Origin of the sequence: Rouxiella sp. Mn2063 (assembly GCF_049319665.1) — a bacterium.
In the GTDB taxonomy this organism is placed as follows: domain Bacteria; phylum Pseudomonadota; class Gammaproteobacteria; order Enterobacterales; family Enterobacteriaceae; genus JBMOUD01.
Map to the genome: position 1 here is coordinate 173015 of NZ_JBMOUD010000009.1, position 43647 is coordinate 216661.

Genomic DNA, 43647 nt, shown 5'->3' on the forward strand with positions numbered 1-43647 from the left:
CCTGGGTTCATATTGGTTTCGGTAAACTTCTGATTCAGTAGTGCGAGGCTATGGTGATCACTTTCCACAAATTCCACTTCGCCAGAAAACGCGACCATAGCGTTAATCTTCTGGTAATTGTTCTCAGCAATGTATTTATCAAACGCCAGTTTGTAGCGTACCGCCGCTTTACGTGAACTGGTCACTACCATTGCCTTCGCCTGCCCGCCTAGTAAATGCATCACGTGTTTGCGGTAGTGCTCGACAATCACTTTTACTTTTTGCGACACGTTATGGTCATGCAGTGTGACCCACTGGCTCAGTTTGATTTTGGCTTTCTTACTGTCCACTTCCCGATCAGGATCGTCGAGCTTTTGCAGCAGCTTATAGGCGACTTTGTAATTGGTGTAGTTCTTCAGCACATCAAGAATAAAGCCTTCTTCAATCGCCTGACGCATGGAGTAAACATGGAAGGCTTCGGGCTTATTCGTTTTGGATGCCGGTTCAAGAGGATTCGGCCGACGGCCAAACAGTTCCAGCGTTTTGGCTTTTGGCGTAGCGGTAAACGCATAGTAGTTAAGGTTGCTGCTGTTTTTACGTGCGGCAATGGTCGCATCCATAATATCTTCCGATGACAGCACCACATCGTCGTCCGCCTCTTCTTTCATCAACACTTCTTTAAGTTGACGCGCCGTAGAACCGCTTTGCGAAGAGTGTGCTTCATCGGCGATAACCGCATATTTACGCTGTTTGAGGCTGACGCTGTTTTCAATGGCTTTCAGCACGAACAGGAAAGTCTGGATGGTAACGATAATAATCGGCTGCGCGTTTTCCAGCGCGCTGGCGAGCTTGTCCGATTTTGAGCCATCGCCTTCTTTATTGGTAATGCGCCCGACCACGCCGTCCGCATGCTCGAACTGATAAATAGTATCCTGAAGCTGATCGTCCAGCACGGTGCGGTCAGTGACCACAATCACCGAGTGGAACTGCTTCTCGCCTTTTTCATCATATAAGCGGGAAAGCTGATGAGCAGTCCAGGCAATCGAGTTAGATTTCCCGGAACCCGCGCTGTGCTGAATGAGATACTTATGACCCGTGCCTTCTACCGCCGCGGCGCTTATCAGCTTATTCACCACATCCCATTGATGGTAACGCGGGAAGATCAGGCTCTCTTTTTTAACCTTCAGCCCGTTCCAGTCTTCTTTCTCTTCAATTTGCAGATGCACAAAGCTGGCGAGGATTTTCAGCAGGTTATCCGGCAGTAGGACTTCGTTCCACAAGTAGTTAGTGGCGTACTCGTTTTCATTCTCAGGCGTTTCGTTACCCGCACCGCCATCTTTGGTGCCTTTGTTAAACGGCAGGAAGAAGGTGTCATCACCCGCCAGTTTGGTTGCCATAAACACTTCATACTGGCTGACGGCAAAGTGCACCAGCGCGCCGCGTTTGAAGGTAAGCAACGGCTCAGGCTTATTGGTAACCGGGTCTTTCGGCAACCGCGTTTTCTTATATTGTTTAATCGCGTTGTGTACCGCTTGCTTGAACTCGGACTTCAGCTCAAGTGTGGCTATCGGCAGGCCATTAATAAATAGCACCAGATCGATACGCCATTTTTTGGCGATTGAACCGGTTTCTTCAAATGCCGCTTTAGTGGCATAGGGGCTATAGACCAGCTCCGGCACCACACGGCAGATATTTTGTTTATAACGCGCCAGGGTTTCCGGATTAAGACTATGCTCGGGCTTAAACTGGCATAGCGAAAAACGCGCATTGTGGCTTTTGATACCATGACGCAATACGCCCAGCGTGCCGTAAGTACGCGATAGCTGATCGGTGGCGTTGTTGTCGGCTTTTTTAAGTTGCGCCACCAGCAAATCGAGGAAATGGCGCTCGGTATCGGTGGGGTAAATTTTAGAAAACTTTTCCCATTCCAACGGCTGGGTGTTTTGCAAAAAAGCGATAGCATCTTGCGAATATAAGGCACGTTCGCGGTCATAGCCCGCAGGTTTGCCTCTAATCCAGCCTTGCTCGATCATCTGAGCAATCATTTCATTCTGGAAAATCAGCTCCTTGGTGGTATCCATACTCATGCGGTAGCTTCCTCTGATTCCTCAAACTCGCTGGTGTCTGGTGCTACCCAATCGCGCACGTCGATTTTGCCGGTGACGGAGGCGGAGATAAGGGCGGTGCGGCGTTCTTGGAGTAACGCTATCTGCAGATGAGATAAATCGGTCAATGTATTAAATGCATTTATTTCTTTTTGCATGAATTCAATTAATAACTGAACTTCATTTTCAGGTGGGAGGGCAACGACTAGTTCTTTTATTGTATCCTGTCCAATATTTTGCATAGAGTGGCTTGCACCACTTGCTGATAACTCTATCTGTTTTCGAACGAAAGGAGTCCTGAGGTATTCAGAAATGAAATATGGGCTCACTGAAGGCCTAAATTTTATTCGATATAGTTTGTCGCAAAGAATCAGGTTGTCATAGTTTTTGTCTACAACTGCGCTACTCCCTACCAATTCTTTAGTATTTGCCCTTGATATTAATAGATCATTTTGTTTAAGCAGATACTGCCTCTGTGGTTCAAGATTCGAAGGAAGTGCTTTATGCTCAAGCGGATTAAATTTACCTGAATTAACACAGCCTACTTTGAGAACACCATATTCATTTTCTTCAGCCAACCGAGCATCGCATTGTGGACTCCAACCTTGTTCGAAAGTACTAATCAAATATTTTAATCTTATAACATCCCAATGTTCCGGCACTTCCCCCAACCACTCAACACTAGAATCTTTCATCGGCACATCAGGATTTAGCCCTTTAGTCACGGCATGGCTAATCACTGCCTGACTTTTTTCTTTCAACAGTTCAATGAGTTGCTGTTGCTTCTCGATTAAGATATCGATTTTTGCGGTTTCGTGATCGAGGAAGGCCGCAATGCTATTTTGTTCTTTTTCAGATGGAAGCCATATTGAAAGATTACGTAAAATAGCTTGAGTCACGCTAAAGACTTTGACTCCCTTCACGGCAGTTCTGACTTGGGTTCTTAATTCTTGGCAATCCAAAAGATAAGCATAGAAACGAGCACTATCTCTTCTTAATGGACGAGAAATAATGGTGTGATAGCCAGCAAAGACTCTTGCATCGCTGATTAACTGGGTAAAGTTTCCTGAGCCATCAAGATCTTCTGATGTATCTGCAAAAACAATATCACCATTCAACAAAAGAGAATTACCATTGTCTTTTAGATATTTTTCATCTACGCATTTTAATGAATGAACCCGAGGGTCAACTTCAAATCCGTATTTTGAATGTACCTCACCATAGTTTATACATGGAATTCCTTCATCCCGTAGATTTTCCTTAGTAATAGTTAAACCCTTACCAAAGGCGAAATTATAGCGAAGTTTACTTAATTCCCAATGTCGCGGAATCGCCCCCAACCACTCAACACCAGAATCCTTATACTCCGGATACGCCTTATATTTAGCCATCAGGAATGTACCTCCTGCAGCAGCTTCATAATCTCGGCGCTGACCGCGTCCAGATCGGCATCAATCTCTTCTAGCTGGCGTGGTGGCTGATAGACGTAGAAATGGCGGTTAAACGGAATCTCGTAACCGACAATCCCCACTTCATTATCTTTAGCATCGCGTTTATCGGCATTAATCCAGGCATCGGCAACGTGCGGCAGCACTTCGGCTTTAACGTATTTCTCGATCAAATCACTGGTGGCAATGGCCGGATTTAACGGCACGTTCTCGTTATCACGCAGATCGCCATCCTGCTCGAACTCCACCACTTTGCCTTTGTATTCAAACGCACCATACAGCGGTTGCGCGGCTTCTTTCAGCACCTTCTTCACTACCGGTTCAGCGGCAGGTTTTTTAGTGGTGATGGCGTCGATAAACTGTTTGTTCTCTTTGGTATCCAGCTTCACACTTGCGGTTTTAATCGCGCCTTTCAGGGTCAGCTGGAACTCATTAAAATCGTTGCTCGCCCGCTCTTTGCCACCTGCTTTCGCCCCCAGCGCCTGCTGGATTTGCTGCGCTTTATCCATCAAGGCTCGTTGGGCCAGCCACAATTTGCTGTCCAGCAGGTCTTTAATCTGCTTCTCTTTTAGCTCGGCAAATTCCGCTTTAATAATGGCGCGTGCCTCCACTTCAATACCTGCAAAGTCACCGTAGTTATCATCTTGCCACTGTACGGAGAACTCTTCATACAGGCGTTCCATCGGCATGCTAAGCGGTTTGGTTGCAAAGCGCAGAGTGGCAATGGCTTCATCAGTTACCTGTGCCGACAAACGCAGCGGACGTTCGATGGTCAGGCGGCGATAGCCGAAATCGGTGCTGTTGAAGATTTTGCTGGCAAAGGTTTTCGGCGCTTCGGTTTTAGCGGTAGCAGACTGGCGGCCACGGTTAGATTTTTGCTCCGGTGCTTTCTCAAGACCTAACTCTTCAAGAGAAGTCGCCTCCACCACTTCAAAGTCACCAAAGGTCTGGGTGATAAGCTTAATGTCGTCTTCGCCCATCAGATTGCGCTTGGAGCCTAAAGACTTACGCATCTTGCCGCACAGGTTGGTGCCGTCAATGAGCTGGACTTTTCCCTTACGCTCGGCTGCTTTCTTATTCGACAGAATCCACACGTAGGTCGCGATGCCGGTGTTGTAGAACATATCTGTTGGCAGCGCGACGATGCCTTCCAGCAAATCAGCTTCCAGAATATAACGGCGGATCTCACTCTCACCACTTCCTGCCCCGCCGGTAAACAGCGGTGAACCGTTAAGGATAATGCCGATACGCCCGCCGTTGTTCACCGAGCCATCGACGTTGCCGCTATCGCGCATTTTGCTGATCAGATGCATCAGGAACAGCAGCGAGCCGTCAGACACACGCGGCAAGCCGGGGCCAAAGCGCCCGTTAAAGCCCTTCTGCTGGTGCTCGTCGTTAATCTCGCCTTCAATCTTTTTCCAGTCCACGCCAAACGGTGGGTTAGACAGCATGTAGTCGAACTGGTCCTGCGGCAGCTGATCGTTGGAAAGCGTATTGCCAAGTTTAATGCGGCTAACATCCTGGCCTTTGATCAGCATATCGGCTTTACAGATGGCGTAAGATTCCGGGTTCAGTTCCTGGCCAAAGGCACGCATCACCGCGTTCGGGTTCAGCTCGTACACGTATTCCATACCGGAAGAGAGGAAGCCGCCCGTACCGGCAGTTGGGTCATAAATGGTGCGGATGATGCCGTCTTTAGATAGCGCCGCATCATCTTCCATAAACACCAGCGAGGTGGTTAAGCGCACGATATCGCGTGGAGTAAAGTGCTCCCCGGCAGTCTCGTTTGAACTCTCCGCAAAACGACGGATCAGCTCTTCAAATACCAAGCCCATATCATGGTTAGAAATGGCTTTCGGGCTGAGGTCGGTGGTGGCGAATTTCTTAACGATTTTAAACAGCAGGTTGGCGTCTTCCAGCAGGCCAACAAACTCGCTGAATTTAAAATGCTCAAAGATTTCACGCGCATCCTTTGAGAAACACTGAACGTAGTTCTCCAGGTTTTCTTTGATGTCGTTCTGCCCCATCTTGCCGAGATCCATCGGCGAGGTATTGAAGAACGACAGTCCTTTGGTGGCACGTAAGAGAAACTTTTCTCGCCCTTCTTCCGGCAACGGGCTGGCCTTCAGCTTTTCCGCTTCCGCCACCACAGCTTCTTTGGTGGGGGCTAACACGCATTCAAGACGGCGTAACAGCGTAAAAGGCAGGATCACGCGCCCATACTGGGACTGTTTAAAGTCACCACGAAGCAAATCAGCTACCGACCAGATAAAGGCAGCCGTTTGAGAGAAGTTAGTGTTAGACATAATGTTTCCGCGAAAGCTTTAATAAATGATCCGTCGTGTGCGATCGACAACCTTATCGATACGGCAAACGCCAGATAGAATAATGAGATGAACAAAATCATACAGCGCACGTGCATGAGTACAAGCACCAAATGCCTTAGGTTAATGACTAACAAAATGTCATTAACATCGAGAATGCTAATGCGTTATATCGAACTAATATTCTTAGATAATACCAAAAAAACCGCAACCGAATGATTTTTATAACTTAAATTTATAAGATAAATCCAGCCATATCGCTAATGCTGAAGGATAGATAAGTTCTATGAAATCAATTAGAGTAATCTCATAAAAAATATTCTCCTCTTTTTGTTACTTATGGTGTGAAAAATGGACGTTTTTCTGGCCCCCGGCGTGCTGGTGCGTAATGGCATTTTATATATTGCTTCAATATTGAAAAACGATGCAGCTCCCGGCTATGTGACTATCTTATTAGTCGTCGCACTTTGTATTACCGTTGTACGCTGGCGAAAACTGGTTAAACGCCGCATTACTGCGCTTGGCAGCATCCATTCTATTATTGCCAAAACTCCGGAAGATGAATTTAGCCCACATGTTACCAACGTCGATGCCAGCATCGCTGCTTTAAACATGACCGAAGAACAGCAAAATGTAGCCGAGGCATGGAAGGAATATCGGGAAACCCATATTATCGACGATCGGGACGATAAATTTGTCGTTCGCAATGCTGTTCGCCCTAGTCAGTTTTTTAATTTAGATGATTTGCATTTCACGCAGGGCTTCTGGCGCATTGTTCCGGGATTATTTGTGACTGTTGGTCTGTCTCTGACCTTCCTTGGCTTGATTTCTGCGCTTAACTCGATGAGTACCTCACTGGACGATGGTGGCAGCGCAGCATTAGAAGGTTTGCTTACCATCGCTTCAGCGAAGTTCATCATGTCGCTGACTGGCCTATGCTGCTCAATAGTTTTTACCATAGGGTTGCGTAGTGGCACATCACAGCTGGAAAAAGCAGTTCATAGTCTCAATAGTTTGATTGAAAAACGCCTGACATTTATCAGTCTGGAAGATTTATCCATTAGCCAGCTAAAAGCGACGATTGAAAGCCGTGAACATTTCCGCAAGTTAGGCCTTGAGATGGTGGCAGAAATTGGTCGTCCACTTCGCGAAGATCTGCCAAAAGCAATAGCTGAATCCATCAGTTCCGCCATTACCCCTGTCATCGAACAAGTCAGCCGCTTAGGTAATGATGGTGTCGGTGAAATGGTTCAAAGCCTCTCCTCACGTTTTTCTGATGATGTTGGCCGAGCCTTGACGCAAGCCAGTGAACGTATTTCTCTGGCTGGCGATCAAATCAAATTGCTCGCGGAAAGAATGGATCAAAGCTCAGGAAAAATGGGCAACGAAATGGAAAGCGCGATTGGTCGCTTAGGCCAGGCGGTTGAAATCTTGCGGGAAGGCATGTCACAAACAGCGGAAACGGCAACGTCTGCATTCAATCAAGGTGCCGAAAATCTGCTGGCGACCATGAACTCAACACTACAAGGTATTAAAGACAATACGGGTGATGGCGCAAGAGCAATGGGCGAAGCAGCTGCAGATATGAAAGCCGCCGCCCTTGGGATCCGTACCGAACTAGAAGCCGCAGCAAAACAGGGTTCAGAAGCCGCACAAGCTCGTATGTCAGAATCAGCCTCACAAGCGAGCGATGCCATAGGCCACGCTGCGACACACATACTGAGCGCATTTGGTAATACTGCCGGAGAAATCACCAAAGCGACAGAAACGATGACACAGAAAGCGAGCAGCCAACTTCTTTCTCCTCTTTCCACTATTGCGGAAAAACTGGAAGGCGTCACGGGCATGCTTGAAGAAACAAGTACCGCTTTACGTCGTGCATCAGATGGCATTAAAGAGGGAGCCATTGCCTCTGAAAATGCATCAGGTAGCTTCCGCTCGTCGGCTCAATCGCTTACCGATGCAGCAGACCCGATCCGCGCGATGATGGAACGTATTGAAATCAGCACACGTCAACTGCGTGAGAGCAGTGAAAATAGTCTTTCCGCTATTGCCAACGCAGCGAAAACGAATGCTGAGCAATCCGCGATGACACTATCGGCGGCACAAGAGACATTGGGTGGACAGCAGCGTGCGGTTGAATCCACGCTGACGAACCTTCAGTCTCTGATTACTGCATTACGTGGCCAAGGCGAACGACTGGATGGTATTGATGAGAAGCTGGGCAAGGCGTTCGACGCTTATCAGGAACAAGTTGCCACATCTGTAGAAACGCTATTCGACCACGTGAAAACCATGCAGTCCGCATTGATGCCAGCACTAGATACAATGCAAAGTATTGTCGACCAGGCTGAAAACTTTGCGCCCAAACAGGGACGCATGTCATGAGAGGGAGCGCCAATCGTAAGCGTTCAAATGAAGAGGAAGAAGAATCCGTATTTGTTTCAATGACAGACATGACGGTGAGTTTCCTGTTTATTGTTATGGTGCTGCTCGCATTCTTTGCCAGCAGGTATAACGATAAAAATACGGTTCCCCGTGACGAATATGAGCAAGCGGTTCAGTCGCGCGATAAAACTATTGAAGATCTCCGTTCTGAAATAGCAATGTTGAAGCAAGTCGATCCTTTAGAACAGTATATGTCTCGCGCAGCAACGGCTCGCCTTAACCTGCTTTATCAGCTACGCGATAATCTCAAACAGTCTTTTCCATTGTTGCCAGTTGATGTTATTCCAGAGGAAGGAACTCTGCGCTTCCAGGGCGAAGGACTATTTATCAGCAATAGTTTTGCATTAAGCGATGATAAACGAAAGATTGTCGAAGCGCTGGCAAAAACTCTCGACTCACTCCTGCCCTGCTATACCTTTAGCCAGAATGGAGGTTGGAACAAAAGCTGTAATCCGTCATTCGCCATCATTGAGGCAGTCCAGATTGAAGGACATACTGACTCGAAAGGTGATGAGGTTTATAACCTGAATCTTTCGACTAACCGTGCAATAACGACTTTTACCAGCATGCTTTCGGCTGCACCGGATTTGGTCGCACATTTCAATATGCGGCATCAGCCGGTTCTTTCGGTTGCTGGCTACGGAAAAATGCGCCCTGTTCGTCCTAATGATACACAACAAAATATGGCAATGAATCGCCGCATCGATCTCCGAATTATTATGCATACACCGGCTAATGCTGCAGAAATTGAAGACATTCGCCAGCGTCTGATTGAACCTTTGAAGAAGAGTACGCCATGAAATTGAGCGATATTTTTCTCAAGCCAGTCGCACTTCTCAAGCCAGCAATAGCGGAATCAAAAGGTTTATCGTTCAAGATTAAGGCCATTCATGAGCGTTGGCCTGACGTAGTCAGAGAAATTGCCGAACGCGATCGTGAAAAGGTTTTACGCAAACTGCTCGGATATGTAGAGCGCTGGCAGTGGGATGAGGTAAAAATGTCATTCATCTGCTCCGGCGCGCCGATTGTTTTTGATAAAGAATTCAGAACTCAGGGCGCTTTTGCCGTGCTGCAAGAGTTTTATCTACGGGAAACCATTGTTACTGATTCATCTCCCTTTATTTCCGCAATGATTTCGGCATATATCCGCAGCTACGAGCCCGGTTCAGCGCACACAAATAAAATTAAAAACTGTCTTGATATCGCCAGCGAGCATATGAGCGATAAATGGAAAGAGGTTATCGATCAATTGCCTGAATTCTTTGACGCTAATCAGGCGCATCAGGCGTTGGCCGAAAAAATGGTGCTGATGGACTCACCGTGGAAAGAGCTCAAGCAGTTTGGCATCACACGCCCGCACGAGCCGGGTTTAATGTCGCATGCTCATCTGGCGTATATCGCATTGCTGGCGCCTGAATTACATGAAAAAGCAGCTATTGAGAAGCTATTTGCCTGGTTGAAACCCGATGGCAAAAGTAACGCGTTAATGGATGGAGCTTCTGAGGCTATCAATGTATTGTTATCGCATTGGCTGTATAAGCAACCCGGCGAAGAACTCTCACGTTTTCTGACTGAAACATTGGTAGCTTTTTACGAAGACCCGCGCCTGAGTCGCGGTGGCGTGTGGGGTAGCGTGGATGAACAATGCCGTAACCTCATCATCAATTGGCTGACGCGTGAGAACATTCTGTTCTTCCTGGATGTGGTCTCAAAAGTGGAAGACAGCCATATGTGGGAACCACGGCGTAAATTTTGGTTAGGACTTTATAACCAAGGAAAAATCACTGCAGCGTGGGTGGCGTTTAGCCCAATAGCCTCCCAAAAAGCAAAAGAAATAAAAAGTTCTATGAGGGACTCTTCAACGCTGAACTTCGGAATTCAAACTGCTCCTGGCCATCGTGATAAAACCTCATTGCTTATTTTACAAATTGGTAAATGCATAGTCATTGAAGGTTCACACAATTATAAAGTTCATATTTTCAGAAGTGATAATAAACACAGCCCAAAACTATACCAATTAGCATACAACTGCGAACAAATCCGTATGCTGCCGAACCCTGTTGCTATTCCACATTTAAGCAGTTGGCAGGATAAAGTGCGTGAACAAATTGAGTATCTGTCATGACATTTAACTTCAATCATAATGCAGAAATGATCACTCTGAATATCGCTGAAGAAAAACAGAGTTTAATCAATCGTCTGTTTAGGCGGCAGCAACCCGTAACATTATCAGGCCTCACGCATAGCGATCGTGCCTTAGCTTTCGCTATAGCCGATCTGAAAGCCTTGGCGGAAGAATTTGAAGAAAATTTGCATATAAGTCATGACTCTATACAAATGAGTCACCGGCTAGCTGGCCTGATTGACTCAGAAACAGCACAGAATCTATGCTTACCTCCTCTTGTCGATCTGACACTAAAAACCGACATTGAAGGTTCATTAGGTAGCGATAGTTTTCGTTTACAGCATCAATGGCTACGCAACGGTGTTCGCCAAATACCACAACGAACGGGGGCAATTTTAGCCACATCGCAGGGGTTACGCCGGCTGCCATTGTGGATGATGGAGGCCATTGAAGTCGCAGAAAAATTTACACCGGGCGGCGGCGAAGCATCCGACTGGGAATCACTGGCTCGTTTCAGGCAGTCTCTCGACCCCGGCATCGAGATGGGCAATGAGATCAATGCCGTTCGGGTATCGATGACCGATTTTATGCAAGGTTTAGAAGTCTGCATTGCCGATCGTTTCTCTATTTCCACCAGCTCAAATGGCGCTGACGATTTCGAAATAGTCCCATTCTCAGGTAGGAACATAGAAGAACTAGAAAATAACGGAGAAGCAGTCAGCGAAGCTGCAGGTGAGTTACGCGAACAAACTTTACGTCGTTTCCAGCAGCGTGTCAGAACCCAAGGGGCGCTTTCCGCCTATCGTGTTGGTGAAGGCAATTATCTGGTTATTGACCGAAGCGCACGTCCAATTCTTGACATCATGGTGCAGAAACAAAAGTCTGTTCCTGAAGAGCGACGCGCTTTTATCGAAAACCCACGACCAGCAATTACCGATGCTGTTGAAAAATACCTGAGGCAATCAGGTAAGCTGGAAGGGCTCGACGAGGTCAGCGAGGAGGAAGCCATTGAAGCCGCCTCTGGTCCCGCTTTTATAGAAACCGTTGAATATTCCGAACGCGTTAAAGGTATTTTACATTACCGAAAAGGGGCTGTTTCACCCCCAATGACTGGCGAAACGGTCTGGTTACCAGAGGTAATTCCCGACGCCCTGGTTAAAATTATTGATGCGATGGATAGTCACGCACTGGCAAGTGTCTGTGAGCAGATACGTCATGCCTTAGATACATCGCAACAAGAAGTTGAGGTTGCTTCTTATCCAATTAACGCTACCGAAGACACGTTAGGCGCACTTGAAAAACGACTGGCTGATCTTAAAGAAATGGAAGCCGCGACAGAAATAACAGAAAAAAAAGACAAGCCTACAGTTGATAACCCACCTGCTGCTACGGTTATCCTGGATACCAAAGATAATTTTGAAGAAATATCTTGGAGGCCGGATCTTACAGAACGCCCCGTATTTATCGACGAGCAACTGCCTGCAGGCGTTAAAACTGCATTGCGATCTCATCAACTAGAGAGCTTTAACCTGCAACTTTCTTCGTGGAAGTCAGGAATGCCAGGTATCTTGAACGCAGATGAACAAGGATTAGGTAAAACGCTGCAAACCATTGCATTTCTTCGCTGGTTAAAAGAGAACAACCGCGTCAATACTGCCAGTAATAAAGAACGCGGACCAATATTAATTGTGGCTCCCACATCCCTGCTGGAAAATTGGAATGCAGAGGTAGCACAGCATACTGATAGCGAAGGACTCGGCCATTTGCTCCGCCTATATGGTTCATCATTAAGTCAGTATAAAAATTTCGATGCTAAAGGTGTCGAGACAAAAGATGGTACTCACTTACTGAATTTTCGGCAGCTACATGAAGCGATCGATGAGGGTAAAGGCCATCGCTTCTGGATATTAACAACTTACACAACGCTCACCAATTATCAGCATTCCCTTGCAAAAATTCATTTCTCAGCCGTTGTCTTTGATGAAATACAAACAATAAAAAATCCTGATTCGCTTCGTGCTCGTGCCGCTCGAGCCATCAATGCTGACTATCGAATTGGTCTTACAGGTACACCTATAGAGAATACAACAAGTGACTTATGGGCGATCATGGATCAACTGGTTCCCGGATCTCTGGATACGTTACGTAATTTCAATAGCCTGTACAACGAACCTGATGAACAGAATATGCTTCAACTGTACCAGCAGGTCTTTGAACCTCACAATCAGCTACCGCCCTTAGCATTTCGTCGTTTAAAAGAAGACGTTGCGAAAGAGCTACCCTCTAAAACACGTTTTTTACATCCTCGTTTAATGCCTGAAGGCCAGGCAATTGCCTACGAAACTGCCCGGCTCAAACTTTCTCAAGGTGGCCCTGGTGCCGCACTGAAAATGCTACAGCATATACGTGGTGTTTCAGTTCACCCGGCGATGGAGATGAGTGGGAACAGTCAGAGTTTTATCGATGCTTCTGCTCGCCTGAATGCATGCTTCAAAATTCTGCATCGTATTAAAGCAAAAGGTGAACGTGTCCTGGTTTTCATTGAGCATCGAAAGATGCAATTTCGTTTTATGGAGTTAGCGCGACAAGAATTTGGCCTTGAGATAATTGATCACATTAATGGCGATACATCTATCCAAAAACGTCAAGCTATTGTACGGCGATTCCAGGGCCATCTTGAACAGGATGGTGGTTTTGACTTATTAGTTCTCGGTCCCAAAGCGGCAGGAACAGGCCTGACATTAACTGCCGCCACTCACGTTATTCACTTGTCTCGCTGGTGGAATCCGGCTGTTGAAGAGCAATGTAATGATCGTGTTCACCGCATCGGACAAAAGTATCCCGTTCAAATCCATATTCCTATGGCCATCCATGCAGGTTATCAGGAGCATTCTTTCGACTGTTTGCTTCAAGGACTCATGTCACGAAAGAGAAACTTAGCGCAGGCTGCACTCTGGCCAATGGGTGACAGCGCAGGTGACATATCACAACTGCAAGCGGCCTTGAAAAAGGAACAAAGTGAAACAAATGGGGATATTCTGGAAATTAGTATTCAAATGATGTTTGAAAGAGATGCTGAAACTGATGGTGCCCAGATGAATGACGGCTCCTATCGGATAAGCTAATTTCCATAATGTTTTTAAATCATAATAGAAGGTAACAAGGAAGGGTCACTATACCGATACTTAACAAGTAGCACACATATTAAACTTCGCTTATTAATTGGGTGGACGTCACTAACTAAAGCAGCGTCATTCTAAGACTAAATCTCTCTATTTTGGATCCCTATATACCTTTAAAGGCTTATATCGGTGATATTATTATTTAATATTTCATTGGTTAACCAGATAGATATGCAGTATTGATTATCAACATTTAGCATGGGCGAATAATTAATGACTTATGTCACATCCAGCAGGAGTAAAAAATGCCTCTAGATCTGAGCAATACACTTGTAATTGGCATTAGTGCCACGGCTCTTTTTGACATGAGCGAATCAGATCGGATGTTCCGAGATACCTATGCGACCGATCCTGACAGTGCCATTGAAAAGTATCGTGCATATATGCTTGAACACGAAAACCAGCCTTTACAGCCCGGAACAGGCTACCCCTTAGTCAAAGCGCTTCTGGGTCTGAACCAATATCGCCAACCGGATGATAAATCACCGTTGGTTGAGGTAGTCGTGATGTCACGAAACAGTCCTGATACGGGTATCCGCGTACTGAATACTATTCGCTACGATAAGCTATATATCACACGCTCTGCCTTCACAGCTGGCGAAACGGTCGCTGATTATCTTGACGCCTTTGATGTTGATCTATTTTTAACAACTAGCGTAGATGATGCGCAAAAAGTCATCGATTCTCGATTTTGTGCCGCTGCAATATTAAAAGATCCGCCTTCAGGTTATTCCGAAATCCCTGATGGGCAAGTTCGCATTGCTTTTGATGGTGATGCAGTTCTTTTCTCAGATGAAAGCGAGTTGGTTTATAAAACTCAGGGTATGGAAGCCTTTCATGCCCAAGAAGATGCGCAGCAAGATATCCCAATGGCAGAAGGCCCCTACGCGACTCTGCTAAAAAAACTAGCGAAACTTCAAGACCGTCTACCTACTCGAATGGAATATTCACCTGTTCGTATTGCTCTAGTTACCGCCAGAAACAGCCCTTCGGAAATGCGGGTAATTAAAACCTTAAGGAGTTGGGGTGTATATGTTGATGAGGCTTTTTTCCTTGGAGGAGTGGAAAAAACTAAAGTACTTCAGGCATTTAAACCTCATATTTTCTTTGACGATCAAGATGTACATTTAAATGCTGCAGCGAAACTTGTTCCTTCTGGCAAAGTGCCTTACGCCAATAACTCAGAACTATTTAACGCTTCATAGTCGATACAACATTCCGGGAATATATCATGGTTCCCGGTTAGTATTATTTACAACCAACGTTTCAAATTATCTTAGCTTCTTCTTATTTATGCCCATCAAATTTGATTGGTCAATCATCGTATTCTAGCTTTTTATTCCAGTCACTATGAGATCTACACAATAAAATATCAGTGAGTTATTAGGTTTCTTCAGCGGTGAGATAGTGAATCAGGTAACACTCATAAAAAGTTGGAGTTGCTTCCACACAAAGTGCCTAGATATTGGATCGTTGATAGCACCTCATATAACAGGATATTATGACCTTCAAAGCTGACATTACCCCCGACATAAAAATCAGATAATTTAAAAAACGTCAATTTTATATTAATAAAAATTCAATAAAAAATGCATAAAGCTTAAAAAATTAAATACTCAGATAAAATGAAAAACATCATAATCAATCAACCACAATTAAAATATCTAAAACTAACATTGAAAATTTTTACTCAAGTTAACTCCCTTAATAAAAAAAGTAAATCAAACAGCAAAAAGAGAAAGACTCATGAACTTTCTCTTTTAAATTTAAAATCACATATATCTCATACACTATAAAACCATCATCAGAAATACACTATCAGCCTGGCATTGTTAATTATGAAACCACCTTGTTACTTTATTAGTGGAGATATTTATCTTTTTAAAATCGTACTCATTCTTGTCATTTTCATAGCATGTTAACTCATCAAAATACCAGAATTTATCATCTGAGTGATAAGCTATATATTTTTCAGTGTTAAATCCAAAGTAGTAATAATTCCCTTCATTTTTCATTACATTTCCATGACAAAAAGCAGTAGTCCTCCATTCGAATTTAACACCATTATCTATACTATAGTAGGCTAGGTTACCTACCCATAAAATTAACGCATTCATAATTAATGCAACTGCACACAAAAAAACCAAATACTTAATTCCATTGCATTTATTTAAGTTATTGTCCATATAAAAAAACAAAACACAAACAACAAGCTGAAAAAACATACTAAACACAACAATAAAAAAAACCATTTTTAATAAAAATGAAAGCCATGGTGACAATGAAATATCTATCGAAGCAATTTGTAAAAAAACACTACTAGAAAGAGTGCTAACCAATGAATATATTAACGGGATGGAAGCGGCGAAAATCCATCGTGTGTCTTTTATTTTCTTAGTCACTGAGTCATCAAATTCGAAAAATGAAAAGAAAACCATGAATAATGAAAATAGAAAAAAGCTTAATAATGACCATCGTGCAGATAAAATAAACCCGGCACCTAAAAAATAAATAGAAGCAATAAAACTCAAGATTGCAAAATAAGTAATCAATCCAGATATTGAATTACCCTTCTGATTATCCGGCTTAAAAAAGAACATAAACTGAGTCTTAACTCTACTTCTGCATCTAAATGCTTGATATATTAAAAAAGAAACCAACACCAAAGATAATATTTTTTTACAAGGTAAGTTAAACTTTGCTAGCATTACGCTTAATATAACAAACACTAAAATTGTCATATCAAAATTATATTTTTTAAAAAACATATAAAGCCCCATATAGTTAATAACCTTAAAGTTATTTATTTGTATTTTATAATGAATGAAGTTTGAAAAAATCAAAACATACCAGAGAAAACCTAATTATCAAAAAGCACCATCAAAACGATACTGTAAACGCCAATATTTAGATCCGTTAGGATGCACCATTAAATGCATCCCTTCTCCATCAGTCAGCTTGTAAGCTTTATCTGCGGGTTTTGCAGTTCTTACCGTCACATCAGTAAGCAGCATTTGCTGCTCTCCGTTGCTGGCTGTTGGTACAAGATTCCATTGAACAGGGATATACCATCACATATACCAACAGATAATAGTTGATGTAGGTTGATGTCGGTAGGATTGTGTAGCGTGAAGATGCGCCAAAACACGCTAATTATCTGAATTTCAGGCATAAAAAAAGACGTCAGTTGACGTCTGTTTACTTCGAAATGGTACGCCCTACAGGATTCGAACCTGTGACCTACGGCTTAGAAGGCCGTTGCTCTATCCAACTGAGCTAAGGGCGCATTGAACTGTCGATTGGCAGTGCAGCGGACTCGGATTATACGGGCAGAGCGAATTGAGTCAATGGCTTTTGTCTTTACTGCTTAATGACTGAACAATTTAGCTTTATTTCTTTGATTGAGGCCACCAAAAGTCTTAAGAAATACTAAAACTTGGGTAGCCTCCTCTGCTTTCTGGCTATTTATTTAATGCGGCGGCGATCACCCTTGCCGATGCCTGGAAGGCGATGTTTTCATAGGCGGTGAGTTCGGGCAGTAAACTTTGTACCACGCCCTTGCGGCCAATAATCGCCGGGTGGCCGATGTAGACTTTTTGGCTTTCGCTCCAGGCCGATACTGGGTAAACGGTGTTGGCGTCGGATAATATGGCGTCCACCAGCCGCGCGGTGGCGGTGGCGATGCCAAAGCTGGTCCAGCCTTTGCCTTGCAGGATTTGCCAGCCGCCTTGGCGTACCGAGGCATCCATCTGCGCCCAGTCTACCGGGCGGTCGCCCGCCAGCTGCGCAACCGGTATTCCCCCGATAGCAACCGTGCTCCAGGCGACGAACTGGGATTCGCCATGTTCGCCTAATACATAACCCTGCACGCTTTTTGGGTCGACGCTGAAGAATTCACCGACTACACGTTTCATACGGGCGGTATCAAGCGAGGTGCCGGTACCAAAGACCTGCGAAGGCAGCAGCCCGCTGGTCTGTTGGATAATCTGGGTGATCACATCACACGGGTTGGTGATGTTGACGATAACGCCCTGAAAACCGCTGCTGATAATACGAGGCACAATCTCTAACACTGCCGCCCGGGTTTCAGCCAGCTCTTCCAGGCGATCTTCTTTGAGTAGCGTGGTTGGGCCAACGGCTATCACAATCACGTCGGTATCGGCCAATTCGGCGTAATCACCGGCAATGATGGAAACTCGCGATGGCGTGAAGGAGGCCATATCGCGCAGCTCTAACGATTGCACGTGGGCTTTTTTTTCATCCTGGTCGATAAGTACCAAGGTATCGCACAATCCCTGTGTCACTAATGAAAATGCTGTGTCAGCGCCTACGTGGCCGGCACCGATAATGGCAACTTTGCGAGTCATTGATCTTTTCCTTATATGAATTAGCGATCAATTGAAGGGGAATCGAAATTTATAAGCACAAAAACCATACTGATATTGGTTCGTTCCCGAACAGAAAGCAATGTGGTTAACAATATAAAAATATAGGAAAAAATCGATTTTTATCAAACAGGTGCTTATAACAAACTCGACTTTAGTAACGAGTAAACCGTCTTAAGTCGATTCAACGCCTGACAGCGCAGCTCGCTTCTGACAAAATAGCGTGATTCCCGACTTTTTATTAATTTGATGGACTTTCTCCCAGATGGCAGCAACGATTATTGATGGTAAAACGATTGCGCAGCAGGTTCGTAGCGAAGTAGCTGTGCAGGTTCAACAACGTTTGGCAGCAGGCAAGCGCGCGCCCGGCCTGGCGGTAGTGTTGGTGGGTGAAAACCCAGCCTCAGAGATTTATGTCGCGAACAAACGTAAAGCCTGCGAAGAAGTCGGTTTTATCTCTCGTTCTTACGATTTACCGGCGACAACGAGCGAAAGCGAGCTGCTGGCGCTGATCGATGAGTTGAATAATGACCAGGCTATCGACGGTATTCTGGTGCAGTTACCGCTGCCAGCTGGTATTGATAATGTGAAGGTGCTTGAGCGCATCTTGCCGGATAAAGACGTTGATGGCTTCCATCCGTATAACGTCGGCCGCCTGTGTCAACGCGCCCCGAAACTGCGACCTTGTACCCCGCGCGGTATCGTGACCTTGCTGGAGCGTTATAATATCGATACTTACGGCCTGAATGCCGTGGTGATTGGCGCTTCTAATATCGTTGGTCGCCCGATGAGCATGGAGCTACTGCTGGCGGGATGCACCACCACCGTGACGCACCGCTTTACCAAAAACCTGCGTCACCACGTTGAGCATGCCGATTTAGTAGTAGTGGCCGTGGGTAAACCAGGCTTTATTCCTGGTGAATGGATTAAACCTGGCGCGATTGTTATCGATGTCGGGATTAACCGTCTGGAAGATGGCCGCGTTGTCGGCGATGTGGAATTTGATGCAGCGGCAGAACGTGCGTCGTTTATTACTCCCGTTCCTGGCGGCGTTGGTCCAATGACCGTAGCAACACTGATTCAAAATACCTTGCATGCGTGCGAGGAATATCACGACGTAACCCCAAACTAAGACAGGACTGAATGGAAACTTTTTATCTCGAATCTCACCCGCATGTAGAACTTTGTGACCTGCTGAAATTTATGGGCTGGTGCGAAAGTGGTGCAGCAGCTAAAGCGGTGATTGCCGAAGGTCTGGTTAAGGTCAACGGCCAAGTTGAAACCCGTAAACGCTGCAAGATCCTCGCCGATCAACAAGTCGAGTTCGCTAGCAGCAAGATGGTTGTGAAAGCGTAAATACCCGCATCACCGTCTGAGTAATCTATAACTAAAAAAGCGCGCCTCGAGTCGATCCTGGCGCGCTTTTTATTTACCGAGGCGGTGAACCCCGCTTAGACTTTTACCGGCGTTCGTTTTGAAACATCATCTTTAAAGAAGATAAAGAACAACACGGAAATCACAGCAGCAACAGCCGCCGGATAGATCCAAAAACTCTGCCACTGTACTAAAGATTGCGGCCCGACATCGGTAACGGTGTGATTAAATATTTGCCCGCAAATCGTCGAGGCAAATAACAATCCCACGCCGTTAGAGACAATAAATCGCAGGCCTTGCGCTTGTGCTTTGATATCCGGTTGAGCTTTGCTATCAACATAAATATCCGCCGCCGAAAAGAAGAAATCCCAGCAAAAGCCCTGCAACAATAACCCCAGCACCACTAACAGCAAGTTGCTGTCGACCGCGGCATAAGAGAAGCACAGTGAGCGGATAATCCAGCACACTGCACCGAGCATCAGCGTAATTTTAAAACCGGTTTTCAGCAGGAAAAGCGACAGCAGCAACATAAAGATGACTTCACTGGCGATACCTATTTGCATCACCGAGGCGGCATTATCAAACCCCAACGCTTTGATGAATACCGGGATATAGGCCGAATAAGCGGTTTTGGGGATCATCAGTACAAAAATACTCAGCATCAGAATCGAGAAGTTGCGATCTTTAAACAGCGATAACGCATCAAGACACAGCAGATCTCGCAGCGTAAATACCGTTCCTTTGGCTTTTGGTGGCGTATTGGGCAATGTGAAACAATATAATCCCAATGCTACGCCAGTCACTGACGCGATATACCAGGTCATGGTATCGCCGGAGAAACCCATCTGACCGAGAATAAAACCAATCACCATAAAACCGAACGTGCCGAACACACGGATCAACGGGAAGTATTTCACGCCGTTGATATGACTAAAGCTGATGCTGTTGGAGAGCGCGGTGGTAGGATAAAACAGTAATCCGACCAGGAAAATCATCAATAAGGTCATGTTAATATTGTGCGCCTCGATAAAATGCGGCACGCACAATAGCAATATGGCGTTGATTAAGTGCAAAACGCCCATCACCTTTTGTGACGCGAAAAAGCGATCCGCCACCATACCGATAAACAGCGGAGAAATTATTGTCGCCACGCCGAGCAAAGCGTATGAAGAGCCAATAATGGCCGACATGCCGTAAGTGCTCAGCACCAGTCCCATCGTCATATTCCACGCACCCTGCATGAAATACTGAATAAACATCATCGCCAGTAAACGCGGCGTTTTATTCCAGTCCATCGGTGTCATTTCCTAGTCGAGGTTAATTATTAATCCATCGTAAGCCACCACAATGTCTTTATCATGACAAGCCGCGACGAGTTCGTCATGCAGCAGTTTACCGCTATGAGAAATATGGGACACCACCAGTTGGCTTTGTGCCGATAAGCAGCCGATGTTGGTGAGCTTTTGCTGCGCAGCGAATACCGTTTCCAGGCTCATATGATTGTCGCTGCGGGCGTTGCCGTTAAACCCGTAAGTACATTCCAGCACCGCCAAATCCAGAGGTTTATCTTGCAGCCATTGCCAGGTAAGTTCGGGGAACCAGCCCGAATCATGCCCATAAAAAATGCGCTGTCCGCCCCGCTCTATCACATAGACATAGCACAGCTCCCATTTGGCATGATTGGCCAGCAGCGGCGTAATGAGATAGCCGTGCGATTCAACGGTGACAAACGGCACCAGACAATGAAAGGCAAAGCGCTCGCTGCTGTATCCGGGCAGTACCGCGGCGCAGCCGTTAATGGCGCGATCGTTGCCAAAAATCTCTAACGGATGATCGATATTAAAGCCGTAACCTTCCATGCGGCTAAACAGCTCGCCAACGTTGAAATGATCGGGATGCGTGTGGGTGAAAAGCAGGTCAGTAATGCGCGTTGCGTCAATATCATCGCGCAGAAGTTGATGGCTAAACTCCGGGGCCATATCAATCAACATCACATCGTCGATCAGCGCCGAGGAGTGGGTACGTAAATCTTTCCCTTTAAGCTTGCGAGCCTGTATGCAGTGCTCACAGCGACAAAATGGGTTGGGGATCCCTTCGGAAGCCGCCGATCCAAGAAAATGTATTTTCATTTTTTATCCTGTTATCAATCCATTGCTAACATCGCCCGCCAACAAAATGGCGCGGCGGCGTTTAACTGGCAAATCTTGTGTAGGTCAATACTAGATCAGGATAAAAAGTGAACAAGCTGAGTTTGTCGAATGGGTGACCATGATCAATCATGCAGAGGAATTAACACCGACGCTGCACAATCTGCAAAACGCCGGTGCGTATTTTTAGCCTGTTTTAAGTCAGCTTTAAGCCGTTTTCGTGGTGAAGAAAGCGCTGGTCTGGTAAGGCACGGTGACGATCTCTTTTCCTTGTAATTCGGCTTCACCCTCAACCATCTGGCGGATCTCGGCAATCACCTCATCCTGCACCTCTGTAGGCAACGCTGCGATAAAGCTGGTTGAACGCACGCGGTTATAAATCACATCTTCAACCGGCCCGGTATGGCCAAAACCAAAATTCTGCTCTTCTAGTGGAGCGAAACCTGCAAATGGAAACTGTTTGCGCCATTCGCCGGTATAAAAGCGCGGCGCATCGCCTTCGTGGCGGTCGGCAATCTCATTCATCTTATTAACCCAGCTCACGCGGATATCACGCATGTTCCAGATCATGGCCAATTTACCACCCGGTTTAAGCACACGGTGGATTTCCGCCAACGCCTGCGGCGTAGAGAACCAGTGGAAGGATTGTGCACAGATGATCGCATCAACGGAGTTATCAGGCAGCGGGATAGATTCTGCAGTACCGGCCAGCGCTTGTACCTGCGGCAAGGCCGCTGCAAGCTTTTCCAACATCTTAGCGACGGGCTCAATGGCAATCACCGATGCGCCGGTATCGACTAAACGCGGTGTGAATTTGCCGGTTCCGGCGCCAAGATCAACTGCCGTCATACCGGCACGTAAACCAATGTTTTCCCGCAGCCAGTCGGCAACTTCCGCCGGATAATCCGGACGACCTTTCACGTAGCGATCGGCATTAGCCTGATAACCTTCGGCAGCGGCGTGATGTACAGACGGTGAAGATGTTTTCATGAATTTATCCTTCTCAAAAAATGGTGATAACTCGGCCAGTAATATTTGCTGGCTCGCTAATAACGCACTGTATAGAAGGTTAGAAATGATTAAAAATGCATAACCAGTGCTATATACATACTTTTAAGGTATGGATTGGAAAGTAGCAGTACCAAATTTAAAATTGCAGAAAGGTCGGGATCGGAAAAAAGAATTATTGCAAAAGAAACGCTGCCAAAGTTTCCCCTGGCAGCGTATGGCTGAATTGATTACTTACGACGCCAGGTTGTCCCTTGCGCACCGTCTTCCAACACAATGCCCATCTCGTTCAGGCGGTCGCGAGCCTGGTCAGCCAGTGCCCAGTCTTTACTAGCGCGTGCATCTTTACGCTGTTTGATCAGCGCTTCAATCTCAGCAACTTCGTCGTTGTTATCGGCTTGTGCGCCGGATTGCAGGAACTGCTCTGGATCTTGAGCCAACAAACCAAGCACACCGGCCAGTTGACGCAGCTCTGCTGCCAAACCGTTAGCTGCGGCACTATCTTCCGTTTTCAGACGGTTGATATCACGCGCCATATCAAACAGTACGGAATAGGCTTCTGGGGTGTTGAAGTCATCATCCATCGCCGCACGGAAGCGAGCAATAAACTCTTCACCACCGGCAGGGGCTGCATTCACATCGGTGCCGCGCAGCGCGGTATACAGACGTTCCATCGAAGTACGCGCCTGCTTGAGGTTTTCTTCGCTGTAGTTCAGCTGGCTACGATAGTGGCCGGACATCAGGAAGTAACGCACGCTTTCAGCATCGTAATATTTGAGCACATCACGCACGGTGAAGAAGTTATCCAACGATTTAGACATCTTCTCGCGGTCAATCATCACCATTCCAGAGTGCATCCAGGTATTCACATACGGGCCATCGTGCGCGCAGCAAGACTGAGCGATTTCGTTTTCATGATGCGGGAACATTAAGTCTGAACCGCCGCCGTGAATATCAAAATGGGTGCCCAGCTGTTTGCTGTTCATCGCCGAACATTCGATATGCCATCCCGGACGACCTTCGCCCCACGGCGATGACCAGCTTGGTTCGCCGGCTTTAGACATCTTCCACAGCACAAAGTCCATCGGATTGCGTTTGATTTCAGCAACTTCAACTCGTGCGCCGGCTTGCAGTTGATCCAGATCCTGGCGCGATAATTTGCCGTAGTTAGGATCACTTGGCACAGAGAACATCACGTCACCGTTCGCGGCAACATAAGCGTGATCGCGATCCAGTAAGCGCTGAACGATCTCAATAATCTCGGCAATATGGCGCGTCGCACGCGGTTCAAGGTCTGGCGGCAAGATGCCCAGCGCGTCGAAATCGGCGTGCATTTCGACAATCATACGGTCGGTCAGGCAGTTAAAATCTTCGCCGTTGTCGTTAGCACGTTTAATAATTTTATCGTCAATATCGGTGATATTACGCACGTATTTCAGATCATATCCTGAATAACGCAAATAACGGGCAACCACATCAAAAGCAACAAAAGTACGACCATGACCAATGTGACAGAGGTCATAAACAGTGATCCCACACACGTACATCCCCACTTTGTTAGCGTGGATTGGCTTGAATTCCTCTTTTTGGCGACTCATGGTGTTAAAAATCTTTAGCATCAGGCTATTCCGTGTGTGTGACGTACATGTTTAATTTAGGGAATTTGTATCGACGACTTTGCAAGGATATCGATCCTTAGCGTTTTATAATATAACGAAAACCCTTTGACCGAAATGGTCTAAGCCTGATTACAGGCAGGTTCCCTGATTAATATTGTTATAATATAACATCATAAAGGCTGATTTCTGCCATTTTTTACTTAATTTGGGGGAGGGAACGCGAGGGGCTGACGCGTACTTTTGAGTTATGGTATAAGAAAAGGCTATAGTACCGCCTCACACAACGAGCACACTCTAACAAAACCAGGATGATTATTATGGTAACTTTTCACACCAACCACGGCGACATCGTCATCAATACCTTTGCTGACAAAGCGCCGGTCACCGTTGAAAACTTCCTGAACTATTGCCGTAAAGGTTTCTACGACAACACTATCTTCCACCGCGTGATCAATGGCTTCATGATCCAAGGCGGCGGTTTTGAACCAGGTATGAGTCAGAAAACTACCGATGCGCCAATCAAAAACGAAGCGAACAATGGCCTGAAAAATACTCGTGGCACATTGTCTATGGCTCGTACTAACGATCCACATTCTGCTACCGCGCAGTTCTTCATCAACGTAGCTGATAACGATTTCCTGAACTTCAGCGGCGAAAACTCTCAAGGCTGGGGTTACTGTGTATTTGCAGAAGTAACCGACGGTTTGGATGTTGTTGATAAAATCAAAGCGGTAAAAACTGGCCGCAGCGGCATGCACCAAGACGTGCCAAAAGAAGATGTGATCATCACCAGCGTTACCGTTAGCGAATAATCGTTTTCGATGACCACGCTGTTTATCGCAGATCTTCATCTTTGCGAACAGGAACCGGCAATTACTGCCGGTTTTCTGCATTTTTTACGCCACGATGCCCCACAAGCCGACGCGCTGTATATCCTTGGCGACCTTTTTGAAGCCTGGATTGGCGATGATGATCCTCAGCCATTACATGCCCAAATCGCCGCTGCTCTCAAACAGTTGCATCAACAAGGTGTACCCTGTTTTTTTATCCACGGTAATCGCGATTTTCTGGTCGGACGCCGCTTTGCGCGCGAAAGTTTGATGAGTTTACTGCCGGAGCAGAAAGTATTGGAGTTGTACGGCCACCGTGTGGTGATCCTACATGGCGATACGCTGTGTACCGATGATATCGGCTATTTAAAATTCAGAAAGAAAGTCCATAATCCGCTGATCCAAAAACTGTTCCTGGCATTGCCGTTAAAATGGCGACTGTCGATTGCCAGCAAAATGCGCGCCGACAGCAAAGCCTCAAATAGCAGCAAGTCGATGGATATTATGGATGTGAATCAACAGGCCGTACGGCAAACGATGCAAGCAACCGGTGCCGAATGGATGATTCATGGACATACCCATCGCCCCGCCATTCATGATGTTGACCTCGTTCAGCAACATGGCCTGCGCGCCGTGCTCGGTGCCTGGCATGAACAAGGTTCGGTCATTAAAGTGACTGAAAGCGGTATGGCGCTTATCGAGTTCCCTTTCGGCCAGTCCGCTTTACCCTCTATTTAACTTTATAAGCCAATTTAACGTTATAAACCTGTTTAAACCGGTACGCCGCTATGGAAACGGAACTGCTGATCCGGTGTTAAAATCAGTTCCGCTTCTACCCTTCCCAGTTCTTCAACTCGCTCACTGATATCTTGACCGGCGTATTGCTGCGCCAACGCCAGATAATCCTGGAAATGACGCGCTTCAGAGCGTAGCAACGAGGTGTAAAAACGCGATAATTCGTGGTCCAGGTAAGGGGCGATTTTGGCAAAACGCTCGCAAGAACGCGCTTCGATATAAGCGCCAATGATGAGACGATCCACCAACAGGTCGAGCTCGTTATTGTGGCGCGAATGCTTGAGCATACCGTTGGCATAACGCGAAGCCGATAGCTGCGTATAGGCGATATTGCGCTTTTGCATAATCTCCACTACTTGCTCAAAGTGGTGTAACTCTTCTCGCGCCAGGCGCGCGGCGCAGAATAGCAGCTCAGTTCGTTCCAAATAGCGCGTCATCAAGCTCATGGCTGATGCGGCGGCTTTCTTTTCGCAGTTGGCATGGTCAATCAGCATAATGTCTTGATTTTCCAGCGCGACATCCACCCAACGCCCCGGCGTTTCACAGTGTAAGAAGTCGTTAATCGGGGCCAATAGTTCCTGAATCATGGGCAGCGTATCCGTAAAAATGTCGGTCAATTATTTCCCCCGATTATATAAATTCACCGGTTTTTTATCACCTTTTAAAGGTGACGCAACCGTTTTCCTAAGTGATTTCCCATGATATGATTTGCGCCCTCTTAGCCAGTAAGCATGAGATTTACTGTGCCGTTTGACGCCTTCCTTATCACAGGAGCTTTACAGACATGTCATCCAACGTTACCTCCGCCAAAATCGCCATTGTCATGGGGTCTAAAAGTGACTGGGCAACTATGCAATTTGCTGCGGAAATCCTCACAACGCTGAATATTCCTTTTCATGTCGAAGTCGTCTCCGCGCACCGCACGCCAGACAAACTGTTTAGCTTTGCCGAGCAGGCTAGCGCCAATGGTTTGGATGTAATTATTGCCGGTGCCGGCGGTGCAGCCCATCTTCCGGGTATGATCGCGGCTAAAACCTTGGTACCCGTACTTGGCGTGCCGGTACAAAGCGCAGCGTTAAGCGGTGTTGATAGTCTGTATTCTATCGTGCAGATGCCACGCGGTATTCCGGTCGGTACGCTGGCAATTGGTAAAGCCGGTGCGGCTAACGCAGCGCTGCTGGCCGCCCAGATTTTAGCCTTGCACGACCCGCGTATTGCGCAGGCGTTGGCACAGTGGCGTCAGACGCAAACGGATGAAGTGCTGAATAATCCAGACCCGCGGGAGGAAGCATGAAGCCAGTTTGCGTCCTCGGCAATGGTCAACTTGGCCGTATGTTACGCCAAGCCGGTGAGCCACTAGGCATCGCCGTTTATCCGGTTGGCTTAGACGCCGATCCGCAAGCCGTTCCTTATCAACAAAGCGTGATCACTGCTGAAATCGAGCGCTGGCCAGAAACCGCGTTAACTCGCGAACTCGCTACCCATAACGGCTTTGTGAACCGCGATATCTTCCCGCGTCTTGCCGATCGCTTGACGCAAAAACAACTGTTAGATCAACTTGATCTGGCGACCGCACCTTGGCAGCTCTTAGCCGATGCCAGCGAATGGCCGCAGGTATTTGCTTCTCTTGGCGAGCTGGCGATTGTTAAGCGCCGCGTTGGCGGTTATGACGGTCGCGGCCAGTGGCGCTTGCGCGCGGCTGACGTTGGCAGCCTGCCGAATGACTGCTATGGCGAATGCATTGTCGAGCAAGGCATTAATTTCTCTGGTGAAGTCTCGTTGGTTGGCGCACGTGGCCACGATGGCAACACGGTATTTTATCCGCTGACCCACAATCTGCATGAAGAAGGCATTCTGCGTACCAGCGTTGCGCTGCCGCATCCTGATGCCGCCTTACAGAAGCAGGCCGAAACCATGCTTTCCGCGATCATGAACGAGCTGGAATATGTTGGCGTGATGGCAATGGAATGTTTTGTGGTTAGTGAAGGCTTACTGATCAACGAGCTGGCACCACGCGTACATAACAGCGGCCACTGGACGCAAAACGGCGCGTCGTTTAGTCAGTTTGAAATGCACCTGCGGGCAATCCTCGGTCTGCCGCTGCCTAAGCCGGTAGTCAGTACGCCATCGGTGATGGTCAACTTGATCGGTACGGATGTGAATCGCGACTGGCTGAATTTACCGTTGGTCAATTTACACTGGTATGAGAAAGAAGTACGTCCAGGCCGTAAGGTAGGACATCTGAATTTAAATGACACCAGCGCTGCTCAGTTGAAAGAAACGCTAACCGCGTTGACGCCGATGCTGCCAGTAGAATATGCCAGCGGCATCGCCTGGGCGTTGCAGAAGTTGTAAGTCTTTTAGCTCTGGCGCCTCTGCGTCGGAGCCAATGATCAAACCTGCACATATTCTATCAACATTACGGGTGGCCAAGAGGCCACCCGTAATGTTTTCAAGACAAGGCCCGTTAGGATTGGTAAGTCCTAAATAATGCCTTACCGCGTAGTAATCGAATTCCCAACCAGCCGCCGCACACTGACAACAGCAGCGCACTAAATACTGGCACCGCCCACCACAGCACCCAATTCGGTTCCCAAGGGAAATCAAACACCTTACTTTGCAGCAACCACAGCGCCGCTTCGGCACCGACCGCAGCCGCCACGCCGGCAACCAATCCAAGTACGGCAAATTCGCACCATAGCGTATTTCTAAGTAACCGCTTACTTGCACCTATCGTGCGGTAAACGATCAACTCCTTGCGGCGTTGCGTCATTCCAACCTGAATTTGTGCCATCAGCAACAGTGCACCGCAGAGCATGACCAAAATCACCATCACTTCCAATGCCCGGCTAACCTGCTGCATGACCTGACCAATCTGTTGCAGGATTGATCCCACATCCAGCAAGCTTAACGTTGGATACTGGCGATTAAGTTGAGCCAATAAACTACTATCACCATGGTAACGGAAACTGGTTAACCAACTTTGCGGCTGGCCGTCCAATGCAGTTGGCGGAAAGATAAAGTAGAAGTTCGGACGCAGGCTGTCCCAATCCACTTTACGCAGGCTGCTAATCTTGGCGCTAAAGGTCTGGGTATCGCCACTGAAGGTGAGCGTATCGCCAAGCTTAACGCCCAAACGCCCCGCCAGCCCTTCATCAATCGACACTTCCCCCGCTTTTGGCGGGCCGTCACCGGCAACCAACTTGTTGTGATCCGGCAATCCTTGCATCCAGGTTAAATTCAGCTCGCGATTGACCGCCTCACCCGCTGCATCATCTGGTTTGATAATATCGGTGGCGACATGCTGATTAATTTTAGTCAAACGCGCACGCACAATCGGGTAGAAGATATCCGGCTCAATTTGATGCTGATGCAGGAATGTCGTTAGCTCAGGGATTTGCTGCTTAGTGATATTGAGCAGGAAATAGTTTGGACTGTCCGGAGGTAACTGTTGCTGCCAACGTTCTAATAAATCACCGCGTAGGACTAACAGCAGCGCTAATAACATAAAGGACATTGAGAACGCCGCCAGTTGGCTCATCGTGACCCAAGGCTGACGTAACAATCGGTTGATGGCCAGCCGCATCGCTAATTGACGAATAGCTAAACGCCGCAGCAGTAACAACGCGCCCCAGCCAATAGTGCCCAGTAACAACGACAGCACCAAAATGCCGCCCAGTAGTGACCACAGTAGCGTACTGCTGCCAACCAATATCGCCAGCAAGATAACGACGACGAAGACCATTGCCGGTAAGTAATATTTCATCGGCCACACGTTGGCGACAATATCCTGACGTAATACGCGCAGCGGCTGTGTCGCCAGTAGCAATCGATAAGGTCGCAGTCCAATGAGCAATGAGATCACCACCAGCGCCCCCATTGACCACGCCCACGGCCACAACCCAGCTGCCGGAAGCTTCGCCGGTAATACCGGAGCGAGCGTTCGGATAAGTATCGCTTCAAAACCGAGACCAATAATGCTGCCGCAAATGGCCGCCAGTAGCAGTACGGCAATCCATTGGCCGACAATCAGTTTTTGCAGAGCACGCCGCCCAGCCCCGAGGGTTTTTAATACCGCAACTAAATCATAGCGGCTACGGCAATAATGACTCATCGACACGGCCACTGCCGCAATCGACAGCATTAGCGTCAGCAAGGCAGAGAGCAGCAGAAATTGCTGTGAACGCTGCAAGGATTTACTTAATGCACCATCGGATTCTTCCATGCCATACCAACGCTGGTCTGGTTTTAGCAACCCTTTAATTGCCTCGCCATAACTGTCTATCGCCTCTTGCGGACCGGCAAACATATAGCGGTAAGTCAGATGGCTACCCGGTTGCACAGCACCGGTTTTTTCTACATCTGACAAATTCATGATGATTCGTGGCGCGGTCTGGAAAGGATTAAAGCCCGAATCTGGCTCTTGAATAATTTCACCGGCAATACGTAGCGTGGTATCACCGACGTCGAGATTCGCGCCGACCTTAATGTTGAGCAATGCTAACAGGCGAGAATCTACCAGCACAGTACCCGGCTGCGGCTTTAAACCGGCGGGCAGCGTTTGCAGTTTGCCATAGAGAGGATAAGCCAAATCCGTCGCTTTGACCGATGCCAGCTGCGGCGTTTCGCCAGCAAAGGTCATGGTCATAAAGGAGAGCTGGCGGCTGACTTTCAGCCCGGCCTGCTGTGCATCTTGTAGCCAGGCTTCGGTGATCGGCCGCGAAGAACGGAGCACCCTGTCGCCGGCAATAAAATCACGACTTTGCTGGCTTAAGCCTTTGTTCATTCGATCGCTGATACTGCCCAGCGCCAATACGCAGGCTACTGCCAGCGTTAACGCCAGCCAGACAATCAATAATGAAGGAGAACGCCATTCTCGCCAAAACCAACGCCAAATCATACGTCCTCCCACAACTTACCGTCGCGTAAACGTAGTCTCCGCTGACAACGGGCAGCCAGCTGTTCATCATGGGTAACCAGGATCAACGTGGTCTTGTTATCGCGGTTAAATGAAAATAGCAGGTCAGCGATACGATCGCCGGTTTCACGATCTAAATTGCCGGTAGGTTCATCGGCAAACAAGAGTTTTGGATGGCCGATAAAGGCCCGAGCTAACGCAACACGTTGCTGTTCACCGCCTGAAAGCTGCGCTGGCAGATGATGTAAGCGCTTACCTAATCCCAACTGTTCCAGCAAAGCTACCGCCTGCTGACGGCTTTTCGCTTCGCTTTCACCACGCAGCAATGCTGGCAGTTGGACGTTTTCCAACGCGTTTAATGTCGGTACCAGCATGAAGGATTGGAAAACAAAGCCGACATTTTTTGCTCTTAGTGCAGCCCGGCCTTCTTCGCTAAGCCGCGATAACGGTTTTCCCAGCAAAGTGACGTCACCTTCGCTACCATCATCTAAACCCGCTAGAATTCCCAGTAAGGTAGATTTACCTGAACCCGACTCGCCGATTAAGGCAATGGTTTGTGCGGGTTTGACAACTAACTCAACACCAGAGAGGATGGAGAGCCGATGCTCACCTTGACCAACGTGCTTACTAAGATGATGAACTTCAAGAATGTTTTCCGCTGGCATCTCCCTTTCCTTCTATTGGTGGGATGTTTAAGTTTTCGTGCTACCGCTGCTGATAACTTACTGATTTTAGGCGATAGTCTCAGTGCAGTGTATCGTTTACCCGTCAACAGTTCCTGGCCTAGTCTGCTGAATAATCAGTGGCAAAAACAAGGCGGGCTACCGACCATTATTAATGCCAGCATCAGCGGCGATACCGCTGAACAAGGCCTGGCCCGACTTCCTGGGCTTCTTTCTCAACATCACCCTCGCTGGGTATTAATTGAACTTGGGGCTAACGATGGTCTTCGTGGCTTCGCACCAACGACCATTAGTCAAACGTTGCAGCAAGTGATTACCTTGGTGAAGCAAGCCAATGCTCAACCCCTATTACTACAAATCCGCCTGCCACCGAATTATGGTCGCCGCTATGGCGATGCGTTTTACGCTATTTATCCGGCACTTGCCAAGCAGGAAAATATTCCGCTCATCCCTTTCTTTATGGAACCGGTCGCCGTGAAACCACAGTGGATGCAGGATGACGGGCTACATCCAAATCAAGACGCACAAGCGTTTATTAGCAATTGGATGTCCGAAAAGCTGCTGCCTTTAATTAAGCAGGCCCATTAATAAAATCCACTCGTAAGTAAAACATAGTCCTGAAAAATAAGGGCGGCTTGACAGGTAAAGTTATGCAAAAAGCTGTATTGATTACCGGTTGTTCCAGCGGAATTGGCCTGGTTTCCGCGCAATATTTGCGCAGTCGTGGCTATCGCGTTTTAGCCACCTGCCGTAAAACGCAAGATATTGACCATTTGCAGCAGTTGGGTTTTGAAACAATCCGATTAGATCTTGATGACAAACATAGCGTCGAGCAGGCTGCCGCAGAGGTATTACACCTGACTGGAAATCGGTTATATGGGCTATTTAACAATGCTGGTTTTGGCGTTTATGGTCCGTTGAGTAAAGTCAGTCGAGAGCAATTGGAACAGCAATTTTCTACTAATTTCTTTGGTCTTCACCAATTAACGCAATTGTTATTACCCGCGATGTTGGCGCATGGCGAAGGGCGTATTATCCAGACCAGTTCGGTATTAGGATTAGTCAGCACACCGGGAAGAGGCGCATATTCCGCCAGTAAATTCGCGCTTGAGTCTTGGTCCGATGCGCTGCGTATGGAATTGCGTGGCACCGGCGTGCAAGTGAGCTTGATTGAACCCGGCCCATTAAGCAGCCGTTTTGTTGAAAATGTGAATCAGGCCGAAGTCGATAAGCCAGTGGTAAATCCGACGTTGGCCGACAGATTTATCCTGCCGCCAGAAGCCGTTTTGCCAAAATTGCGCCATGCTTTAGAAAGCCCTACAGCACGCTTACGTTATCCGGTGACTCTGGTAACTTATGCTGCAGCAATCTTACACCGTCTATTACCGGCCCGCATTCTAGATGTTCTTTTACGAATCAAGCAGTAAAGCCCGTATTTGTTGAATTTAAGTTTATGGGTAAGAGACCATTGAGGGGTTGAAGATCGAAACTTTGCCCCCACCTCTCATCCAAACGGATTAAGAGAGAACAACTCATGCTTGCACAATCAACAGTGGTAGATATTAACGAATCCAACCTGCACCAGACATTGGAGCAGTCGATGACCGCGCCGGTGATGTTCTATTTCTGGTCCGAACGTAGCCAACACTGCCTGATTTTAGGGCCGATTCTCGATAAATTGGCCGCCGAATATGCCGGTCAGTTTATTTTGGCTAAAGTCGACTGCGACGCGCAGCAGAATATCGCCGCCCAATTTGGCCTGCGCTCGATTCCCGCGGTTTATCTGTTTAAAGACGGTCAGCCGGTTGATGGTTTCCAAGGCCCGCAGCCAGAAGAAGTGATCCGCGATCTGCTTGCCAAAGTATTGCCGAAAGAAGAAGAACTGAAAGCCGCACAAGCTGCCGAATTGATGCAAGAAGGCTTGTTTGCCGACGCCCTTCCGCTGCTCAAAGATGCCTGGCAGTTAGGTAATAAGCGCAGTGATATCGGTTTAATGCTGGCTGAAGTACAAATCCATCTTAAGCGCAGCGAAGAAGCCGAAACCGTGCTGGCAACCATTCCGCTGCAAGACCGAGATAGCCGCTATCAAGGGCTGATCGCGCAAATCGAATTGCTTAAACAAGCGGCCGATACGCCTGAAATTCAGCAACTGCAAAAAGAGATCGAACAAGATCCACAAAATGTCGATCTTGCCGTGCAGTTAAGCCTGCAATTGCATCAGGTAGCCCGTAATGAAGAAGCATTAGAGTTATTGTTCAACCATCTGAAAAAAGACTTAGGTGCCGGCAACGGCAGCGCGCGTAAAACCATGATGGATATTCTGGCCGCGATGGGCACCGGTGACGTGCTGGCGGGCAAATATCGCCGCAAGCTTTACTCGTTGCTGTACTGATTTATCGCCCTTTCTAGCGTATGACTCTTAAGCGCCGCCAGCAAAAGCATCACAAGTTTGGCTGACGGCGTTTTCTTTGCTGCCCCTACCTTTATGCCTTTAATTAAGCGCGTAACTTTGTAATAAATCGTTACACTCATGCGCACAAAATGTGCCACAATCCCTCTCATATTTTTAGCTTGTTCGCTCAGGAAGAGATTTCCCGACTAACCGGAACCTTGCCTTACAGGAGTTCATATCATGCAGATGTTTATCGTCATTATTATCGTCTTGGCCGTTATTATCGTTTTTGCCGGGGTGAAAACGGTGCCGCAAGGTTTCCAATGGACCGTTGAACGCTTTGGCCGCTATACCAAAACGCTGATGCCGGGGCTGAATCTGGTCGTGCCATTTATGGATCGCATCGGCCGTAAAATTAATATGATGGAACAAGTGCTGGATATCCCGTCGCAGGAAGTGATTTCTCGCGATAACGCCAATGTGTCTATCGATGCCGTCTGCTTTATTCAGGTTATCGACCCAGCCCGCGCCGCTTATGAAGTCAGCAATCTGGAATTGGCGATCATCAATCTGACCATGACCAACTTCCGTACCGTTCTGGGTTCGATGGAACTCGATGAAATGCTGTCACAACGCGACAGTATCAATGCACGTTTGCTGCATATCGTTGATGAAGCCACCAACCCTTGGGGCGTGAAAATCACTCGTATTGAAATCCGAGACGTGCGTCCACCGACTGAATTGGTATCGGCGATGAATGCACAGATGAAAGCCGAGCGAACTAAGCGTGCCGATATTCTGGAAGCCGAAGGGGTGCGCCAATCGGCAATCTTACGTGCGGAAGGTGAAAAACAGTCGCAAATCTTGAAAGCCGAAGGTGAACGTCAATCTGCCTTCTTACAAGCCGAAGCCCGCGAACGTGCGGCAGAAGCAGAAGCGGCGGCAACTAAGATGGTTTCAGAGGCGATTGCTGCCGGTGATGTACAGGCCATTAACTACTTTGTCGCGCAAAAATATACAGAAGCGCTAACCCAAATTGGCTCAGCCAATAACAGCAAAGTGATTATGATGCCACTGGACGCCACCAGCATTATGGGCTCGATTGGCGGTATTGCGGAATTACTAAAAGAAACCAAAGGCGGTAAATAATGCTGCTTGAGTGGCTACAAGATCCCCATCTATTTTGGTTATCTTTGGGCGGTGTGCTGCTAGCTGCCGAGCTACTCGGTGCGAGCGGCTATCTGCTGTGGAGCGGGATTGCTGCCGCCTTGGTCGGCATTATTACCTGGATTGTTCCGCTGCCTTGGGCCTGGCAAGGCGTCTCCTTTGCTATCTTAACCATGCTCGCCGCCTATTTATGGTGGCAGTGGTTAAGACGCCGCCCGGCCAAAGCCAGTGCTAACAGTGAGCTGAATCAGCGTGGACGCCAGATGATTGGCTTACAAGTGACGCTATTAGAGCCAGTAGTCAACGGTTTTAGTCGTGCCAGCATCGGCGATAGCACCTGGCGCGTCAGCGCTACAGAACCGTTGCCACAGGGGCAACGGGTTCAGGTTATTGACGTTGAAGGCAATACGCTAAAGGTAAGTCGCTGCGACTAAACTCAATGCGAGTCGTTCTTGCCACAGCAACCGCTGAGGTTATCCATAATCGGGCAGTCGGCGCCTTCATCTCCAGGACACTCGGCTGCCATGGTGACCAGCCGTTGATGCATCGCGGTTAGTTCTGCAATGTGGCGGGCTATTTCATCGGCTTTTTCTAACGTGCGTGCTTTGACATCTGCGCTATGGCGATTGGGGTTATGCAGTAATGCCACTAACTCTTGGCACTCCTCTAAAGTAAACCCCACCTGCCGGGCCTGACGTAGCAAGGTCAACTCTTCAATATGTTTAGGGGCGTAGCTGCGATAACCATTCTGGCTACGCAATGGCGCGGTAACCAGCCCTTTCTCTTCATAAAAGCGAATGGCTTTGCTGGTTAAGCCGGTTTTTTTTGCGACTTCACTAATATTCATTTTTGCCCCTTGACCTTAACCTTGCTGGAAGGTTTATCTTAAGCTCTCATCGGATTAGGTCAATAGATAATCAACACACGAGCACAAGCTCCTAAGGAAAATATCATGGCAAATACTACAGTATTGGCACTGCAAGGCTTGTCCTGCGGCCACTGCGTTGCCTCAACCCGTAAAGCTTTAGAAAAAGTCGCTGGCGTTAACGAGGTTGAAGTCACCATTGATCAAGCGATTGTGCATGGCGATGTCAGCAGCCAGACGCTAATTAATGCTATTGAAGAAGCCGGCTATCAGGCGCAACTCTCAGCAGGTGAACAACACCCAAAATCTGAGCCGCTGACTCTCTCTGAACTCTCAATGCCGGAAATTCAGTCAGCGGCAGCTATTCCCCTTCCGGTACAAGAGGCTGGCGACGACGGAGTACAGCTGCTGTTGAGCGGTATGAGTTGCGCCAGTTGCGTCAGTAAAGTGCAAAAAGCGATTGAAAATGTTGATGGCGTCACCCGCGCCAGCGTCAATCTGGCCGAACGCAGCGCATTGGTAAAAGGCAGCGTAAACGGCGAGGCGTTGATTGCCGCCGTTGAGCGCGCCGGTTACGGCGCTGAAATTATTATTGATGAAAACCTACGCCGCCAGCGCCAGCAGCAAACGGCACGCCATAGCATGCTGCGTTTTAGCTGGCAGGCGGCGCTGGGTTTAGCGGCCGGTATTCCGCTGATGGCCTGGGATTTGTTCGGTGGCAGTATGATGGTCACCAACGCCTCGCAAACTGGCTGGCTGATTGTTGGTATCGCCACGCTGGCGATTATGGTCATTGCCGGTGGGCATTTTTATCGCAGCGCGTGGAAAAGCCTGCGCCACGGCAGCGCCAATATGGATACTCTGGTTTCACTTGGTACCGGTGCGGCCTGGATTTTCTCTATGGCGGTAACGCTGTGGCCTGACGCATTTCCGATGCAGGCACGCCATCTCTATTATGAAGCCAGCGTGATGATTATTGGCTTAATCAATCTGGGCCATGCGCTGGAGCAACGCGGCCGCCAGCGCTCATCTAAAGCGCTGGAACGTTTATTAGATCTCACCCCACCGACGGCGAAAGTCGTGACACCAGAAGGCGAAATCACGCTGCCATTGGCACAGGTCGAGCAAGGCATGACGCTGCGCCTGACCACCGGTGACCGCGTACCAGTTGATGGTGAAGTGCTAAAAGGCGAAGTGTGGATGGATGAGGCCATGCTGACCGGTGAACCGATTGCCCAGCAGAAAGTCGCGGGCGATTTGCTGAGTGCCGGCACTCAGGTCAAAGACGGCAGCGTGCTATTCCGTGCCGATGCTATTGGCAGTCAAACCACACTATCGCGCATTATCAAATTGGTACGCGAGGCACAAAGCAGCAAACCTGAGCTGGGCCGACTCGCAGATCGTATATCCGCCGTTTTCGTGCCGGTGGTGGTACTTATTGCACTGTTTAGCGGCGCGATGTGGTACTTCTTCGGGCCACAGCCGCAATTGGTTTATACCTTGGTTATCGTCACTACCGTGCTGATCATTGCCTGTCCTTGTGCGCTGGGTCTAGCGACACCGATGTCGATTACCGCGGGCGTCGGGCGTGCGGCTGAGTTCGGCGTGTTAGTGCGCGATGCCGACGCTCTACAAAAAGCCAGCTCGCTGACCACCTTAGTGTTTGATAAAACCGGCACGCTGACCGAAGGCCAGCCGCAGGTGACCTCAATCCAAACATCGAATGAGGTGACAGAACAGCAAGCGTTGAGCTGGGCGGCAGCGCTGGAACAGGGTTCACATCACCCATTAGCGCAGGCCATTGTGCAAAAAGCACAAACATTGCCCGTACCAGACGTCGAACAGTTCCGTACGCTCGGCGGTTTAGGCGTCAGCGGACGCGTAGCAGACACCGAGTTACTGCTCGGCAATCTGGCGCTAATGCAGCAAGAGTCTATTGATTGTTCCGCCTTTGAAGCCGCACTCCAGCAGCAAGCGCAACAAGGCGCAACGCCAGTATTACTGGCCGCCGCAGGCAAACTGGTGGCATTGTTCGCTATTCGTGATGAATTACGTAGTGACAGCGTTGACGCTTTACGCCGCTTGCATAATCAGGGCTACAAACTGGTGATGCTGACCGGAGATAATCCGTTAACTGCCGAAGCTATCGCCAAGCAGGCTGGGATTGATACGGTAATTGCTGGCGTGCGCCCCGAGGGTAAATCTGATGCCATCAAAGCACTGCAAGCCGCCGGTGAACAAGTCGCCATGATTGGTGATGGTATCAATGATGCCCCGGCATTAGCTCAGGCCGAAGTAGGTATTGCGATGGGCGGCGGCAGCGATGTGGCCATTGAGACAGCCTCAATTACTTTAATGCGTCCTAGTTTGCACGGTGTAGCAGATGCGCTGGCGGTATCAAAGGGCACGCTGCGTAATATGAAGCAAAATTTATTAGGAGCCTTCTTCTATAACGCGATCGGTATTCCCATTGCCGCTGGTGTGTTATACCCACTGACCGGTACGCTGCTTAGCCCGGTAGTTGCCGGTGCAGCGATGGCATTGTCTTCGATCACTGTGGTCGCCAATGCCAACCGCTTATTGCGTTTTACCCCGAAAGAAAGTGCTCAGCGGAAAAGCCACTAAATCAAGACTTTCCCTCTGTTTGCGTCTATCCTCAGACAATATAATGAGGAAAAATGCATACAGAGGGAGTCGAGGCGAATGCACCCCATCTTAAAACGTATCGCCCACTGGTTAGGGCGGTTAACCCCGGTTGAGTACGCTTACCCAGCAATAGATGTCACGTTGCCCAATGCGCGTTATCTGCATCTTGTGGGCAGTATTCACATGGGAACAATGGATATGTGCCCGCTACCCAAAAAACTATCGAGCAAGCTGGCTAAAGCCGATGCGTTAATTGTCGAGGCCGATATTACCCACGGCGATTCGCCTTTTGGCAATGATGACGTGCTGTTGCCTCTGGAACAGAGACTCAGCGAGGAGCAGTTCCAGCAGGTGGCTAAGTTGTGCGAAGAGTTAGGATGCCCCATTGAACAGATGTCCTTGCTGCCATGCTGGCAGGTTGGATTGATGCTTCAGGCAAGTCAGGCACAACGACTCGGATTACGCGGTGAGTACGGCATTGATTATCAATTGCTGTCGGCAGCCCATAAACTGAATAAAAAAGTGCTTGAGCTGGAAGGATCGGAACAGCAGCTAGAGTTGCTGCGTCAGCTGCCGGAAGATGGTCGGGCTTTGCTTGATGATACGCTGGAACATTGGCATACCAATGCGCGTCTGCTGCAAACTATGATCAGTTGGTGGTTAGATACCAAACCTAATAAAAGTATCGAACAGCTTCCTCAGACTTTTAGTAGTTCCTTATACGATGTGCTGATGCATCAACGTAACCAGCGCTGGCAGCAGTTTCTTAACGCCCTTCCCCCAGGACATTATGTTGTCGCTGTCGGTGCGCTACATCTATATGGCGATGGTAATCTTCCTGCTTTACTGAAATAAACGCGATTGCTCAGGTAAAAAAATGGCCAATATTTCTATTGGCCAGTCAAAGAGGAATTTCATTTTTATTAATTTTAGTTTCGGTACGGATGCTGTACGCAATCTCATACCGGCGGGCGTAGGTTACAATCGTGTTTGTGTCTTGGCAACACTCTTTCCGCACTTCAGACTGAACAATAAGCCGCCATTTTCCCTTTCTTGTTTAGTATCAAAACATTGGGATGTTGATTATTTTTTTACCAGTTGTGTCCTATTTTTGCTGATTGCTTAACATAGTTCGGTCAAAATAGGCCATTCCAGGCCATCACGAATTAACTGGGTACCACAATGACGCCAGCCGTTAAATTATTAGAAAAAAATCGGATTACCTTTACGTTGCATCCTTACGAGCACAGCAGCGATGAAACCAACTTTGGTGATGAAGCTGTCAAAAAACTGGGGCTAGATGCACAGCAAGTTTATAAAACCCTGCTTGTTTGTCTCAATGGGGATGCCAAAAAGCTCGCTGTTGCGGTGACACCGGTCGCGACTCAGCTAGATTTGAAGAAAGTCGCTAAAGCTTTTGGTGCAAAAAAAGCGGATATGGCAGATCCGCTACACGCCCAGCGTGTTACGGGTTATCTTGTTGGAGGCATCAGCCCTCTAGGACAGAAAAAGCTGCTGCCAACGGTGATTGATAGCCCGGCACAGCAGTTCCCGACTATTTTTGTTTCCGGTGGGAAACGTGGATTAGATCTCGAACTTGCCGCCGTAGATTTATGCCAATTGCTCAAAGGTCAATTTGCCGATATCGCCAAATGTGACTAACCAGGACTAAACAGGACTAACTCACTGCTCAAGGCCTCAAATAAAGGTACACCTGCACATGACCGTTTCTACTGATAACCCAGCCAACACGACTGGGAGCGCAATAAAACGCACGACATTTTCGATATTAGGGGCAATCAGCGCATCGCATTTAATTAATGACATGCTGCAATCACTGATTTTGGCGATTTACCCTCTGTTGCGCGATGAGTTTACGCTCAGCTTTGCCCAGATTGGTATTATTACCCTCACCTACCAAATTACCGCATCGCTACTGCAACCGCTGATTGGTCACTATACCGATAAAAATCCGCTGCCTTATTCGCTGCCCGTTGGTATGGGTTTCACCTTAGCGGGCCTGCTGTTGCTGGCCGCCGCGCAGAGTTTCCCGGTGGTGCTGATTGCGGCAGCCTTAGTCGGCACGGGCTCTTCGGTATTCCATCCTGAATCTTCTCGCGTGGCGCGTATGGCCTCCGGTGGACGTCACGGTTTAGCACAGTCGCTCTTCCAGGTTGGGGGGAACTTTGGCAGCTCATTAGGGCCACTACTGGCCGCGCTAATTATCGCGCCTTACGGCAAAGGTAATGTGGCGTGGTTCGCGATGGCAGCTTTGTTGGGAATTGTTATTTTGCTGCAAGTCAGCAAATGGTATAGCCACCAGCAGCGCATGATTAAAAAAGCGGGACCGGCCAAGGCGACAGTCAGTACCATTCCACGCCGTACTGTTGTTTTCTCAATGAGCATTTTAATGGTGCTGGTGTTTTCTAAATACTTTTACCTTGCCAGCCTAAGCAGCTATTACACCTTCTATTTGATCCATAAGTTTGGGGTGTCGATTCAAGATGCGCAGTTCCATCTGTTCGCCTTTTTGCTGGCGGTTGCCGCCGGGACCATTATTGGTGGCCCAATCGGCGATAAGATTGGACGAAAATACGTGATCTGGGTTTCAATTCTTGGCGTTGCACCTTTCACTCTGCTACTGCCCCATGCCAATTTATATTGGACTGGCGTGCTTAGCGTCATTATCGGGGTGATTTTGGCTTCGGCATTTTCGGCCATTCTGGTTTATGCACAAGAACTGATCCCTGGAAAAGTCGGTACGGTATCCGGGCTATTCTTTGGTTTGTCCTTTGGGATGGGCGGCCTTGGTGCCGCAGTTCTGGGTTATATCGCAGATAAAACCAGTATTGATTTGGTCTATCAAATCTGCGCCTTCTTGCCGCTATTGGGGATATTAACCGCATTGCTGCCGAATATTGAACAGAAGTCCCGATAACCCTCGCCTTTTTTGGCTGATAAGACGTATCAGAGTAATAAATACTCTGCGTTTTATCAGCCAAGTTCGATTTAATCTCTACTAAATACCCGTCTTAAGCGTTTAATATGCTCTACATATTATTTTTATCTTAAAAAGCGAAATATTCCACGCATAAGACTGATTTTTACCATAAACTTAAAGAGCCACTTTTAGCCCTTCGATGCATGACAAGAAGGAGTCTTGATGCATAATTCTACCCCGTTGATTACGACCATTGTTGGTGGCCTTGTTCTGGCCTTTTTGTTCGGTATGTTAGCCAACCGGCTGCGTATCTCCCCTTTAGTTGGTTATCTGGCAGCGGGTGTGCTGGCAGGCCCTTTTACCCCCGGTTTTGTCGCAGATACATCTCTGGCACCCGAGTTAGCAGAAATTGGTATTATTTTGCTGATGTTTGGCGTCGGTTTGCATTTCTCTCTTAAAGATCTTCTTGCCGTAAAAGCTATTGCAATTCCTGGGGCCGTTCTACAAATTGCCGTCGCGACCATATTAGGGATGGGTTTATCTCATTTAATGGGCTGGAGTTTAGGCAGCGGGTTAGTTTTCGGGCTTTGTTTATCTACCGCCAGTACCGTGGTATTACTGCGTGCCTTGGAAGACAGGCAGTTAATTGACAGTCAACGCGGGCAAATCGCTATTGGCTGGTTAATCGTTGAAGATTTAGCGATGGTATTGACGCTCGTGCTATTGCCCGCCGTCAGTAACCTCGGTGATAACCAACAAACAGATTTCACTGGGTTATTTACAGAATTAGCCGTCACGTTAGGCAAAGTGGTCGCCTTCATCATTCTGATGATTGTCGGCGGACGTCGTTTGGTTCCGTGGATACTCGCCAGATCAGCCAGCACGGGTTCACGTGAACTGTTCACTCTGGCGGTATTAGCACTGGCGCTGGGTATTGCCTTTGGTGCCGTCGAATTGTTCGACGCGTCATTCGCACTGGGCGCTTTCTTTGCCGGTATGGTGCTTAATGGCTCAGAACTAAGCCAGCGTGCTGCTCATGACACGCTACCGCTGCGTGATGCGTTTGCGGTGCTGTTCTTTGTTTCGGTCGGCATGCTATTTGACCCAATGATAGTGCTACACGAGCCGCTTGCAGTGCTGGCGACCTTAGCGATTATTCTGTTCGGTAAGTCAGTAGCCGCCTTCTTCCTGGTGAAAATGTTCGGCCACTCGAAACGTACCGCGCTGACAATATCCGTTAGTCTGGCGCAAATCGGAGAGTTTGCCTTTATCCTCGCCGGTCTGGGTATCACGCTGGGCATTATGTCGGAGCACGCACGTAATCTGGTTCTCGCCGGTTCGATTCTGTCGATTATGCTCAACCCGCTGCTGTTCTCGCTGCTAGAAACCTATCTGGCAAAAACCGAAGTGCTGGATGACCAAAGTCTGGAAGAAGTGGTAGAGGATGAGAAACAAATTCCGGTCGACTTGTGCAACCACGCAATATTAGTTGGCTACGGCCGAGTAGGCAGCCTGCTTGGCTCACGGTTGATTGAATCCAATATTCCGCTAGTGGTGATTGAAAACTCTCGTCCACGGGTCGAAGCATTACGAGAAAAAGGCATTATTGCGGTACTTGGCAACTCTGCTAATTCAGAGATCATGGATTTGGCCCGACTAGACTGTGCAAGATGGCTGCTAGTCACGATTCCAAACGGTTATGAAGCCGGTGAGATCGTCGCCGCCGCGCGTGCTAAACGCCCTAATATCGAAATCATCGCCCGCGCCCATTACGACGATGAAGTGACCTATATTATGGATCGTGGCGCCGATAAAGTGGTGATGGGCGAACGGGAAATCGCCAATAGCATGCTGAGTATGTTGCAAGTCGACCTGCCTGCTGGGGAAGAAGAACGGCAAACATGTCCAATTTAACCCTATGAATATAGGTGGGGATTGATGACTGAGTCATCATCGTCTTTTTTATGCTGGCTCGTTTATATGACACAGGTGTAAGTTCGGTCGCTGATTATACTAGTGACATAATTCAGCACTGCCGAACGCGCCCGGCAAGGGTTTTAAGGCGAAAACCCTTGCATCCCGCGCCTACGCTTAGCTTATCGGGTCGCTGCGCGACTTCCCGCGCTGACTGCTTCGGCATCACGGGTCGGTTGAGACGCTCGTCCCTGAGCGGCTCAACCTAAAGCAGCCGTATATGGACGCTCCCAATATTGCACGTGGTTTTCTTGAAAATAGCGCTCAGGTATTGCAGCCATATATCCGGTTT

At 48.0% G+C, this 43647-nt stretch carries 34 protein-coding genes, 1 tRNA gene and 1 pseudogene (1 of these 36 running past the window's edge); 21 read left to right on the forward strand and 15 right to left on the reverse strand.

The window, feature by feature from the left end:
* The 3 genes in view from ACL9RG_RS14830 to ACL9RG_RS14840 are tightly spaced (each overlapping or abutting the next) and all read right to left on the reverse strand, a layout consistent with a single transcriptional unit that may run on beyond the window.
* On the reverse strand, nucleotides 1-2066 hold the 5' portion of the coding sequence (locus ACL9RG_RS14830) for a type I restriction endonuclease subunit R (RefSeq protein WP_422793384.1). It extends 1183 nt beyond the left edge of the window; only the first 2066 of its 3249 coding nucleotides appear in the window; its start codon is at nucleotides 2064-2066; the stop codon falls past the left edge of the window.
* The gene (locus ACL9RG_RS14835; protein WP_422793385.1) at nucleotides 2063-3475 is read right to left on the reverse strand and encodes a restriction endonuclease subunit S; all 1413 of its coding nucleotides are present in this window, start codon (nucleotides 3473-3475) and stop codon (nucleotides 2063-2065) included. The genes ACL9RG_RS14830 and ACL9RG_RS14835 overlap by 4 nt, the downstream gene beginning before the upstream one ends.
* Nucleotides 3475-5838 carry a type I restriction-modification system subunit M gene (locus tag ACL9RG_RS14840; protein WP_422793386.1) on the reverse strand — a complete coding sequence of 788 codons (2364 nt, stop codon included), beginning with the start codon at nucleotides 5836-5838 and terminating at the stop codon, nucleotides 3475-3477. Before ACL9RG_RS14840 ends, ACL9RG_RS14835 begins: the two co-directional genes overlap by 1 nt.
* A 369-nt stretch (nucleotides 5839-6207) precedes the next feature.
* On the opposite strand from ACL9RG_RS14840, the gene ACL9RG_RS14845 reads away from it, so the two are divergent.
* The 5 genes from ACL9RG_RS14845 (at nucleotide 6208) to ACL9RG_RS14865 (ending at nucleotide 14816) form a co-directional block, all read left to right on the forward strand.
* Nucleotides 6208-8244, forward strand: a complete 2037-nt coding sequence (locus tag ACL9RG_RS14845) for a hypothetical protein (protein ID WP_422793387.1) — start codon at nucleotides 6208-6210, stop codon at nucleotides 8242-8244.
* Entirely contained in the window at nucleotides 8241-9104 is an 864-nt protein-coding gene (locus tag ACL9RG_RS14850) for an OmpA family protein (RefSeq protein ID WP_422793388.1), read from the forward strand. The genes ACL9RG_RS14845 and ACL9RG_RS14850 overlap by 4 nt, the downstream gene beginning before the upstream one ends.
* Complete coding sequence (locus ACL9RG_RS14855) at nucleotides 9101-10429, forward strand: EH signature domain-containing protein (RefSeq protein ID WP_422793389.1); 1329 nt, start codon at nucleotides 9101-9103, stop codon at nucleotides 10427-10429. Before ACL9RG_RS14850 ends, ACL9RG_RS14855 begins: the two co-directional genes overlap by 4 nt.
* Entirely contained in the window at nucleotides 10426-13554 is a 3129-nt protein-coding gene (locus ACL9RG_RS14860; protein ID WP_422793390.1) for a DEAD/DEAH box helicase, read from the forward strand. The genes ACL9RG_RS14855 and ACL9RG_RS14860 overlap by 4 nt, the downstream gene beginning before the upstream one ends.
* Nucleotides 13555-13856: 302 nt before the next feature.
* Nucleotides 13857-14816 carry a 5'-nucleotidase gene (locus tag ACL9RG_RS14865; protein ID WP_422793391.1) on the forward strand — a complete coding sequence of 320 codons (960 nt, stop codon included), beginning with the start codon at nucleotides 13857-13859 and terminating at the stop codon, nucleotides 14814-14816.
* Nucleotides 14817-15443: 627 nt separating this feature from the next.
* Here the strand turns inward: ACL9RG_RS14865 and ACL9RG_RS14870 are convergent.
* From ACL9RG_RS14870 to ACL9RG_RS14885, 4 genes and pseudogenes are all read right to left on the reverse strand, one after another.
* Nucleotides 15444-16379, reverse strand: coding sequence for a hypothetical protein (locus tag ACL9RG_RS14870; protein ID WP_422793392.1), 936 nt, complete (start codon nucleotides 16377-16379; stop codon nucleotides 15444-15446).
* A gap of 108 nt (nucleotides 16380-16487) precedes the next feature.
* Nucleotides 16488-16625, reverse strand: a pseudogene (locus ACL9RG_RS14875) (Arm DNA-binding domain-containing protein); the annotation flags it as partial.
* A gap of 195 nt (nucleotides 16626-16820) precedes the next feature.
* Nucleotides 16821-16897 (reverse strand) — tRNA-Arg (locus ACL9RG_RS14880).
* Nucleotides 16898-17072: 175 nt separating this feature from the next.
* The gene (locus ACL9RG_RS14885) at nucleotides 17073-17978 is read right to left on the reverse strand and encodes an L-lactate dehydrogenase (RefSeq protein ID WP_422793394.1); all 906 of its coding nucleotides are present in this window, start codon (nucleotides 17976-17978) and stop codon (nucleotides 17073-17075) included.
* Nucleotides 17979-18261: 283 nt separating this feature from the next.
* Between ACL9RG_RS14885 and folD the strand changes: the two genes are divergently transcribed.
* Both folD and ybcJ read left to right on the forward strand, forming a co-directional pair.
* A complete protein-coding gene (folD, locus tag ACL9RG_RS14890) occupies nucleotides 18262-19128 on the forward strand; it encodes a bifunctional methylenetetrahydrofolate dehydrogenase/methenyltetrahydrofolate cyclohydrolase FolD (protein ID WP_422793395.1) in 867 nt (288 codons plus the stop codon).
* An 11-nt stretch (nucleotides 19129-19139) separates the two neighbouring features.
* Nucleotides 19140-19352, forward strand: coding sequence for a ribosome-associated protein YbcJ (gene ybcJ / locus ACL9RG_RS14895; RefSeq protein ID WP_422793396.1), 213 nt, complete (start codon nucleotides 19140-19142; stop codon nucleotides 19350-19352).
* A 95-nt stretch (nucleotides 19353-19447) separates the two neighbouring features.
* Here ybcJ and ACL9RG_RS14900 read toward each other — a convergent pair whose 3' ends face one another.
* The 4 genes from ACL9RG_RS14900 to cysS all read right to left on the reverse strand — a co-directional run bounded on the left by ACL9RG_RS14900 (nucleotide 19448) and on the right by cysS (nucleotide 24144).
* Nucleotides 19448-20665, reverse strand: coding sequence for an MFS transporter (locus tag ACL9RG_RS14900; protein ID WP_422793397.1), 1218 nt, complete (start codon nucleotides 20663-20665; stop codon nucleotides 19448-19450).
* A gap of 12 nt (nucleotides 20666-20677) precedes the next feature.
* Nucleotides 20678-21499, reverse strand: coding sequence for an MBL fold metallo-hydrolase (locus tag ACL9RG_RS14905; RefSeq protein ID WP_422793398.1), 822 nt, complete (start codon nucleotides 21497-21499; stop codon nucleotides 20678-20680).
* A gap of 225 nt (nucleotides 21500-21724) precedes the next feature.
* Complete coding sequence (locus tag ACL9RG_RS14910) at nucleotides 21725-22507, reverse strand: class I SAM-dependent methyltransferase (protein WP_422793399.1); 783 nt, start codon at nucleotides 22505-22507, stop codon at nucleotides 21725-21727.
* A gap of 248 nt (nucleotides 22508-22755) precedes the next feature.
* A complete protein-coding gene (gene cysS / locus ACL9RG_RS14915; RefSeq protein ID WP_422793400.1) occupies nucleotides 22756-24144 on the reverse strand; it encodes a cysteine--tRNA ligase in 1389 nt (462 codons plus the stop codon).
* 317 nt (nucleotides 24145-24461) lie between these two features.
* Here cysS and ppiB point away from each other — a divergent pair, with 317 nt between their 5' ends.
* Together ppiB and lpxH are read left to right on the forward strand one after the other, a co-directional pair.
* Entirely contained in the window at nucleotides 24462-24956 is a 495-nt protein-coding gene (gene ppiB, locus ACL9RG_RS14920; RefSeq protein ID WP_422793401.1) for a peptidylprolyl isomerase B, read from the forward strand.
* 9 nt (nucleotides 24957-24965) lie between these two features.
* The gene (gene lpxH, locus ACL9RG_RS14925) at nucleotides 24966-25712 is read left to right on the forward strand and encodes a UDP-2,3-diacylglucosamine diphosphatase (RefSeq protein WP_422793402.1); all 747 of its coding nucleotides are present in this window, start codon (nucleotides 24966-24968) and stop codon (nucleotides 25710-25712) included.
* 32 nt (nucleotides 25713-25744) lie between these two features.
* On the opposite strand, the gene ACL9RG_RS14930 is transcribed toward lpxH, so the two are convergent.
* Nucleotides 25745-26356 carry a tRNA-(ms[2]io[6]A)-hydroxylase gene (locus ACL9RG_RS14930; RefSeq protein ID WP_422793403.1) on the reverse strand — a complete coding sequence of 204 codons (612 nt, stop codon included), beginning with the start codon at nucleotides 26354-26356 and terminating at the stop codon, nucleotides 25745-25747.
* A gap of 197 nt (nucleotides 26357-26553) precedes the next feature.
* Between ACL9RG_RS14930 and purE the strand changes: the two genes are divergently transcribed.
* Nucleotides 26554-27063: a 5-(carboxyamino)imidazole ribonucleotide mutase gene (purE, locus tag ACL9RG_RS14935; protein WP_422793404.1), complete on the forward strand. Its 510-nt coding sequence runs from the start codon at nucleotides 26554-26556 to the stop codon at nucleotides 27061-27063.
* Nucleotides 27060-28124 (forward strand): 5-(carboxyamino)imidazole ribonucleotide synthase, encoded by a 1065-nt coding sequence (gene purK / locus ACL9RG_RS14940; RefSeq protein ID WP_422793405.1) that lies wholly within the window; start codon nucleotides 27060-27062, stop codon nucleotides 28122-28124. Before purE ends, purK begins: the two co-directional genes overlap by 4 nt.
* Before the next feature lie 112 nt (nucleotides 28125-28236).
* Here the strand turns inward: purK and ybbP are convergent, their stop codons facing one another.
* Both ybbP and ybbA read right to left on the reverse strand, forming a co-directional pair.
* On the reverse strand, nucleotides 28237-30669 hold the full coding sequence (gene ybbP / locus ACL9RG_RS14945; RefSeq protein ID WP_422793406.1) for a putative ABC transporter permease subunit YbbP: 2433 nt from the start codon (nucleotides 30667-30669) through the stop codon (nucleotides 28237-28239).
* A complete protein-coding gene (gene ybbA, locus ACL9RG_RS14950) occupies nucleotides 30666-31352 on the reverse strand; it encodes a putative ABC transporter ATP-binding protein YbbA (RefSeq protein WP_422793407.1) in 687 nt (228 codons plus the stop codon). Before ybbA ends, ybbP begins: the two co-directional genes overlap by 4 nt.
* Between ybbA and tesA the strand changes: the two genes are divergently transcribed.
* The 5 genes from tesA to ACL9RG_RS14975 all read left to right on the forward strand — a co-directional run bounded on the left by tesA (nucleotide 31323) and on the right by ACL9RG_RS14975 (nucleotide 35363).
* A complete protein-coding gene (gene tesA, locus ACL9RG_RS14955; protein ID WP_422793429.1) occupies nucleotides 31323-31958 on the forward strand; it encodes a multifunctional acyl-CoA thioesterase I/protease I/lysophospholipase L1 in 636 nt (211 codons plus the stop codon). The two genes, ybbA and tesA, sit on opposite strands and share 30 nt — an antisense overlap.
* 62 nt (nucleotides 31959-32020) lie before the next feature.
* On the forward strand, nucleotides 32021-32797 hold the full coding sequence (locus ACL9RG_RS14960) for an SDR family oxidoreductase (protein WP_422793408.1): 777 nt from the start codon (nucleotides 32021-32023) through the stop codon (nucleotides 32795-32797).
* 107 nt (nucleotides 32798-32904) lie between these two features.
* On the forward strand, nucleotides 32905-33762 hold the full coding sequence (locus ACL9RG_RS14965; protein ID WP_422793409.1) for a co-chaperone YbbN: 858 nt from the start codon (nucleotides 32905-32907) through the stop codon (nucleotides 33760-33762).
* 240 nt (nucleotides 33763-34002) lie between these two features.
* Nucleotides 34003-34911 carry an SPFH domain-containing protein gene (locus tag ACL9RG_RS14970; protein ID WP_422793410.1) on the forward strand — a complete coding sequence of 303 codons (909 nt, stop codon included), beginning with the start codon at nucleotides 34003-34005 and terminating at the stop codon, nucleotides 34909-34911.
* Nucleotides 34911-35363 (forward strand): NfeD family protein, encoded by a 453-nt coding sequence (locus ACL9RG_RS14975; protein ID WP_422793411.1) that lies wholly within the window; start codon nucleotides 34911-34913, stop codon nucleotides 35361-35363. The genes ACL9RG_RS14970 and ACL9RG_RS14975 overlap by 1 nt, the downstream gene beginning before the upstream one ends.
* Before the next feature lie 2 nt (nucleotides 35364-35365).
* Here the strand turns inward: ACL9RG_RS14975 and cueR are convergent, their stop codons facing one another.
* On the reverse strand, nucleotides 35366-35776 hold the full coding sequence (gene cueR, locus ACL9RG_RS14980; RefSeq protein WP_422793412.1) for a Cu(I)-responsive transcriptional regulator: 411 nt from the start codon (nucleotides 35774-35776) through the stop codon (nucleotides 35366-35368).
* A gap of 105 nt (nucleotides 35777-35881) precedes the next feature.
* Here cueR and copA point away from each other — a divergent pair, with 105 nt between their 5' ends.
* The 5 genes from copA (at nucleotide 35882) to ybaL (ending at nucleotide 43295) form a co-directional block, all read left to right on the forward strand.
* Complete coding sequence (copA, locus tag ACL9RG_RS14985) at nucleotides 35882-38419, forward strand: copper-exporting P-type ATPase CopA (protein WP_422793413.1); 2538 nt, start codon at nucleotides 35882-35884, stop codon at nucleotides 38417-38419.
* Between the two features lie 78 nt (nucleotides 38420-38497).
* Complete coding sequence (locus tag ACL9RG_RS14990; protein ID WP_422793414.1) at nucleotides 38498-39295, forward strand: TraB/GumN family protein; 798 nt, start codon at nucleotides 38498-38500, stop codon at nucleotides 39293-39295.
* 327 nt (nucleotides 39296-39622) lie between these two features.
* Nucleotides 39623-40102 carry a Cys-tRNA(Pro)/Cys-tRNA(Cys) deacylase YbaK gene (gene ybaK / locus ACL9RG_RS14995; RefSeq protein ID WP_422793415.1) on the forward strand — a complete coding sequence of 160 codons (480 nt, stop codon included), beginning with the start codon at nucleotides 39623-39625 and terminating at the stop codon, nucleotides 40100-40102.
* Nucleotides 40103-40160: 58 nt separating this feature from the next.
* A complete protein-coding gene (locus ACL9RG_RS15000; protein WP_422793416.1) occupies nucleotides 40161-41378 on the forward strand; it encodes an MFS transporter in 1218 nt (405 codons plus the stop codon).
* 225 nt (nucleotides 41379-41603) lie between these two features.
* The gene (ybaL, locus tag ACL9RG_RS15005) at nucleotides 41604-43295 is read left to right on the forward strand and encodes a YbaL family putative K(+) efflux transporter (RefSeq protein WP_422793417.1); all 1692 of its coding nucleotides are present in this window, start codon (nucleotides 41604-41606) and stop codon (nucleotides 43293-43295) included.
* Nucleotides 43296-43647: the final 352 nt, after the last annotated feature.

Coding starts and splice junctions, on each gene's coding strand:
- ACL9RG_RS14835 (WP_422793385.1), bottom strand. CDS start 3,475: ATGGCTAAATATAAGGCGTATCCGGAGTATAAGGATTCTGGTGTTGAG.
- ACL9RG_RS14840 (WP_422793386.1), bottom strand. CDS start 5,838: ATGTCTAACACTAACTTCTCTCAAACGGCTGCCTTTATCTGGTCGGTA.
- ACL9RG_RS14845 (WP_422793387.1), top strand. CDS start 6,208: ATGGACGTTTTTCTGGCCCCCGGCGTGCTGGTGCGTAATGGCATTTTA.
- ACL9RG_RS14850 (WP_422793388.1), top strand. CDS start 8,241: ATGAGAGGGAGCGCCAATCGTAAGCGTTCAAATGAAGAGGAAGAAGAA.
- ACL9RG_RS14855 (WP_422793389.1), top strand. CDS start 9,101: ATGAAATTGAGCGATATTTTTCTCAAGCCAGTCGCACTTCTCAAGCCA.
- ACL9RG_RS14860 (WP_422793390.1), top strand. CDS start 10,426: ATGACATTTAACTTCAATCATAATGCAGAAATGATCACTCTGAATATC.
- ACL9RG_RS14865 (WP_422793391.1), top strand. CDS start 13,857: ATGCCTCTAGATCTGAGCAATACACTTGTAATTGGCATTAGTGCCACG.
- ACL9RG_RS14870 (WP_422793392.1), bottom strand. CDS start 16,379: ATGTTTTTTAAAAAATATAATTTTGATATGACAATTTTAGTGTTTGTT.
- ACL9RG_RS14885 (WP_422793394.1), bottom strand. CDS start 17,978: ATGACTCGCAAAGTTGCCATTATCGGTGCCGGCCACGTAGGCGCTGAC.
- folD (WP_422793395.1), top strand. CDS start 18,262: ATGGCAGCAACGATTATTGATGGTAAAACGATTGCGCAGCAGGTTCGT.
- ybcJ (WP_422793396.1), top strand. CDS start 19,140: ATGGAAACTTTTTATCTCGAATCTCACCCGCATGTAGAACTTTGTGAC.
- ACL9RG_RS14900 (WP_422793397.1), bottom strand. CDS start 20,665: ATGGACTGGAATAAAACGCCGCGTTTACTGGCGATGATGTTTATTCAG.
- ACL9RG_RS14905 (WP_422793398.1), bottom strand. CDS start 21,499: ATGAAAATACATTTTCTTGGATCGGCGGCTTCCGAAGGGATCCCCAAC.
- ACL9RG_RS14910 (WP_422793399.1), bottom strand. CDS start 22,507: ATGAAAACATCTTCACCGTCTGTACATCACGCCGCTGCCGAAGGTTAT.
- cysS (WP_422793400.1), bottom strand. CDS start 24,144: ATGCTAAAGATTTTTAACACCATGAGTCGCCAAAAAGAGGAATTCAAG.
- ppiB (WP_422793401.1), top strand. CDS start 24,462: ATGGTAACTTTTCACACCAACCACGGCGACATCGTCATCAATACCTTT.
- lpxH (WP_422793402.1), top strand. CDS start 24,966: ATGACCACGCTGTTTATCGCAGATCTTCATCTTTGCGAACAGGAACCG.
- ACL9RG_RS14930 (WP_422793403.1), bottom strand. CDS start 26,356: ATGATTCAGGAACTATTGGCCCCGATTAACGACTTCTTACACTGTGAA.
- purE (WP_422793404.1), top strand. CDS start 26,554: ATGTCATCCAACGTTACCTCCGCCAAAATCGCCATTGTCATGGGGTCT.
- purK (WP_422793405.1), top strand. CDS start 27,060: ATGAAGCCAGTTTGCGTCCTCGGCAATGGTCAACTTGGCCGTATGTTA.
- ybbP (WP_422793406.1), bottom strand. CDS start 30,669: ATGATTTGGCGTTGGTTTTGGCGAGAATGGCGTTCTCCTTCATTATTG.
- tesA (WP_422793429.1), top strand. CDS start 31,323: ATGAACTTCAAGAATGTTTTCCGCTGGCATCTCCCTTTCCTTCTATTG.
- ybbA (WP_422793407.1), bottom strand. CDS start 31,352: ATGCCAGCGGAAAACATTCTTGAAGTTCATCATCTTAGTAAGCACGTT.
- ACL9RG_RS14960 (WP_422793408.1), top strand. CDS start 32,021: ATGCAAAAAGCTGTATTGATTACCGGTTGTTCCAGCGGAATTGGCCTG.
- ACL9RG_RS14965 (WP_422793409.1), top strand. CDS start 32,905: ATGCTTGCACAATCAACAGTGGTAGATATTAACGAATCCAACCTGCAC.
- ACL9RG_RS14970 (WP_422793410.1), top strand. CDS start 34,003: ATGCAGATGTTTATCGTCATTATTATCGTCTTGGCCGTTATTATCGTT.
- ACL9RG_RS14975 (WP_422793411.1), top strand. CDS start 34,911: ATGCTGCTTGAGTGGCTACAAGATCCCCATCTATTTTGGTTATCTTTG.
- cueR (WP_422793412.1), bottom strand. CDS start 35,776: ATGAATATTAGTGAAGTCGCAAAAAAAACCGGCTTAACCAGCAAAGCC.
- copA (WP_422793413.1), top strand. CDS start 35,882: ATGGCAAATACTACAGTATTGGCACTGCAAGGCTTGTCCTGCGGCCAC.
- ACL9RG_RS14990 (WP_422793414.1), top strand. CDS start 38,498: ATGCACCCCATCTTAAAACGTATCGCCCACTGGTTAGGGCGGTTAACC.
- ybaK (WP_422793415.1), top strand. CDS start 39,623: ATGACGCCAGCCGTTAAATTATTAGAAAAAAATCGGATTACCTTTACG.
- ACL9RG_RS15000 (WP_422793416.1), top strand. CDS start 40,161: ATGACCGTTTCTACTGATAACCCAGCCAACACGACTGGGAGCGCAATA.
- ybaL (WP_422793417.1), top strand. CDS start 41,604: ATGCATAATTCTACCCCGTTGATTACGACCATTGTTGGTGGCCTTGTT.